Consider the following 57,671-nt stretch of genomic DNA (forward strand, 5'->3'; position numbering starts at 1 on the left):
ACTCTGGTTCAATTGAACCAAAGCAATGGTATGCATGTCATTTCACACCATATCATAACATAATACCTTACTCCAACACATGAGTTCCATCGTGCTGGCAAAGGATCGAAATCGGCAGAGTTGCATTGTTCACTCAAACAAATCATCCATCGACTTCACAGGCTTCACTTCTATCGGTTGCTTGGACAAGGCCATACTTACCTCCCCGTTTCATGTGGATTATGATTTTGCGATACTTACCACATGTGACTATTTCTCTAGTTAATAAACAAACTTTATAAAGTATGTTACGTAAGTATGCGAGGATAATAGTTCTTTGTCAATATGATTTAGATTTATCCGAGCCCTTTTCAGTCCAAGGAAGATGTGGACAACATGACTACAACAACGCGTATTATCTCGATGCCCATAAAAAAATAACTGCCGAAAGAATCATTTAACGATTCTTTCGGCAGCCGTTTGTTCAATATACAAGCAGTTTATTTTGAATAGATTTGTTGTACCCCGGGCAATAAGGTCACAACTTGAATACCCACTCCCCATGCAAAATAGACCAAGTGAATGATAGAAACATCCTGAATCCAGTACACCTGCGCCATAATCCAGATGATGAGAGCAAACCCTGTATACAATGAAAAAGTCCAAGCCCAATAGCGGTCAGGATAGAGATTCATTCTCTCACCCATCCCCCAATGAACGTAGCGGATGAGCGAAATAGCAATCGTTGTAGGCATCACGCCAAGAACCAGCAATAGGATGATCCCCGGGAACAAAAAACTGGCAAACGGAGAATTCTCTAACAAAGATGCGGGCAAATTCACCATACTTCCGGATGGGTCTATGATTAAAATGATGCCTCCAATGATCGCCCCAATCCCCAGCATTCCAAGCATCAACATGAGTAACCACGATCTGCCTATACGTTGCTTCATCATGAATGGCTCCTTCCTTTCTCTCGTTTCTCAACTTCATATATGGAGGATTATGCTCAAACCCTCTAGTACCATTCTCACACATGCCGCGTATTGTTCCTGTGCTTCTTTTCACTATATAGATCTCGAAAATCATTCGTAATGGAAAAACTTGATAAAAGAACGTACGTTCGGTATAATGAGATTATCCTGAATAAGCGAGAGGCAGATATGGACGACAAATTTATTAAGGAATTACGCGAGATTAGTCGGGATGACAGACGAAGATCGGAATTTATGATTCAAGGCTTGAAGGAAACACTGCAAGAACGCAAAGAAGAAGGCATACTCAAGCGCTGGATACGGCGTAAGAAAACAGAGAAAAAAATCTCTCAAAGATTTAATCAAGATCCTCACTCGGATCAAAAGTAACAACATAAAAAGGAGGCGGAATACGCCTCCCTTGCTATTTACATATTTGAATCATTTAGACTTTGTTAGTTGTGACTTAACCCATAAGTTTGCCAAAATACAATTTTTTGTTTCAATAGGTCAAATCCTAGCTAGACTTGGTTCCTGATAAGTTTCTTACCTGTTGCCAGTTTATTGCCTTTATGTGTTAATCTAGTCCAAGGGACTTTCTTATAAAGGGAGTGAAAATATGACAAATACTTCGGACTCAATATCAATAAAGAAGGTGATAATTCTGGTGACAGGAATGTCGGGTACAGGTAAATCAACGGTTCTAGGCGAACTTGCTCATAGGGGGCATAGAATTATCGATACCGATTATGATGGTTGGAGTGAGAATGTGGATGGTTCTGGGTGGTTATGGAACGAGAATCGAATTGATGAGCTGCTCACTGAACATAGCGAAGGTACTTTATTCATTTCAGGTTGTGTATCAAATCAGAGGAAGTTTTACCCGATGTTTGACGCAGTAGTGTTGTTAAGTGTACCCCTCGAAGTAATCCTTGAACGTATAGCTTCCCGTAAGACAAACGATTATGGAAAAACTGTCGAACAACGTGAAGAAATTATAAAAAACGTCGCTAGTGTTGAACCCCTCTTACGTGCTGGAGCTACTGTTGAGATCGACACCAGGAAGCCACTTGATGATGTTGTAACCGAGCGTGAGCTCATTGCCAACTCCACTAGCTAATCACTTCTTCGCACTGTACAAAACCGCCCAGTTCGACCAATTTAAGTACCTTGTTAAACTAACCTGCCCGCTAGTTGAATAAAAGCATCCAATCACAATGGTCGGCTGCTTTCTTAGTTTTATTGAATTAACGTTTCCCGTTAGTTTAATAATCTAGTATATAAAGATTATACTGCTTCCTATCGCTCCATCTTTGTCATTGGCATAATTTATCTTGTGTTCACAATTGTTTTACTTGCCCACATTACTTAAATTCATTAACTCGACAGATACTTAATACGTCGCTTTTGGAGCAAACTGACCTTGATTCTTTAGCACAGAGTCAAAAAAACGAAGGATAAGTTCATTTTGAGTTTCAATCGCATAATACTTATCGATATCTGCTTTTCCACCCTGCAACAGGTCTGCCAATATAGGAGAGAATAAAGGTAGATCAGTCAAACTTAAATGTTTTGCGCCTTTAAAATGAACGGTGTATGCTCCTTTAAAATTTTCATTTGAAATTTTATTCGCGATATAAGAAGAGCTGCTGTCCAGCTGTACCCATACATCATCCGAATAAATGTTAAGAAGCGGGATTGTGTAAGCTTCGGATTTTACAGATAGTTCGTTCGTAGCTTCATCATACGAAAGCTCGCTAAAGAACGGAGAATCTATATTTACCACTGCGTCAATGTCATCGCGTTCTCTGCCCAGTGCTACGCTTGCCGCTCCACCCATAGAATGACCGAACACGCCTATTTTTTGTATATCGATTCGCTCATATACAGGATCTTTATTTTGCCCTGCTTGTTCTAAAATAGTATCCATGACAAAATCCATATCATCAGTTCGCATTGTTATCCATTTTTGAGTAAGCTCGAAATACTCACCAAGCGAATAAAAACCTGCTTTATTTGCATTGTTGACTTCTTGCATATACTCGGGGTTAACTGTCACAATCTTTCCAGCCTCGGAAATGGTATAAAAAGAATGATAAGGATGATCAATGGAAACGACGACATAACCGTGGCTCGCAAGTTCTGTAAAGGTAGAAGTGTTGCTTGCTTTAATACCGAATGCTCCATGGGAGAACATAAGTAAAGGATAGGTTGCGTCTGCATTTTCAGGATACCAAAATTCTACATTAACAAACCGATTGTTTTCTCGATCCGTAAATTCTTCAATACGATTCATGTCCACATAGCTGTAAGTGGCGGTGGCCACTGCATACGGACCTGTCACTTGTGGCAATTTATACTGTGGAAAAAGTAAAACCGGAACAAGAGTGACAACGATAGTCAGTGCTAGCAAAAGGAATTTCAAAATCGTAGAAAAAACTTTGTAACCCGGAGTATGTGTTTGTTTGCGCAGGAGTGCAACCATTTCTTTGAAAGCTAATATAAAGAGCAAGCCTGCAAACAGCCCCCAAGTGTACTCCCATACGACGATGTTCCCTAAGATCAGCATTATGAATACTATAAATGTTGTGATTCTCATCAAACTCTTTATCTTGCTGTGGCTTTGCTTGGTTGCAATGGAATAAACGGCAATTGCAAGCTCAAAAACCAACATAACAATAAGTATTAAAATTTCCATAAGTCTTCTCTCCTCCTCCAACTTTTTATGAGTTCATCATAAGAAATGGTAGAGGATGTGTATACGCATAAACGATAAGCTGTAGCTGAAGGCCACTAAGTTGTAAAAAACAACGCAATGAAGTGTACTTACTCTGCGTTGTGTATACCTTCTAATTCTCGTTTTTAAATGTTTTTAATCTTTTATTAATCATTTGAGCTTCCTTTTTGTCGCTCCTATAGGCCAGCAGGCGAACGATCGCATATACTACGGCAATTTGCAAAGCCAATAATAATATACCGGAAGTGGTGTATACGAGATTCAATATGACAGCGAGAGAAATTAAAACAGATTCCAGAAAGAGAAAATGAAAAACTACCCACAAGCGCATTTTATTCTCGCTAATCGAATGCGGCATATATAATATGATTCCAGTTAAAGCACCCAGAAAAGAGAACGCCATAATTGTGAAAATCGTGTTTAACTCAAAACTAGAATCAGGAGTATAGATTTGCCGTAATATAGCGATGATTATCATGATGGAGGCGAATATAATTAAGAAATCTCTGATCATTTCTTTGATGAGGCCAAAATACTTCATGTAGGTCCCCCTTTATAATCCAAGCATGTGCTTAAGCATGGGCACATACTGCCGTGATATGACTACCTTTTCCCCGTTATCCAATAATGCCTGAAAACGGCCGCTAATCGACGGATGAATACTAGTAATCTTAGCTATATTTAGGATGGTGGATTTGGAGGCGCGAAAACAATGCTTCTCTCTGCATAGTTCCTCAAGTTCATAAAGCTTTTGTTTGACTTCATGAACGTTGTTCTTACCATACGCAAACACTCTGCCGTCAACAGCTTCAAAATAATAAATATCACTAAGTTTGATACGGCTGATCTTATCCTCATGGTAACCAAGTATAATGAGCGTTTCGGTTTTTATTTTATTAACGAGCTCATATATTTCTTCGTCTACCTGGTGACACCTGATGCGGATCTCCTCTTCTTCTGTATGGTCTATAACTTCGATGAAAATTTCGATGAAAATCACCTCAAAAACTCGAATTAAAACTTGTTAACGTTTATAACATGAATCATAAATCCAAATAATCAGATAATCTCGATTTCCACGCCTTTCTAAATTAGAAGTAGGTCCTGGTGCTTGCGAACTTATCGGCGTCCAATAATGTCCTTATTACCTTAATTTTAAAGTCGTCCCTCCAGAAACAAATTGACATAACCCTATTATAATTTTCCGTGTTCCATTGATTCCTCCTCTTCGTTCAGGTATATTACCACTCATCTTACTGGAATATAGTAGAATAATCTATTTTATGCTTACTGTTCATTTAAGCTAACCTGCCCGTTAGCTTAATACATCAGGTGCAAAGTTTCATTTATTATTGAACAGTTTCATTTACTAATTCATCATTCCAATGATTATCGCTATACCCACGGCTGTTGTTCCATTCTGCTAACATTTTTCTTTGTCTCAACTCTAAATCTCTGTAAGGGGCTGCAACAAACACGATGTCGTGGAACAGATCATTATAAATAGGTAATTCGCTATTTAATTCCTTGAATTTTTTAAATGCACCTATATCCCTATCATTTGCAGCCCAAACCACTTTTTTAATCAAAGACAACACGATTGTACCTGTGCACATGGGACAAGGCTCACAGGTAGTATATAAGGTAAGTTCGTTCTTTGGAATAAATTTCTTGCTCTCAAGATGAAGTATCACATTTCCGGCTTTTCTTATAGCGTCCACTTCGGCGTGAGCTGTAGAATCACAGCTTAAAAAAACTCTGTTCCTACCTCGGCTTACAACTGAACCATCTGCATCAACAATAATTGCACCGATAGGAAAAGTACCTTCATCTCTAGCCTTTTCTGCTTCTTCAAAAGCTAACAGAAGGTTTTCGTAATGCTTGTCCATCTTATACACACCCCATCTCAGTAATTCCCAATAATAATATATTCCAGAAATATACTGCTACTCCTTCTCCCATAATGCTAATTTTTCTTGTACGGCTACGCTAACCTGCCAGTTATCTTAACTGAAAAACAGCCGACTATTTAGCCGGCTGTCTACTTGAGTATTCTGAGTTCTGTGCCTGATTTATCTATTTCAGCTTTTGATCTAGCTAGTTTTACGGCAAAATGGCAAAAGACCGGACTGGAAAGCCAGATGCTTTCTCCGCTTTGGGTACAATATTGAAAATAACAGCGCCTTTAGCCGGCACCTGATCCAGGTTTGTTAACAGCTCGACCTGGTATGTATCCTGAGCAAGTACATAATATTCTGCCAGAAGTGCTCCATTCTTCTGATAATCCACCGCTGAATCCGTGTCAAAGGTTTCATGCCCAATGGCTTGTACTTTTCTCTCCTCAAATAAAAACATGAGCGCACTAACCGACCATCCGGGTGCATGACTGTTGCCCTCCGCATCCTTGTTATCAAATGTTTCATGGTTAGGCCAGCGTTTGCTCCAATCGGTACGTAAGGCTACAAAGCTTCCAGCTTCAATCACGCCATGCTCTCTTTCAAATGCAAGAATATGCTCCACTTCCAGTGTAAAATCCGGATTGTTCTCTACTTCGGCAGACTGGTCAATGACCACAAGCGGGAGCACAAGCTCCTTCAAACCTAGTTCATCCAGATACCGGGTATCCCGAACGAAGTGGATCGGCGCATCAAGATGTGTCCCGTATTGACCCGGGAACTTGAAGCTCTGGGCAAAGAAGCCTTGATCGTGATCAAACAGTGTATCGAATTGCGCTGCTTCGAAAGCTGAAAAATGTGGAGAGCCTGGACCAAACGTATGAGTCAGATCCACCCATTTCTTTTCTTTTAACAATTGAATGGCTTGAATGAGTTCGTTGGACATCCTAATCACCTCATGCACAAAATGGAATAAATTTCTCCTATTATATCTTATTCCATTACAATTGGGGAGAATACCTATATTGGTTGGCAGGGCAGTTAATTTTCAAATTTAAAAACTTCACTGACCGTAGATGTCAGTGAAGTTTTTTTATAATAGGAGAGTAATCCATTCAATCATGAATAACAAAAGGAGCGTGTATGATGCAAACGAAGAACGTATATCTATATGTATTTGATACGATGTCAGACTGGGAGATAGGATATCTAACTGCTGAATTGAACTCGGGAAGGTATTTCAGGAAAGAGATCAAGCCTTTACAGGTCGTAACCGTAGGCGTGGATAAACATCCGGTAACTACCATGGGCGGATTGAACATCCTTCCTCATATTTCTATTGATGAATGTTCATTGAAAGGTGACGACGTCATCATTCTTCCAGGAGGAAACACCTGGATGGACACCATCCATGATCCCCTATTGAAAAAAGTTGCTGCCTCTATAGAAGAGGGTACGGTTATTGCAGCGATTTGCGGTGCGACTGTTGCACTTGCAAAAATAGGGATACTGGATTCCAGACAACATACAAGCAATGATTTAGAATACCTGAAGATGATATGCCCAGAATATACTGGGGAAACATATTATCAAACGGAGCCAGCAGTAACCGATGGAAATCTAGTTACTGCATCTGGAATAGCTCCGTTAGAATTTACGATGCATGTGTTGAAGCTGTTGAATGTCTTTGCACCAGAAACATTACAGGCCTGGTTCAATCTGTATCAGACTCATGAGTCCAAATACTTCTACCAGTTAATGAATTCTATTGCACCTGAATAACCAGTTTCCCTCGGGTATGATGGGTTTCACTCTTCTCATGTGCTTCCCTTACTCCCTGTTGAGTTAGCGGGTACGTTCCATCAATAATCGATTTGAGCTTGCCTTCCGCAGCCAGTTCAGCCAGCTGATCCAGTTGATCCCCTTTGGGCTCCATCATGAAGACGTTGGCCGTTACTCCGGCTTCCTTAGCAAGCTTCTCATCCGGTTGTTCCACCAAGGACACGAGATGTCCGCCAGACTTTAACACTTTGAAGCTGTCGCGCTGAATATCACCGCCCATGGTGTCCAGTACAACATCATAACCGGAGAGAATCTCCGAGAAATCTTCTTTTTTATAGTTGATAAAATGATCCACACCCAACGAGCGAAGCAACGCTTCGTTTGATTCACTTGCCGTGGAAGCCACTTCAGCGCCTAGGGACTTGGCGATCTGAATTGCATATGTTCCCACACCACCTGCACCAGCATGAATGAGTAACTTCTGCCCTTTGCCTAAACGTCCATGATCCACAAGGGCTTGCCAAGCCGTCATCGCAGCCAGCGGGATCGCTGCCGCTTCCTCGAAACTCAGTTGCTCCGGTATACGGGCTATAATGTCTGCATCGACAGCAACATATTCTGCATAGGTCCCGAATTGACGCGGACGCGCAAATACCCGATCACCTTCTCTGAACCGCGTGACATTGGAACCTGCTTCAGCCACAATACCCGCAACATCGCCGCCCAGAATCAACGGAAAATTCTCCGCTGCTTCTTTCATATCACCTTGTCTGATTTTGAAGTCTACCGGATTCACCGATGTGGCATGCGTTCGGATTAACACCTGATTCACTCCACATCTTGGCTTGGCTACTTCCTGTTCCTTCAATTGTTCCGCTCCACCAAATTCCTCAATCACAATTGCTTTCATTAGAGATCCCAGCCTTTCCATTGGATTATCGTTATGCTCTCCTCCATCATTACCCTTTCCCAGCAATCACTTGACCTATTCATTCAAAATTCACAACAATCTGAGATTCACAAGCCAATTCAACAATCGTGATATAATGTCGATTAGTGATGAAGTTAAATCTTAACCCAATAACTGAACAAGCGAGGTAACACGATGGAAGTAGAAGTAAGTACATTACATGCATTTTCGGATCAGGCTCATGGAGGAAACCCCGCAGGTGTTGTTTTACAAGCAGCACATTTGTCTGAAACCCAGATGCAGGAGATTGCCAGACAAGTCGGTTTTTCAGAGACTGCATTTGTTATGCCGTCGGATCAGGCAGATTTCAAAGTGCGTTACTTTACCCCAAGTGATGAAGTCGATCTATGTGGACATGCCACAATTGCTTTGTTTTATCTAATGAAGACACAGCTGCTCGTTAATGTTGGTACATATACACTGGAGACACTGGCCGGAATTCTTAAAGTTGATATCGAAGTCAATGGAGAAGTCTATCTGTCTCAGACGTTGCCGGAGTTTGGGGAGATCGTGGATCGACAGCAGATTGCCGATTCGTTACGTATTTCTATGGAGGATTTGCATGCTGAACTACCTGTACAGATTGTGTCTACCGGGCTACCCGATATCATGATAGCCGTTAAAGATATTGATGTTCTAACCAAAATCGATCCTGACTTCCAGCGTATCACTGAAATAAGTAGGGCTCATCATGCCATAGGTTATCACGTGTTTACACTCGAATCAGATGATATGAACGTTCTCGCAGAATGCCGTAATTTTGCACCGCTTTATGATATACCGGAAGAGAGCGCAACGGGCACATCCAATGGTGCAATGCTCTGTTATTTATCCCAGTACAACCAGCTTACAGATCCTCATCTTCACACGTACACGATCAGACAAGGGTATACCATGAACCGCCCCTCCGAGATCCGAGCCAGATTAACGCTGGGCAGCTCTAATGAAATCACACAGATTCAGGTTGGCGGTAGTGCAGTTCATATCAAGAACATTAAAATACACCTCCCTTAATGGGAGGTGTTTTACGTACTTAGGATTTTAGAATTATGTACTTGAAGCAATATCATGATCTTAAATCATTGAATTTGTTGTAAAAATCGTAGTACCGCTACCTCCAACTGGTTCAGTCCTGGCTGCTCTATAGGAAAATGGCCTGCCCCTTCCAAGATCACACATTCCTTGTCTACCACCAGACGATCAAAAAAAGATTGGCTGAACCTGATTGGTGTCATGGGGTCCAGTTCAGGGTGAACCAACAGGACCGGACACTGGCTGAACTGTTCCGGGCTTACCTCCGATTTTTTATTAAGGAATGTTCTTAATAATTCCAACGGAATACGTGCAGCTGCCGCTTGTGGATCATCCATAATAAGCCGGGTTAAGTCCTTGTTATTGGTAATCAGTTGCATCCGGGATACCTGCTTGACCGAAATACGTACATGATCCAGCAGACCAGGGAACATATCCATCATCCGTTTTCCCGCCCGGCTTACCAGACGATTCGGCGCAAGCTGGTCACGCATTTCCGGGTTACTCGTATCTACAAATGTAGTTGCGATCAAACCCTTAACACACTTGCTGCGTGCACTGGTGTGATAGGCAAGCATACCTCCGATACTACTTCCCAATACAACGATTGGCTTGCCGTCTTTCTTGTATTCCCGTTCGATGAGTGACACAAGCAGCTCTATCCATAGTTCGTAGTTGATACGTGTACCAGACATTGCGTAACTTAACCCATACGGTGGAAGATCCGGCGACACCACCTCGTACCCATGCCGCTGCAACATACGGGCATACGGAGCAAGTAACCTGCCATTGCCTCCCGCCCCATGAATGAACAGGATTTTGATTGAAGACTCCGGCGCAGGCAAGCGGTCGATATGCAGATGAACCCCATTTGACTCCGACCATTCTTCCTCAGGAACTGTATGCTCCCCTAGCCTGACTTCTTCCGGGAAAAAGGCCTGATACTGTTTCCAATAGGGATGTGTTGTCTGATAGGAAGGCAAACTTTTTTTCATACGGGTACATTCTCCTCTTTTCGTATACAAAAAAAGCCGTACAGTGTACGACTTTTCGTTAAGAATTCGTCTATGACCATACTTCTTTTTATAACACCTTCATATATCTGTCAATCGGGAAACTGTACATTGCCCGGTACAATATATGCACCACCTGACCCATCATTAGGCAGAGCCGGGATCGTGTCATTCAATACCTGACCGCGAATATCGGTAATACGAACGTTTAATTTTTCTTTGCCCAGTCCAGTTCCGAGGAAATGATTATAGTCTTGCTTTTCAAGATTGAGCCACGTGCCATCCTTCTGTTTCACTTCGAACTTTAGCACCGGATATTTGTGATTACGAACCTGAATGGCTGCCCACCACTGACTGCTGCCTTCCTTAATCCGATAGGAGACGTTGCCTTGAATTGGGGCTTTGACCACTTTCCAGCTGATATTGATTTTGCCTGCCTTTGGGTCACCGATCAGGTTAAAGGCATTCGGTGAGAGATCCAGCGCTCCGCTGGCGCCTTCTGGATAAAGGTCTGTTACATAGACGGTTGTTTTGCCTTTAGGACCCTGCACCTCGAGATAGGCTCCCGCTAAGGCGGCTTTGACACCGTTATAATTGAGTTGGAACGGATTAAGTGCAGTAATTTTCATGTCCGCCGGGATGGGATCAAGCAACACTGCACCTCCCGAGTAACCTGAGCCTGTATACGTCGCGTAACCCTGATATGTATCGTTCCATGCGGCAGATGCAGGTAGAGCAAATAATACGAGACTGAGCAACATCCCTGTACCGGCCCATTTTAACCGTTGAAATCTACTTTTCTTGTTCATGAGCTATTCCTCCTCTACGTTCTCGTGTAAATGGTTGGTTCAACTACTAGATTTGAATATAACATTATTTTACATAATAACTGTTTATTTTCAATCCCTCTCTATTAAATCACATCCAAAGTCCCGTCTCTGAACTTGGATATTCACGACCACGCACAAGATATGGATACATACCATAAATTGGTGGAATGAGCATGATTACAAGCCGATATTTGGTCGATTCCCAATAATAAAAAAAGCGCCACACCCCGGAGTAATTTCTCTCTCCAAATGGTGTGACGCCTATTAAACACTACGGTTCGAATATCCGGTCTGTCCAAGGACAGCCAGCGTTAGACTCAACCCGTTTCCCTTCGTTTCATCCGCTTCCTTAGTCGCTCATACGATGCGTAAATCCGCGGAGATTCTTTTGTCAGGATAGGCCCCAGCACAGCCAGAATTAACACATACAACACGGCAAACGATTGGATGGATGCCATCAGCCCTCCGGCCTTGCCGATGTTCGCCATGATAATGGAGAATTCGCCCCGCGAGACCAGGGTAAAGCCCACATTCAACGAGGCCTTAGGGCTCATTCCAGCCAGTCTGCCAGCGATCATACCTGCACCATAGTTACTGGCGATCGTCAGAATAACGGCAATAATCGTCATCCCAACAGCTCCGCCAAGTGAAGCCGGCTCGATGGTCAGGCCAAAACTGAAGAAGAAAATTGCACCAAAAAAATCTTTGAAAGGCATGATCTGATGTTCAATCCGACTCACATGTCTTGATTCGCCCAACACAAGCCCCATCATCAACGCTCCAATAGCTTCCGCTACGTGCAGCGTCTCCGAGAAACCGGCCACCAGGAAAAGCAGTGTCATGACGGTAAGCAGAAACAACTCTGATGACTTGATATTCAGTGCCTTATCAATATATTTGATGCTTTTCCTGCCAATAATCAGGAACAGCACAATAAACAGCAGGGCAGACAGCGATACCAGCAGAACACTTAAGAATGAAGTTGCCCCGCTGAGCACAAGCCCAGTCAGGATGGAGATATGAATCGCGATGAACAAGTCATCAAACATGATCATGCCCATGATAATCTCTGTTTCAGGGTTTGCCGTGCGTTTCAGATCAACGAGCACTTTAGCTACAATGGCTGTAGAAGAGCTGGTCATGATCCCGCAGACAACAAGTGTCTCCTGAAGGGGCAGATCCATGAACCACCCCAACAGCAATCCAGAGACAAAATTTAGGCCTACATAGAACATGCCCCCGGTCAGAATGGCTTTACCAGACTTTAATAAACGGGAGACCGAGAACTCCAAACCCAGATAAAATAACAAAAACAGAATGCCAAGCCTGCCCATAAATTCAATAAAGGTCGAACTTTCGATAAAACGTAAATCCACTATGCCAATCTGTGGTGCATGTGGTCCAACAGCCATACCAATGAGGATATAGAAAGGAATGACCGAAAATCGTAATTTTGAAGATATCAGCCCAGTAAGTGTAATCAGCGCAACGGCAATTCCCACTTCGAATATGAGCATATCCATAGGCTAAGTCCGTCCATCAGTCAACAATTGTTTGAGATGTTTGATCTGATTCCGTTCACCGGCAACTACAATTGTAGCTCCAGCGGTAAAAGCATAATCCGGGCCTGGATTAAAATGCTTCTCCTTATCCTTGGTTACAACAGCGAGAATTACGGCGCCCGTGGCCTGACGGATATCCAGTTCACCAATCGTCATGCCAACGCTTGCGGCGTGAGGTTCAATTCGCAGCCATTCGATTAACAGCCCTTCAAGCATCACTTCACGCTCATCCTGAAACTTCGGTTTATAGGTCATACCACCAACGATGGCGGCTACTGCCCGGGCTTCATCATCGTCCAGGGTGACAAGAGATACCATATCACCCACTTCTTCAGGCGTACCCCCTGACTCCATATGGAACAAGTCACGTCGCTCGTCGTTATGAATCACAATGACCAAGTGCTCACCACTACGGGTATGCAACCAGTATTTACGTCCAATCCCTGGTAAGTCTGTCTCTTTAAAGTGCATGATCTGCACCCCCTAGGGCCGGCTCGTTCAAGGTTTCGCTCCTCAGCTCAATCCCCGTGATGCGAATTCTCATGGAACCTGATGGTGTATGAACAGGCCTAACTTCCCCTATACTGCCAAGCAGTAATTGACTCCCTACTGGAGAGAGGAAGGAAATACGACCCTCATCAGGATCGGTATCTTCTGGCATAACAATCATGAACGAATCTGACGTATGAAAATCGAGATATTCAAAATCAATATGACTGCCGATCAATACAGCTGAGTCCAAATCTTCATCAGGGCCCAGGAGTAGTTTTTCCACATACTCCGTATATGCCGACAGTTGTTTTTCCAACTGTATCCGCTCTGGATCACGCACGTCGAAATAGGCGTCGAGAAATGTTCTTTTCTCTTCACCGAATGTAAATAGCTGGCTCACCAGCTTCTCTCTGCAATTATGGCGGGAAGTCCTATGGTTCATAGTAGATTTCACCCCCTATACAAGCCTTATTCTCCATGTTGATTGGCATGTTTCTCTTCATCATCTTGTTTTCCTCCTTTTTATTATAAAAAGACCCCGGGATACGAGACCTTCTTACCATCTTACCAAAACTAATATTTTAATCCAGTATATTCGTCTAACTTGCTTTTTTATTATCATTTGTGGTCATATCTTCCATTTAATAACTTAATTCTTCACATCATATGGTAGATCCATAGAACATTTTAATTACTGCATAAAAAACATTTTATGAATTTTCATCTCGTATTTTTATTTGCTTTCCTGTATATTTAACTACAAACTTTTATTCAATTTATGCAAATAAGCCTCTACAGACTTTAACACAATAAAGGAGTGCATCGAAAAAGTGTCCACGATAACAAAAGAAACTACAGAGTCCGTTCAAGTTACTGCCGCAGAATATGTTCATTCCGTTTATGAGTCGGTTGTCGCCAGAAATCCGCACGAAGATGAGTTCCATCAAGCTGTCAAAGAAATTCTGGATTCCCTTATTCCTGTTATTGAAGCACACCCCAAGTATAGGAACCATAGTCTGCTGGAACAGCTTGTTGAACCCGAACGTGTAATCACATTCCGTGTCCCATGGGTAGATGATCAGGGCAAAGTTCAGGTTAACCGTGGATTCCGGGTGCAATTCAACAGTGCCATTGGCCCTTACAAAGGCGGACTTCGCTTCCATCCTTCTGTATACTCGGGCATCATCAAGTTCCTTGGCTTCGAACAGATCTTCAAAAATGCTTTGACCGGTCTGCCTATTGGCGGTGGTAAAGGTGGTTCTGACTTCGATCCCAAAGGAAAATCGGATCTGGAAGTCATGCGTTTCACGCAAAGCTTCATGACTGAACTGTACAAATATATTGGTTCCGATACCGATGTACCGGCAGGTGACATTGGTGTAGGCGCAAGGGAAATCGGTTATATGTTCGGCCAATACAAACGTATCCATGGCGGACATGTGGCAGGCGTATTGACAGGTAAAGGACTGCTGTACGGAGGAAGCTTGGCACGTAAGGAAGCGACTGGCTTCGGCTGTGTGTACTTCGTGAAGGAGATGCTGCAATCCAAGGGACTCAGCTTCCAAGACAGCACAGTCGTTGTCTCTGGCTCTGGTAATGTGTCCATCTATGCCATTCAGAAGGCACAGGAGCTTGGAGCTACAGTCGTTGCGTGTAGTGACTCAGGTGGCTACATACACGATCCACAAGGCATCAACCTGGATACCGTGAAACGTCTGAAAGAGGTTGATCGTCTTCGCATCAGCGAATACATCAAAGAACATCCGCATGCTACATATACCGAAGGCTGTGAAGGCATCTGGTCCATCCCTTGTGATATTGCTCTTCCATGTGCAACGCAAAATGAGATCGATGAAGAAGCTGCGGCCCTTCTAATCAAAGGTGGCGTGAAGGCCATTGGCGAAGGCGCAAATATGCCTTCCACCCTGGCCGCCATTGACGTCTTCCACGGTGCAGGCGTGCTGTTCGGTCCAGCCAAAGCGGCTAATGCCGGCGGTGTAGCCGTGTCTGCTCTTGAAATGTCACAGAACAGCATGCGGTTGTCCTGGTCATTTGAAGAAGTAGACGCCAAGCTGCATGACATCATGAAGAACATCTACACCAGCTGTGTAGAAGCTGCTGAAGAGTATGGCTGTGAAGGCAACCTCGTAGCCGGAGCGAATATCGCCGGTTTCCTCAAGGTAGCGGATTCCATGATCGCTCAAGGTGTAGTTTAATTTATATACGTGATTCTCCACGATCAAAGGGCGTTCCCATCCATTTGGGTAACTGCCCTTTTTTCCTTGTCTTCAATTGCTCTAATCGCAAGGCAATGGTAAAGTGGTACTGACGTAATTCCATCTATTTGTACTATTATAAGGAAGTGTTTACATTGTCTAACCAACCATTTGCCAGCACTGCGAGTCCGCATCTAAGCGCAGATTGCGAGCAGTGTTTTGGCCTGTGCTGTGTTGCCTTGCCCTATGGCAAGTCATCGGACTTTGCTTTTGACAAGGCCAGCGGCACACCCTGTCCCAATCTGCGCACGGACAATCGCTGCGGTATCCATACCCAGCTTCGGCAGAAAGGGTTCAAAGGTTGCACGGTATACGACTGTTTCGGAGCTGGACAGAAGCTGTCCCAAGTGACCTACGCGGGCAAAGATTGGCGTGATCATCCAGAGTCTGCTAACGAGATGTTCGAGTGTCTGCCTGCCTTGCGACAACTTCACGAGTTACTCAGTTATATGAAGGAAATGATGATGAGACCGGAGACGTCATCCCTTCACTCGGCATTTGGTGAGTTATATGAGGAGATTGAGCACTTGAGCAATCTGGAGCCCGCGGCACTCCTCCGTCTGGACATCGCCAATTATCGATTCAGTGTGAATCAACTCTTGGTCCAGGCAAGTGAGATGGTACGCGCGAATGTCCCCCCCACCGCTCATGGACAAGGGAAGTCGAAGAAGAGTAAAAAACGTACCGGAAGTGACTTTTTTGGTGCCAATTTAAAAGGGGCTGACCTGCGGGGCGCAAGCTTCCGAGGAGCTTTAATGATCGCAGCCGATCTCCGAAATGCAGATACACGAAATGCGGATTGGATTGGCGCGGACTTGCGGGATACGGATCTGGGCGATGCAGACCTGAGAGGTGGCATCTTCCTGACGCAATCCCAGATTAATGCAGCCAAAGGTAATGTGAATACCAAGTTGCCGGATCATCTTAACATTCCCTCACACTGGGTGTAGGGCGCCATTTCCACAAGAGCACGAGCAGGGATACAGGCAGGATTATACCTGCTAATTCATATGAATGTATGAATCGTGTACAGCAACAGCCAAAAAAAACAGCTCGTCCTGTACATCCAAGGACGAGCTGTTTTTTATACAAATCACTGGAACGAATCAGAATTATAACAAGTCGCGGCGAAGATCTTCAGCCGATTTCGGAGACAAGTGACCGAGCGGAATATCAAATACCGTTTTCGCTCCCTTATGTCCTTCCACGCTCAAGCGTTGTGCAGCTCTTGCATACGCCACAAGTACGCTTGCTGTAAATTCAGGATTGCTGTCGAGTTTCAGACCAAATTCAATAATTTGCTTTTGACCGGCACCTGTAACCCCACTGCGAATAACAAATCCACCATGCGGCATACCTTCATGCTCGGATTTCAATTCTTCTTCGCTAATGAACGTTACCGTTGTATCGTAATCTGCAAAATAGTTAGGCATCGATACAATCGTCTCACGGATCTCATCCTGGTTGGCACCATCTTCTGCTACCACATAACATTGACGCAGATGTTTCTCACGTGTAGACAACTCTGGTGTCTCCCCTGCACGAATGCGGTTGATCACCTCTTCAACAGGTACAGTATACTGTACACCCGCCTTAACGCCTGGAACACGACGAATAGCATCCGAGTGGCCTTGGCTCACACCTTTGCCCCAGAACGTGTACTCTTTTCCTTCTGGCAGGATGGACTGTGCAAGCAGACGGTTCATGGAGAACAAGCCTGGGTCCCAACCTGTGGAAATGACACTTACGTGACCGCCTTGCTCTGCCGCAGCATTAACTTCTTTGTAGAATTCAGGAATCTTCGCATGTGTATCGAAGCTATCTACCGTATTGAACAACTTGGCGATGGCTGGTGTCTGCTCTGGAAGGTCGGTTGCAGAACCACCACAGAGGATCATAACATCAATCTTGCCTATGTATTGCTCCGCTGCAGAGATATGCTCAAAACGTACTTCTGTGCTTTCAGCGACCATCTGCTCCGGATTACGACGTGTAAACACTGCAATCAGTTCCAGATCCTCGTTCTGGGAAATGGCCTTCTCTACACCTTTACCCAAGTTACCGTAACCAACAATACCCACTCTAATCATGTTCAATCCTCTCCTGTCTTCTTCTATAGTTGTCTATTACTCTGTTTATAATGATATAACATACCATGTAACCTGTCAGGTTTCCAGTTCGAAATAAAAATACCTTGCAGCGGTGCAGCAATAATGCGGCTCCGTATGCAAGGTATTATGGCGTTCATTCGTTATTTTAGGAAGACAGAAAGCAGGAAATAAAAATAGCCCCTTATCTTCTGCTTATGATTCTGTCCAGGTCAACGTCAGTTCAATGATGCCTTCCTGTCCCGCCAATGTTCCTCCAATTAAGGACCAGACATCCTGCGTCTCCGGATCGGTTCCCTGAATGATAATATTTTTGTCATCGATCGTCTGACCCGCATCCGTCAACTTTTTGGCGTTGAAGTACTCTTTATACAGCTGGGATACGGTTTTCATATCTTGTTCAGTGGAGAAAATCACCATGGCTGATTGCTTGCCTTCATTCTCACCAGAATTGGCTAAACGTATTGTTGCATCTTCCGGCAATGGGAAATCACTTGGCAAGTTCTCCGGCAACTCATTGGTTCCAGCAGCTGCTTCCTCACCGCTTTCTAAATCGGAGTCTGCTGGTGCAGTCGTACCTTCCGTTTCGGTCACTGTACTTGTAGTTGCTTTGCTTGCACCTTCATCAGTCGCTTGTTCACCGGTTCCGGAGGAAACTTCAGTGTCCACCTTCTCCGTATCACTCGGTTCGTCTGCCGCGCTACTGCAAGCACTCAAGGCAACCATCATCGCCAGTGCTGCACAGGCCAATACATATTTCCTTCTCTTCACCATCCGTTACCACTCCTTCATCTTCATTTTATGTGCTAATCACGTTCAAACGGCTGGATCACAGGCACCGCATGAACGTTATTCTTAACCCATATCACAGATACAGATAATACACTTAGAGACAATAGACAACTGGCTACGAGAATGGACAGGAAGCGGGTGATCACTCTAAACTTTTTCATCCATCCCTCCTCCTCATCCTGTTCATCATGTGTTTGTGGAATCATGTTACTCATAGGTCACTGGACGGTGTCACTAATTTCATGATCTCGGCAGCGACAATATCCGGTTGACTGTTGTGGATGTAATGCTCGGTGTGAGGGACAATCTGCTGGGTTCCTTGTCTGGACCATGAAGCAAATTTCACTTGATCTGCCTGCCATGCCCGACTCCCCTCACTGGGTTGATCTGATCCGGCTGTCAGGATCGTCAGAGGGAAAGGAAACTCCTTTTTGTTCTCCAGCACACGTAATGCGTTGATCTTGGAATGACGAATCTCATCCATCACGTTGTCATTGTATGCATGCTTCAGGGTAGAAATGGTGGCAGCCTTTTTCATCGGCGCAGAAACCAACTCCGGGTCAATGACCAGTGTTGCCATCATCTGATCCGAATGCAGAAATGTACGCGCAATCCCTGTTTTAACCAGGAATCGGACTGAAGTAAAATACCATTCGGGCGTATCCATTTCCACCGTACTGTAATACTCCGGGCTTCCACCATCGATCATGACCATGCCAGCCACCTCATCAGGATACCTTTGCGCAAAACGAAGTGTCTCCAGCGCACCCAGGGAGTGACCGACCATGATGTAAGGTGGACGTTGACCGGATGTGCGCAGCAATTGGTGGATCTCTTCCGAGATGGTATCAACATCACGAGGTTCATCCGTATAGTCGCTGTATCCATACCCGAACCGATCATATACCGCAATTTTTACCTGTGATTTCAACTTGTCATATAGCGGACTGAAATCCACATACGGATTCGGTGTACCCCAGCCTGAGGCAAACACCACGGTTACCTCTCCTTTGCCAGCGGTGTAGAGGTGCATGTTGCGACCACTCACTTCATAATACTTGCCTGGCGGGGGATAGGACTTCATATCCTGCGTGGATTGATACGCTTCATACGCTGTACCTGCCAGCAGCAAAAGTCCTGTGGCAAGCATTATGCCTCCCAGCACTTTTAACCCTCTCCGTAACCCCTTCTTCATCTTCTCTACCCCTTATCCCAAAGGTTCATCTATATATGTATGCTTCAATCGTACCCAAGAAATAGCGGGATTGAAACAATCCCGAGTCCAGTCCTTTCCCCAACCAAAGTCCAGTGTCCCTCCCCTACCTGTGACGCAAAAAAACTGCAAATCTCCAATTAAGGAAACTTGCAGTTCATCTATGCCTATATTTTATAATTCATGCCTCTGTCCATCTCACGATAATCCTTGTACCTACAGTTCCAATGTAAGACCCACCGGGCAATGATCACTGCCCATCACATGGCAGTCAATATGCGCATCTGCCACCTTAGGTGCCAATTGATTGGATACGAGAAAGTAATCAATTCGCCAGCCCACATTCCGTTCTCTAACCTTTGGCATATAAGACCACCAGCTGTATACATCCGTACGATCCGGATAGAGATGGCGGAAGCTATCTACATACCCGGAAGCAAGCAAATCGGTCATCTTGCCACGCTCTTCAAGGGTAAATCCCGAGTTGCCCAGATTGGGCTTGGGATTTTTCAGATCAATCTCTTGATGAGCCACATTCAGGTCACCACAGACGATAACCGGCTTGGTCTGCTCCAGTTGCAGAATATACCCCCGGAATCGATCCTCCCATTCCAGACGGTAAGGCAGCCGGGTCAGATCCCGCTTCGCGTTAGGGGTATAGACGTTCACCAGATAAAACTCATCATACTCCAGTGTAATCATACGTCCTTCCGGCTCGCTGTCCTCCTCCATCCCGTAACGAACGGATAAAGGCTTGATTCGGCTAAATACAGCCGTGCCGGAATATCCTTTTTTGATCGCATAATTCCAATATTGATAAACATCTTCCCCCAGGTCCATCTCAATCTGTCCGGCTTGTAATTTGGTCTCCTGAAGGCAGAAAATGTCCGCCTGACTCTCCTGATAATAATCCATGAATCCTTTGGTAACACATGCCCTTAAGCCATTCACATTCCAGGACACCAGCTTCATATCCTCATCTCCTCACATCTCTCCAATATAGCATGGGCCCATTCCGGGGGACAAGCCTTACGGATTTGGGATGAGATGGAGTTATTGGAATCCTTATGGGGCTAGCTTGCCTATATTTCGCTTCGTAACTTAGAGAACACCGCAAGGTCAATATATCTGCCTTTCTCAAACTCATGCTGCCGCAGTACACCTTCCTGTTGAAAACCAAGCTTGTGTAACAGGCGAATCGACGCCTCGTTCTCCGGTTCAACCTTCGCTTCGATCTTGTTAAGCTGCATGCTTGTGAATCCAAAATGTAACACAGCACGGGCCACTTCAGTCATAACACCGCGGCCCCAGAAAGAGGAACGCAAGTCGTATCCAATCTCTGCACGGTTATGTACATCTTCATAGTTCAGGAACCCACAGGTTCCGATCACTTTACGAGTTTCACGGTCTTCAATCATCCAGCGTAAACCCGTGTGTTCCTTGAAAATCTTCGTATACCAATTCATCTCACCCTGTGCATCCTCCACGGATTCAAAGGGAGTGAATGGCATATATTGAACCACAGATTCATCGGAATATAACGCCAACAGATCATGGCTGTCATTAGCCTCGGCTGACCGGAGGATGAATCGTTCTGTCTGAATTAATGGAAATAGATCAAACTTAAATGGCTCACTCATGCGAGGTCTCCTTTGCAACATTCATAGTAGAAGTCCATTTTACTATTAATATGTTCTATTAACATCTCTCTCTTCTCTATAAGCTGTTGTATTGACTATTAAAAGTGGGGAGACTACATTATGCTTTAGAAGACTAACATTGGAAATAGACTAGGAGGCGGAACCATGACCACACCATCATATGACGTTATTATCGTTGGAGCCGGCTCCATGGGTATGAGTGCAGGATATTATCTATCACGCAGTGGATGCAAAACTTTATTAATTGATGCCTTTGATCCTCCGCATACGGAAGGAAGTCATCACGGGGATACCAGACTGATGCGCCATGTGTACAGTGGTGGGCCTGACTATATTGCCATGGCATTACTTGCACAGAAGTTATGGCACGAGCTGGAGGAAACGACCGGAGACCAACTGTTTGTTCCTTCCGGTGTAATAAATGTAGTTGATCCAGAGATTCATTCCTTCCGCAACCGATTGAGCCATGCGGATGATGCAGGTATTCGGTATGAAACGTTGCACGCAGCCGAGGTCATGAAACGCTGGCCAGGTATTACGGTACCTGAACATTACGAGGGCATGTATGAACCGGATGCGGGTTATCTGTATAGTGAACCCTGTATTCGTGCCTTTCGCAAGGCAGCCGAGGCTCATGGTGCCACCTTGTTAACTCACACTCGGGTAGAGCATATTGAATACGGACCACACTCCGTGGCAGTTCAGACTTCAAGGGGTGAGACATACCACGCGAATCAAATCATCCTGAGCGCTGGTGCCTGGTTTCAGACATTGAAACCTTTCGTGGATCTCCCCATCCAGGCAGTGCGTAAAACGGTTGGATGGTTTGATGCACCAGAAGCTTTGTATGGCGAGGCACACTTCCCCGGTTTTACACTGGCAGGAAAAGAAGGTACATATTATGGATTTCCAAGCATTGGCGGATCAGGACTGAAGATGGGTCGTCATGATACGGGCCAGGTGTGGACACCAGGAAGTACACTGGCTCCTTTTGGTACGGAAGAAACGGACGAGGGGGATCTGCGCAGGCTGCTCGAACTTCATATGCCTCAGGCAGCTGGAGAATTGAAACGTGGTAGTGTATGCAAGTATGAATTCACTTCGGATGAAGATTTTATTATCGACCGACACCCTGCCCATGAACGTGTGTGGCTCGCAGGCGGTTTCTCCGGTCATGGCTTCAAGTTCGCAAGTGCCGTTGGGCAGATTCTATCCGACTTGGTGCAAACGGGGCACACCGATCAGGATATTAGCAGGTTCACCCTATCCCGTTTTCGTTAAGTACCAGCTGGGTGGATGAATATATGTATGTCTAAAATAGCTACTTTCCTTGAGGGTGCAGTGTTGCTTAGAGCACTGCACCTCCAAGAAAGAAGGACACGCAATGACGTTTAATTCATGCGTACTCACACTAATTAACTTTGACGAGGCTCCATTGCTGATTGGCTCCGCCATTGTCGGCCCACTGAATCGTGGAGGCACCTGCGGTCAGAGAACCCTGATTGATGTCAACTGTCAGGCCACTGTTTCGATTCGCAAGTACCACATATCCTCCCACATCAATTGGCAGCCATTGCTGATTGTTGCCCCCGTTATCCTGCCACTGAATCAGAGCGGCTCCGCCTTGTGTAGAACTTGAATTCACATCCAGCAAAAGCCCACTGCCCACATTGCGAATGTTGTAATATCCGTTACCTGCCGACTCCAGCTTCCATTGCTGGTTGGCTGCTCCATTATCATTCCACTGAATGATTGTTGCCCCACCCGTAGAAGAAGCACCGTTAACATCAAGTGCAAGTCCACTGTTGCGATTGATTAATTTGTAGATGGCCCCGGATTCATATCCTGTACCGCCATTGTAAGTTGCACCGGAAATGACGTAGGTTGTGACCGAATTGGCCTTGGCCGTAGCGGTAAAGGTTTTGTTTTGCACCGAAATATTGGTCAGTTGCTGCAACTTCTCTGTTGAAGAGGTCCGGTATACTTGAGCAGACGTGCCTGTGTTAGTAAAACGACTTAGATCATAGGTTACCGTTGTATCCGTCGACTCCGAATTGGTTGTTACCAGCACAACTATGCCGGAAGCCGCATCATAGGCTGCAAGGGTATTGGCATCACTCATGCCGATAATCTTGTACCCAGGACGAATAAATTTGCTGTAATTACCCATGACATAATATTTTTGGTTCACGGTGTAGCTGGTCGTTTGCGTATTGTTCAACACGTTCTTGAAGAATCCCCATCCTTCTGCACTATCGACGGCTTGCCAATACACCCATCCACTCGCGCCCATATTGCGAATATCCTTAAGAATGGTACGTGACATCGTAAGTCCGCTTGCATCCCCGTCTCCATATTCCGAGGTCCACAGATGTTTGCCCGCAGACGTCGCTGTGTTGCGCAAAGCAGTACGATTGCTTCCGCCATACGTGTGTGTGTTGATCTGACTAATGGATGATTTCACCGCACTGCTGTAGCTGTTAAAAGACACATTGGTATCATCAATACTGTATTCTTCCGGTGCGCTCAGCTTCGTGGACAGGCCCTTCGCATTCAACGAAGCTTGTACCTGACTCAGAATCGTGTTCTGATCCGCCCGGTCAAAGTGCATGCCCTCCTGATCATTGCCCTGCTTCCACCACGTCGAGATCGGTTCATTGAGCGGAGTTACGCTATCGAATGTGATCCCCCAGTTATCCCGGAAATGCTTCACGACCTCAGTCAGATAATCGGCAAAATCATCAACATACTCAGGCTTGAGGTTATTCCCTCCATTCGCTGCACCGGACACACCACCACTGATCGTCATCCAGTAAGGTGCGGAATTCGCAAAAGCTTCGATGACATTCACGCCTTGAGCTTTGGCAGCCTGCAGCATATATCGTTGGTTTGCATCTGCATTCCAGTCATAAACGCCGGGAGAAGGCTGGTAACCAGGAACGGCTTTGCGATATTCGAGGATATTGGACGATGGATTATCCCCGCCTCCAATGTTGTACCGCAGGATGTTCAGCCCCAGTCCGGTATTTGCATTGAACATTTTCTCCACATACTCATCCCGATTGGAATATTCTCCAACCACTTTGCCCCACCACGCGAGGGATGTCCCCCATCCTTCCATCGTCTGATATTGCTTCGATGGATCGGCAACAGCCGTGTAGGCTCCCGCAGCAGATACCTCTGTCCCCAGACCCAAACTGCATGTTAGCAGACTTCCTGCCAGCAGTAGCGAGTTCATTCGTTTTAACCACTTCATCCGATTCACTCCTTATGAATTTACACTTGCACTCCGATGTCAGAACAACTTTCCGATCGCTGTTATCCCCAGATTTTTAATTATTCTTAAAAAGGGGAAAATCCGGGGATAAACGCGCACGCTTCGCTTCTTCAAGTTATTTCTGACCTCTCCGTTATCGTGTAAATGTATAGTTTAACTTAGAAAATAAACACCTATTATTGTGCAACCTCTCGGAAGGTCGCGTCTGACTTATCGAGTGCGGTAACGACAGCTTCCAGTTTCAGCACATTATTATAATGTCTCAGGTACAGGTTCGGGTTACTGAACGAGGTATACGATGTCCAACTGGCGTTAGCAAGTCCATTTATACGTTTGAACGTGGCGTCATTTCCGAACGAAGGGCTGCCGTCATTTTTCACAAGTGTGATGCTGCCATTATTATTGCGCAGGAAATAACCTGGATAATTCATGGACTCAAACGAAATGCCTGTTACATTCGACAGCCCGGGTACGATACGGAATTGTGCATCCTCCGCCGGACTGACACTCGCATCAATCCTTGCCTGATAGTTGTAATGGCGAATGAAGCTGTCCGGCACATTGAATGACTCCAGCTTGCGGATATCACCCGGTTGTCCGGACTCTTTCAATACGGTCATATGCCGGACGAGTCCGGTAAGACCCGCAATCTCTTGTTTGGCACCCCAAGTCTGGAAGTTGTCAGCAGAGTCGCTGTAATAATATTTTTGTGTCGCATAGCCGTCAAAGTAGATTCGCCAGGAACCATTATCCAGCTGAACAAGGGCCGGGCCTTCCACCCAAGAACCCCAACCTGCCCAATCCCCTGTGCCTTTAAAGGTATAAGGACCCGTTAGCGAAGTGGATGTCGCATATTCAATGTATTTGGTGGTCTCGTTCTTGGTAAAAGCATGATAGGTTGAGCCTGTCTTCACGATAAAAGTGTCGATATAATTGGGAGCAATGCCTGCCAGTTCAGTAGGTGCAGACCATGAGGTAGATGTTAGATTGCTACCTGAAGCTGTGAGTACATAAGGTTTGAAATTCTGATAGTTGCCTGGTGAGAGGGACACGATAATGTTCAGACTGCCGTTGCTGTCTTTGAACCATTTCTGGTGCCCAGGTGTGTGCAATTGTGGTAGGTGTGGATAATGTAATATTACGGACAAATGTCCAGTTTACTTTATCCGGGCTGGAGACGATGCCGATGGTGTTACCCGACCAGTTCGTGGTGTAGACAACGTAATATAGACCATCTGTGTGCTTCATGATGCTGGGATCGCGGATCAGATCGGCCGGAGGTGTATAGGCTGGCCCTTTTAGCAAACCATAGTGGGTCGCATTATAGGATTCATAGATATACATATTGGACTCACTTGTGTTCGTAAAGGCTGATATCGTATATACACTTGTCGCTGCTCTGGCTGTATTAGGGAATAACATGGTTAATAGCAGTAATGTTCCAAGCAGCAGAATCATTCCGGCCTTGAAACCATTGGACTTTCCTGCTCCTATTCCTATCCCCTCTTCCTTCTTCGTCAACATTGGGTCATCTCCTTATCCATGAGTGATGAACAGAGGAATACCTTACTGTATTACCAAAGACAGAGCGTACCTGGGACTGCCCCTGAAGATCAACACCTCACGACTGCCATCGGGTATATTTCAAATTCTCAGTTTACGAGTATTTTTAAGAAGCACTTTTCTTGTACTCCAGCCGAATATCGGCGATTCATCCGCATGAACTGTAACGAAGGGAGAGTATAACATACTTAACATCATTCAATTGAAGTTAAAATGAGTTTGGTTATTAAGAAAATAAAAAAGGTGATCTCTGCACGAGAGAGTTCACCTTTCTTGTATTTATCAAAGATGTTTAATTCAATCTACTTTAGATAGGTTAATCTCACTTCCTCAAGATCTGATAACAGTTCCTGAACTGCCATCCGTTCCTCCTTCTCAATCTTCTCAATTAATTCAATTATTTTTTTTATATGAATTGTTTTTTCTGAAATTCTGTGCTTTATACATAAATTTCTAAGAATTAAGCACATCTGTTTAATCTCTCTGTAAGCCTTCTCATGAATATCAAATCTAGTAATATACTTTTTCTCATCGAGATAAACCAAACTTCTCAACATCACTTCTTTATGGTCAAAGAGCAAATGGAGAGATCTAATCAGACTAAATTCAAATAAAGCAGTCTCTGTAATATGTTCTCTTAAAAAACGATAAACTCCTATTCCCCAAGCATCTGTATCTTTTCCAGGTTCTTCCACCAACTTATAATCGTTAGAGGATTTTGTTTCATTTATATAGTCATGCAACTGTTTAATCAGATAACCCAGATCAAACTTGAAATCACTTTTTCGTTCATTAAATTGCAAAAGCTGAACTCCTCTGAACCATTCTCCCTCAGAATGAGGACTTACAAATGCTTCGTTAATACTATCAAAATTCGCTTCTGAGAACGAATATTTGGAATTAAAAAAATCAGCTACGTAAAACATTTGTTTTTCTTTGTTATATCCATAGATCAACATATCATGCGGGGCATGCACTTTTCCAAAATTATCATAGGCAGCAATGTAGTATTGATCTATGCTTAAATATACATAATTGTCTTCATCAATTGCATCAATAATAAACTGTTTTATATCGTCACACCACTTTACTAAAACCTTCTTATGGTAGTGGTGTAATTCAAATAATCGATAGTATTCTCTAAAAACAGGCGTATAAAATTGTATGTAAACCTCTGGAGTCTCCCAGGCTACTAGCTGGACATGATTATGACAAAACCACGGAAAAAAAACGTCTTCTTGAGTGCTAAGAATAGCAGTCATGTTTGCAAACGCAGGAAGTGAAGTAATCATTGGATATTTAATCGGTAACCCTTTTTCTGTTGGCATCCTTATCTTCCTTTCTTAATCCGCTAGATTTATTACTAAATATTTAATTTAGACCAATTTTTTCTATCATATCAGAATTTACCCTATACTGAAAAGGCTTTCATAATTGAACAACTAAAGCGCAGTGTAGTACATTAGATATCTGTCATCATCACATTTCGAGTAGTTATACTACAAGTGTATTTTCAATCTGGGCCGTATACTATATTTACAAAAGAACATCCTCGGCACTTTGCAATATGCTTAAAAATCCGATATCTTTTAGCCTCTTTATCCAAACTCTTCTTTACGCCCACCCCACTTAATGTTAGATTTTATAACATATCATTATGAAAGCGAGTGGGTTGAAGATGGATCTGCAACAGTTATTGACTATCCCCATTCTCTCCAAAGCAAAGGTTATTGCTGGACATCGCGGACTAGATCGCTTGGTGCAATCGATTAATATTATGGACGCGCCAGATATTGTCCAATTCCTGAAGCCGGGAGATATGCTGCTGACCAACGGTTATATCCTAAAAGACCGCCCAGATGATCATCTTGGATTCATTACAGACATGCATGCAATTGGGTGTGCAGCGCTTGCTGTAAAGACACAGCGTTTCTCCCTTGAATTATCTCCGCAACTGCTTGAGACAGCCAACAGACTGGGCTTCCCAATCATCGAGCTGTCTGAGATAGACAATACACTCGGTGAAATATTTCAACATTCGATCAGTGCCATCCTTCAGAACAAAACCTATGAGCTACACTACGCGTTGTCTATTCATAAGCAATTTTCCACGATGGTGATGCAGGGAAAAGGCATACCCTCCATCGTAGATACGTTGTCTCAGTTGCTATCCTCACCTGTACTTCTGCTTGGTTCGAAGAAGCAGATTACGGCAAGCTCCCATTATGCACAACAGATGGATCACCAGTCTCTCGCCGCGCCCTTACTGACTTTTATAGATGAGCACCCTTCCTTCCACACCGCAATCTCGATCTGCCTGCTTACTGCTGATAAATATCGACATGCCGAGCTTCATCCCATCTTCACGGATCGGCACGAGGGCTATTTGATCGCACTTTACGACAGTTCCACAACCTCTAAGCTCTCCACTCTGGCACTGGAGCAAGCCGTCAATGTGATTGGTCTCGAGTTAACTAAGAAACAAGCGGTCAAGGAGCGCTCCCGCCGTTACAAAAATGAATATTTCTCCGATCTCATTCAGGGCTTCATTCGTTCGGAACAAGAAGCGCTACATCGCGGCAAGAAATATGGGCTGCAAGCCAAAGGAAGTTCCGTTCTGATCATCGCCAAAAAGGATGAATCCTTAGCGGGCATATCTAAGCAAAACTCTACATCCTCCGGGGAAGAGCGGTTCATCTCGGAACGAGATGCTAATTATGAGCTGATTAAACAGGAATTCGCCAGATTGGATCTCTCCTTTGTCATGTTCACTAAGAACGACCAGTTCGGCATACTTGTCTTTTTGGCCGAATCGTCTTGGGACGAACACACCGTGGTTCAGCAGCTTGAGCGGATGGCGAGCAATCTGTATACAGAGTCGCAGCTCAGCCTATCCTTCGGCATAGGTAATTCCTACACGAATGTATTGGATATTGGACTCTCCTACAAAGAAGCAGTCAAGGCGCTCCAGTCCGGCTATCAGATGCGAAAGACCCGCTTCACTCATTCCTATCAAACCATGGATATAAGCCGTCTTTTGCGTATGATTCCCCACGATGAGATGCTGCAGTTCCATCACGAAACCTTTAAGCCCTTCAACGACCGAGATCCAAACGAGCGTAACGAGCTTATGAAAACCTTGTCCTCCTTCTATGAGAATCACTGCCAGATCGTCGATACGGCGAAAGAGCTGTTCGTACATCGCAATACCGTGATCTATAGATTGGAGAAATGCGAGAAACTAACCGGCAGGAACATTAAGGACCCGATGGAGAGCCTTCGCTTCCGACTTGCCTTCGCACTTGAGTCCCTTCTGAATGTTAATCCAGCTCCTAGTGAAGCTAATCATACGTCTTAAACCGAGAATGTGTCATGTATAATGACACGTTCTTTTGTTTCCTTTTCATATTCAATTCATGTTCAATCTTCATTTGTGCATTTTAACTGATTTAATTCTATTTTTATGTTCAGAGTAACTAATGACAATGATGCAAACAGTCTATATGATTAGGAATATATTCATTAATGTCATGTTAATTAACATCAAATCACATCAAGAAACGAAAAAACATCAGGCTGTAGGAAAGGGGCTACCTATCATGGCTATACAGATACAAGGCGTATCCAAATCATTTGTCAGTGCAACCGGAGAAGATATTCAGGTCCTGGCTGAGGTTTCGATGCAAATCAAGAAACAGGAATTCTTCAGTATCGTGGGACCGAGCGGTTGCGGCAAAAGTACGATTTTCAACATTATCGCAGGTCTGCTTAAGCCAACAAATGGCAAGGTTATCGTCTGTGGCGAAGAGATCGATCAGACCACCGGTCATGTCGGTTATATGATGCAGAAGGACCTGTTACTTCCTTGGAGAAGCATCCTGGACAATGTCACGCTAGGCTTGGAAGTGAAGGGCATGTCCAAAAAGGATCGCGGCGATATTGCCATGGATTATCTGGATCGTTATGGCCTAGCTTCATTCGCAGGAGCCTATCCCTCTACACTATCAGGCGGTATGCGCCAACGTGTAGCCCTCATTCGTACCCTCGTTACCCAGCCCGATATTATATTACTGGACGAACCCTTCTCCGCACTTGATTATCAGACCAGACTCATTCTGGAAGATGAGATCTTGTCTATCCTGAAATCCGAGGGCAAGACAGGCGTCCTGATCACACATGACATCGAGGAAGCGATTGCCATCTCCGACCGCATTGCCGTTATGAGTAAAAGACCAACAACCGTGAAGCAGGTGTATGACATTGGTCTCGCCTCGCAATATGGCTCAGCACTGAAAGCCCGCTCCGACCACAAGTTCAAGCAGTATTTTGAATCGATCTGGTCAGAGCTTGATATCCAAATGGGGAGGATCAGCTAATGAAGAGCACATCACCTGAAGTTACCCTTGCCGGAAAGCCTGCTGGAGTTACGAAGAGCAAGAGCAAACGCAGACAGTCTACCTTCTCCAAAGAATGGCTGATGACGATGCTGTGGCGGTTCATTATTGTTGCGGTCATCCTAGTGATATGGGAATCCGCCGTTCGCTTGGAAATGGTTAACGGTTTCCTCATGGGATCACCAAGCGCCATTCTTGATGCCGCCATCACGATGGCCAGCTCAGGGCAACTGCTTACAGACGCGTTTGCAACGGTGAATGCCACCGTTATCGGATTCGTAGCCGGAAGCTTAATCGGCTCATTGGCAGGACTGCTCATGTGGTATTCCAAGTCCGTTGCCCGTGTGCTCGATCCATTCATTGTAGCCATGAACGGCATCCCGAAGATTGCCCTAGCTCCTATGATTATCATCTGGTTTGGTTCAGGCATCTTCTCCAAGATTGCTCTGGCCTCCGTAGCAACATTTATCGTAGCGCTATTATCCGCCTACCAAGCGACTCATCAAATCGACGAATCCCAGATTAATCTGATGAAATCCTTCGGTGCAAAGAAATCACAAATTTTCCGCAAAATTATCGTTCCTTCCTCTCTGCCATGGATCATCTCAGCCTTCCGGATCAATATCGGTTTGGCATTGGTATCTGTCGTAGGTGGAGAATTCATCTCTTCAGATAAAGGACTTGGACACATGGTATTCGTCGAAGGTAACCTGTTCAACCTTCCGGCCGTATGGGTCGGCGTGTTCATGCTTATGCTGGTCGCCATGCTCCTCTACACCTGTGTCGGTTATATTGAATCCCGTCTCCTTCCATGGAATGACAACAAGACCAGCAGCAAATCCACATCTGTATAGCTGACCTACAACGATTAAAGGGGACTGATGACTAATGCGTACATTCAAAAAGATAGCTTTTCTAGCAACCATGACGGTTATATTGACTTCACTGCTCAGTGCATGCGGCAGCAATGCCACAACACCTGCGAGTGGCGCAGGTGCATCTGATAGCGGGGGGCAAGCAAATACGCAGGTAGACAAAATTATGGTGTCCGAAGTTTATCACAACCTGCTCTACCTTCCCTTGTATGTAGCGAACAACCAAGGTTTTCTAAAGGAGAATCGTATTGAGCTATCTTCCATCCGTGCTGCCGGAAGTGGTCCAACGGCATTGTCTTCGGTGATCTCAGGCGAGTCTGCGTTCTCCTTCCACGGTCCTGAGCATGTCGCATTTGCTAATGCAAAGGGCGGAGATGCTCGCTCACTGGTTCTTCTATCGGGTAGCGCTCCAGTATGGGCAGTTGCGCGAGAAGGCGTAACCGTGAACTCGACAGCAGATTTCAAAGGTAAAACCATCGTTGTGGGCTTGGCACCTACAAGTTCCAACAGCTTACTGCGGAAGTTATTCGCTGACAACAACATCGATATTGACAAGGACGTGACGATTACTGAGGTTCAGAATGGTTCCGAGCTTGGTGCTGTATTAGCAGGCAAAGCTGACATTGCTATCGTTTACGAGCCGCAGCTGGATCAAGGCATTGCTGAGGGACTGCATATTGTCCATGATTTCACGAAGGATTATCCTGACTTCGCCTTTGCAACGATGAATACAACCGCAAGTTTCATTGAAAAGAATCCTGATCTCACCCAGCGCTTCGTTACCTCTATTGAGCAAGCCCTGGACTACATTCAATCGAATCCTGAAGGCGCAAAAGCAGTTGCCGTGAAGGAATTCCCGAATCTGGACAAAAACGTCGTGGAGCAAGCGGTACAACGCATGATCGACAGCAAGGTATATCCTGCGGAAGGACTCATCAATGAATCGGCCTTCGAGACCGCAATCGATATGCAACGCTTCATCGGCAATCTGAAGGAAGACCTCGCTTACGAGGAGATTATCGATTCAAGCTTCACCACCAAATAGAGAGAGAAAGGGTGATTACTCTGAACCAGGACGACTATCTCACACACCGCCGTACAGAAAGCACCAAATATGCAGACGGAGTTATTACAAGCGAGGAGCTTGCCCTATTTACAGCAGACTTGGAGCTGATTCGAAACTTCAAGTTGCCAGAAGAAGTAGGGCCCAATCCCCCACATAGGAGCGTGCCTCTGCGATGATTACGAAACCACTTAACGAGCTGACGATTGCTGAAGCCGCAACACTGATTAAAAATAAGTTGATATCTCCTGTCGAGCTTACAAAATCCTATTTGAATCGCATTGAGAAAGTAGAGCCTGCTGTGCAAGCCTTCGTTACGGTCACCGCCGAACAGGCTTTGCAGGCCGCAAGAGAGTCTGAACAAAAACTGATGAATGACGAATATCTCGGTCCTCTGCACGGCATTCCCTATGGAGCCAAAGACATTATCCATACCGCTGGCATACGCACCTCGGCCGGATCAAGTACCTTTCCAGACTTCGTACCTGGAACGAATGCAACTGTGATTAATAAGTTGCAAGCTGCAGGCGCTATCCTGCTCGGCAAGACAACAACGACGGAATATGCCTTTCAGGGAGGAGAACCGCCAACCCGCAACCCATGGAATCTAGAACATACCCCAGGCGGTTCCAGCTCCGGCTCTGCCGCTGCAGTAGCGGCAGGCATGGCTTCCTTCACACTCGGAACACAGACCTTTGGATCTCTGCTTAGACCCGCAGCTTACAACGGATTAACCTGTATGAAACCCACTTACGGCAGGGTTAGCCGTAATGGTGTCATTACAGCCAGTTGGAGCCTGGATCATATTGGCGCCTTCACTCGATCCGCACAAGATAACGCAATCGTTCTGGAATCAATGGCCGGGCAAGATGAGCTGGACTCCTTCACGCTTCCTTATGGCAAGCCAGACTTAAAAAATGCTCTTGAGCATCCTATTTCAGAAATGGTGATCGGTCTCCCGAGCAACTTCTTCCAAACCGATGAACCAGCGATCTTGTTAGCGGTAGAGTCGGCAATCGCTGTGCTTGAGAAGCTGGGCATGCAATGGAAGAAAGTTGACCTGCCTTCTTATATGGAAGAGACCATTGCTGCTCATCGTACGGTTATGCGGGCAGAAGCTGCCGCCTTCCATCAGGAACGCTTCGCGGAAGCCTCTGATCGTTACGGCCACACGATGCGGGAGCAGCTTGAGCTCGGTTACCAGACGCGTGCCGTTGATTATTTACAGGCACAACGTATCCGAACGATATTCCGGAGCGAGATGATGTTGTTGTTCGATGAAGTGGATGTGTTATTGACTCCATCAACACCCTATGTGGCCCCATATGGCTACAAGACGGGCAGCCCGATTTTCAACGGACCGTTCACCAATACGGGTCTACCGTCCATCACCGTACCCATCGGGTTTGATACCACCTCAGGGAAGCCATTACCTATCGGCATGCAGCTTGCTGGTCCACTTATGCGAGAAGACCGCTTGTTGTCCATTGCTCATCATTATCAGCAGGCTACGAACTGGCATCAGTTAACACCAATCATACACACTCATTAGGAAAGGAATGACCGCTACGATGTCTACCATCATACATGCAAGTGCAGCACCCAAGTTCCCACTTCCTTTCTCCCATGCTGTCCGCGCAGGAGATTTAGTCTACGTCGCAGGTCAAGTAGGTGTCGATCCACAGACGCTTGAGCCTATCGGCGGCATTAAGGAGCAGACTGAGCAGTGTATTCGTAATATTGAGGTGATCCTGCAAGAAGCCGGACTTACACTTGATCATATTGTGAAGGTAACCACTCATCTGGCCCGAGTCGAGGATCAGTCCGAATACAACGAAGTGTATGCGCGAATGATTAAGCAGCCCTATCCCGCCCGCATTACCGTATTTAGCGGGTTAGGCCCTTATTTAATCGAGATGGAAGTGTTGGCGTATGCGCCTTCCATTCGAGGAGAGTAACACATCACCAAAGAGCACCTGTAGCCATAGATGGGTACAGGTGCTCTCTTTGTCTAGAAACGCGGTTCTCTTTAGAAAAACGGGTTTCTTTTCGTATTCCTATGTTGTTTTGAAGCGAGATGATTCCTCGGCAAGTTGTTTGGTCAGTTCATCAATTCTCTGCACCATATCTGTCAAATGTTCAGTCATGCCGGACTGTTCCTGCATGGTTGCTGTGACTTCCTCAACAGAAGCCGACACCTCTTCACCGGAAGCAGACAAGTTCTGTGCAGCTCCAATGACGTCATCCTTATCACGTTCAATCGATTCGATCTCCGTGGCAATAGCCTGAACCTGGCTCATCATCTCATTCATATTCTCGGTGACAAAATTGAATGTCTCCTTCGTCTGGCTAACGCTGCTCTTATGCTGTTCCGCAATCGCTTCAATAGCCTGAACACTTCGGTTATTCTGCTCCACGTGATCAATGGTCTGCATTACGATTCGGTTGATATCCTCCGATTGAGCTGTCGTCTGCTCTGCCAGCTTGCGAATCTCAGAAGCAACGACGGCGAAGCCACGTCCCTGATCACCAGCTCTCGCCGCCTCGATTGAAGCATTCAACGCAAGTAATTTCGTCTGATTTGCGATCTCGGCAATCGTTCCTGTAATCTGGTGAATGCCCGAGGAACTTTCGGCGAGTTGCACTGTAATTTTGGAGATGTTGCCAACTTCAATCTCGTTCTGCCCGTTCACCGCAATGAGTGCATCAATAACTTCATGATTATTTTGGAAAGCATCCGTAATTTCATCTGCCTTGAACTTCACTGCCTGCGACATTCCATTCACGTTCGCAATCTTGTTACCCACATTCATGAATTTGTCCACAATGGCTCCCGTATCGTTCGCCTGGGACTCCATAGCACGTGAAATCTCAAATGCTGTTGTCGTTGTTTCGGCAATCGTGGTCGAAGTTTGCTGAGTGGACTGTTCCAGCTCGGATGTACTTGTTTTCAGGATACCGATGGAATGGTTCATGCTGGAGATCAGCTGTTTATTGCCTGCTGCCATGGTATTGAAGCTGTCCACCAATTGTTTGAATTCTCCGCTATATTTACCTTGAGCCTGCACCGTCAGGTCGCCGCCCGCAAGCTGTCTGAACAACACAGTTAGTCTTGTAATTGGTCTGGTTACCAGCAAAGAGATCAGGATACCGGCTACGACGGAAACCGCAATCGCACTAAACAGAACAATATACATCTGTTTTGCCATCGCACGCAAAGGCTTCTGCACATCACTCATTTTATCTTCAACAACGACGGTCCAGTCGGATCTTGGAATTTTGGAGTAATACGCCACTTTCTCATCTGTGCTAATCTCCCCTTGCTGTAGTTCAGCGTTTGGAGCAAGATCAATCAATGATTGGTATTCGCCGGACTCCATCTTCTGGCCTGCCAATTTCTCATCCGCTGAATCGTAGATGACCGTACCTACACGGTCCAAAATGATCACTTTTCCCTCATCATTAATATTGATATTTTGTAGCTGATTAACGAAGAACGAGGTGGATGCCGCAGATACGAGCACTCCCTGTACTTCTTGATTCTCATTGTAGATTGGCATGGCAAAAGCCGTACCAAGTTGTCCTGAGGACTTGGCTACAATCCCTTCACTAATCACGTTTTTACCCTGAATTGCTTCTTGGAAATATGCCCGATCTCCGCGTTCCGCCTTGATAACTGCCGGATCATTCGCTGCAATAATAATGCCATTCCGATCCAACAAAATCAGACTGTTGTTACCTTCCATACCTGCCAGACTGTCCGCGAGAATACCACTTGCCTTATCCAGCAGTTCATTGTTTTCCGAGAAAAAGTTCTCACCTTCCTGCCCATCCGTATTCCGAATCTCCAGCAGATCCTGGAAGGTACGATGTGTTGTGATCAGAAAGGTGGATTGTTCTTCCAAACTTAGTGAAGCATACAACCCTGCCCCCACCCGATCCGAGGTTGCCTTAATTTCATCTTTACTTTTGTCGAGTGTAATAACTGCCGCTACGCTGTAACACACTACCGCAGTTACCGCCAGTACGATACACACCAGCAGACTGATCATAAGTGGTAGTTTGACTCTGAACGACATGTTGCGCATGCGTTCTCTTGCCTTGCTAAATACCATGATTACATTCACCATCCATTTTCATTTTCATCATTATGAAGTCCAAATTCTATGTATCTACTTTATATCGGTCGATATCAAATAATCTGTAAGCTGTTTCGCCAGTTATACTAGGTCAAAGGCCACTGCAAACGATTGGAAAATGAAGACTTTGGGTTAATACAAAATATGACATCGACATCGTATAATATATGAAATACATATCGTGCAGGAAGAGGGACAACGCATTGAATCCGAAAATGCCTACTATATTAAATGTCGAATAGGAGAAGTGATATGGTAAAAACAGCATTACCCACGCTATTAAATGTCGTGCGCATTTTATTAAGTGTAAAACTGATCTATGTGATCGTGTCCTTTATCGTGTTCCTCATTGACTTCAACCAGAACATGGAGGCCTATCTGGGTTTCTTACGCAAAGGAGATGATCTGGCTTACGCCTCTGGCGTAATCTTAGCCAGAATGTTGTTTATCATCGGTCCCAGCCTGCTCGCTGTTATATTCATCACCAAAAGAAAGTTCAAGCTCACCGTGACGTTTCTGAGTCTGGCGCTATTCGTTTCCATTCCGAATGAGAGTAACCTGTTCACCCTGATTCATCTCTTCGCCCTGCTCATCGTGCTTTTGCATCGTCCAAGCAAGATGTATCTGAAACGAAAGGATACCCCTGTCAATGAAGCCGTAGTTGAACCGAAGAATTAATTCAAAAAGGGGATCACATGACATTGAAGTCCAGAAAAAAAGGTAGAGCGCACAAGATATGATGTCATAATAAAAAACAAGGACGTTCCTTAGTATTAAAGGAAGGTCCTTGTTTAATGTGACTCACTATACAAAGTGATTGTGAGATTTACAATTACAGTGCAGCTTGATAAATTTGTACTACATCTTCACGCTGCAAGTTTTTGAAAGATCCGAACGGACCAAAGCGCATCGCTTTATCAGCCATCACATCAATCTGACTGTCGTCGATGTCATAGTCAGCCAAACGGCTAGGGGCACCAATTGAAGTCCAGAATGTACGCAGCGCTTCAATGCCTTCTTCAGCCACTTGTTTGTCCGACTTTCCAGTAGGATTAATATCAAATACATTAACAGCCATACGTTTGAATCGATCTACATCCACATCCAGATTATGTTTCATCCAGTGTGGGAAGAGGATTGCAAGGCCACCCCCATGCGGAATGTCGTACACGGCCGAAACGGCATGTTCTATATTGTGAGAAGCCCAATCTCCGGCAAGACCCATATTCAGGACATCGTTAAGCGCCATTGTTCCACAATAGAGAATGGTTTCACGCAGTTCATAGTTTTCTGGATCTTTAATCAGACGAGGGGCTGTATCGATAACGGTACGAAGAATCGTCTCACAGAATCCAAGCTGAACCGGTGTATTCGTATCTAGATGGAAATAATGTTCAAACACATGAGACATCATGTCCACCATGCCGTAGACAGTCTGATCCAGTGGTACGGTGTATGTGTACTCCGGATCAAGAATGGAGAACGCCGGAAAAGAATACTCGCTGAACCATGCCCATTTTTCCTGTGTGTCCTGATTGGTTATTACTGAACCGTTGTTCATCTCGGAGCCTGTCGCTGCCATCGTTAGAATTGTACCCAGTGGAAGTCCGCCTTCCGGGGTTGCTTCGCGCACAACAACATCCCACATGTCTCCATCGTATTTGGCTCCTACTGCGATGGCTTTCCCGCAGTCAAGTACACTGCCGCCGCCAACCGCAAGAACCAGATCAATGTTATGTGTTCTGCATAGCTCTACGCCCTTATGAACCGTAGACAGACGAGGATTCGGTTCCACACCGGCCAGTTCCGTAACCTCTGCTCCGATTTCATTCAACTGGCTGATTACCTGATCGTACAGCCCGCTACGTTTGATGCTTCCACCACCATATACAAGCAAAATACGCTTTCCGTATTTTGGAACTTCGGTTTGTAGTGCTTGAAGTTGCCCTTTGCCAAAAATCAGCCGGGTCGGATTATAAAACTGAAAAGATCTCATAACGTATGTTCCTCCAAAGATGTCTGAAATTTTGTGCATCCACCATTATAGTTCTCTTTATTCGTAAAAACAAATACAGGCAAGAAGGAGATAACCGATAAGTATGGAGTCTGTCATGGCTAAACACTGTTTTCCTGTACAAAAAAAGCTCCTGCCAGCAAAGTGGCAGGAGCTTACATCACAGGGATTCAATATAACCATCGCATGCTTCCATAACATGCATGGTCTACATCCCCTCAGATATTAAGAATTCGGTACTTAGGTTCTACCCCAGATCGGCAATCCGCTGTCCAATACGTGGAAACAGCCCAAAGGCATTCTCGTAGAACGCTTTATCGTGATGCTGTTCCGGTACAAGCCGGCGGACAAATTCGGCATACAGATCGATGGGCGCAAGCGGCCAGTCGGTGCCAAACAGCATCTTCTCATAATGATCCGAATAGACCAAGGCCCGGCGGAAATGATCCATGAATAATGGCTCGTTCATGAACCGTTCAAAATGAGGCCGATCCCCCACCACAAGACCAGACAAATCCGCGTACACGTTAGGATTCTTCGCCACCACTTCAGCTGCATCCATCACCCATGGATCACCCAAATGACAGATCATGAAGTTCACACCGCGTTGCTGCAAGGCTAATTCATCCACCGTCAACGGATGCGAATATTTGAGCAATCCATTCATGGAGTACGTGTCACCCGTATGAATCACGACAGGCAAGTTGTACTTGGCTGCAAGTTCATAGACCGGGGTATAGATTTTGTCATACACATAGTGATGATAGTATCCGGCATAGAGTTTGATTCCGGCTACCTCCGGGGATTGCAGTCTAGCTTCAATCCGGTCCAGCTCGTCCTGCGCGTGTTTACCGTCTAACGCATTAGGATTGATCCCGACACATTCCATGAGGAATGACGGAACCTTCTCTTCCAAATCAAGTCCCATCGGGTTAGGAGAACTGGAATCCGGGAACGCGCCCTTCGTCTGTTCCGTAACCCCCATTCCGATACCCATAATGACGTCGTTTTTATCAAACTCCGCTTTAAGACCAGCGGCAGAGTAATCCACTTTCGACAGATCGATTGCTGTTCGGTGAAAGCTGTCGATGTCCGACAGATGAATATGAATATCAATGATCGGCATGTGAAGCCTCCTTTTCATCGGTAGAAGTTGCAAAATTCAGTTTGAGAAGGTCATGCACATCCGCTGAACTCAGCGGGATCTGTCCCAGAACCAGATATGTTGGCTCCGTCCAGACCGTTTCTCCCTGTTGGAGAGTCAGATGATGATTAACGTTCAGACCCGTCACCTGATTATTGGCAAACCCCCACGCACTCTGATTCGGGTAACGATGGACCGCATGCAGCATGTTCTCACGCGAAACCGAACCTACTCGCAAAAGGTCTTCAAGTGGCAGGCCCACATCCACCTTGCCCAGCGGGAATCGATCTTTACCCGGTTGTTCTATCCAACCTTCCGCAAATACAGATGAAGGCTGGAGGAAACGTTCCTCCGCAAGCGAGTAATCCGTCAGCGTCAGGCCGCTTTCGTTTGTCACGGCAAGCAGCGTACATAGCACAGGAACACCAGGGAGCATCAGATAATGCTGGTGGATCGTGATTCCCCGATTCGCTTCATGCTTCTCAATCCGGGTAGTCAGCTTTATGCCTTTCCAGACGTTGCCGTATTGATCCTTCTGCTCTGTCCAGGAAGCGACTCTTTGTTCCAACTGCCGGCTGAAACCATTCATGCCCGGTATCCCCACACCCAGTCCGCCGTACCACGGATTCCACCACGAGCGTGGAGCCGGTTCAGGATACGAGCTATCCAACCATTCTTCTCCTGCAACTTTCAGGGAGTGTACTACACTCCCGAATTCAGGAGCAACGGCGATCGACAATACTCCATTGTCTACGATGTACAAAGGTCCAGATGAACCTTCTTCAATCTTCTGCTTCACCTCTGTTGTTCCGCTCTGCGGGAACCAAAGGGCAGTTCGCTCCTGAATCCGATCTTCGCCCCGGTATAGCCCACGAACTTTCCAACCACTCACGTGCTGGTCTCGGTCCGCTTCGTCTGGTGAAAATGTCAGCTTGGCGGAGTTTAGGTTCTGCTCCGGACTGAATTCCTTCGCATTGGCCATAACCTCCTGTTCACCACCCTGCTGTACATACAGCTCCAGCTTGCCCGCAAGCGGAACCAGTTTGTGTTCAGTCAACGTTGCTTGCAGCACGTCCGGGGCAAATGGATTCCCCTCACTCAATGTCAGATCCAGATGACTGTCCAGCAACGGAATAACCGGGTTACGCTGCTTCCGCGCAAAAGCACGGAAATCCGACCATTTCGCAAACGTGTTCAATGCATATACAGTTGCTTTTGTCCGCACAACGGCTCCTGCGGGAATACGGCCAAGCTCATGCTGCAACCCCAGCGTGTATTCCGGGCGAAGCAACTTCAGAGAAGGGTCCCAGTAGATACCGCTGGCACCATACTCCTCCTTACAGAACAGCCAGTTCTCCGTGATTTGGGCGCTGTCCCAATGGCTCGGATCGCCAGCGTAAGAATCCCCCATATCCACAAAACGATCTTGATACGGGAGAATTAACCGGTTTCCGTAAAACCCGAAGTTGTTCATTAGAAACAGGTCTTCTTCCCAAGCGGTACCTCGTGTATTTTCAACCTCGTGGTGGAATTCGGCGATTCCATTCGCAGACAGCTTGACCACGGACTTGATCTGCAAGCCAGGGAAATCCTCCGAGTCATACAGTGCTTCAAGAACCTGACGTTCACCTTCGGGATAAATATTCACTTCTTTTGCTTGTTTCTTGGATAACTCTTCGGCAAACGGCTTACCCAGCTTCGGATAAGTCCACCAGAACGAATGACGGGAGCCCGGGTATTCAATCCACATGTTATTATCTTGCTTGCTCATATGAATAGAGAATGCACCATTAACAGCCACCCATTGATCCTCAATCTGCCCACCATATTTCCCTTCGATTCCCTTCATCAGTACAGAAATTTTGCTTGTAAAAGAGATCGCATGGTTCCCCACTGGGACAGCCGTCACTTCTACTTCTTGGGAATAGAGACCATATGAACGCAAGGTGAAAGGCACTGGCACAGACATTTTACCTTTGGCTGGCACCGTAAAGCGCACCGAACGCTCCGCCCATTCAAGGAATTCATCCTCAGGCAGGTCCAGGCTGAACTTCGTTTCTGCATCCACATTATTTTCCACGTTCAGAACCAACTCCGCCGGAATGCCTGGATAGAGCTCTTTCACGGGCAAGACGGTCTTAATCTTGGCTGGGAATTTCGGGGCGATACCCAACCTGAACTCCGCTTTCTTACCGCCGATTAACCATGTGCTGGCAACCACGGGATGGGTCTTATTGTTATTCTGTTCCTCTGTAATTGGATCAAGGTGAAACTCACCTTCCACGATGATGGTTTCTCCCGGAGCAACTGCTCGTGCAGCGTCCAGCGCAAATCGAATGTTTTTGTTATCCTCACCCTTGATCTCAACCGCCAGTTCGGACGCGGATGTGTTCTTGATGTGATAGCGAACCTTATAGCTGGAACCGAATACCAGATCATGATCGTCGACCTCTGTGGAGATTTCGTAATCCGGTGTTTCGAGAGCAGTCAGCCCGCGACCCGACTTTTCAAATGCAGCCCGCAGGGAGACATCTCCCTTTTTCCACGTGTAGTCAAAGAAATCAAAACCACGTTCCCGTCGGCCATCCGGCTCGACCACGAGTTCACGCGTGCTGTCTGCATACCAATCCAACTCCTCGAAATATGGAGCAAGTGCTTCGGTCTGCAAAATGGTAGGGATGAAATTCATCAGATGCACATTATCATCTTTTTTCTCCCAGAAGAATCCACATTTCTTGTACATCGGTACAGCCTTCGTATTCCCTGCCCACGTGAACAGATCCAGGCGGGGCCATCCTGCCTCTACGGTCTTGCGCACAGCATTCAGGATCAGGTTGCGTCCGACCTTGTACCCGTGATAGTCGGGGCGTACGTTAAGCAGCGGTACATATAACGCTCTCTCGTCATAGCGGTAATGAGAAAAACTACAGAAGCCAACAACCTCTTTCTCATGAACGGCTAGAAACACATAAAGATTGGACGAACTCTCCATCTCCCGGCGAACTGTTTCCTCTGTTCTAAGGTTGGTGCCACCTCCCCAGCTTTCATTACTACGGTTCCACATATCAGCGAGTGCGGCAGCGTAAGAGGGATCGTATTCAATAATATGGATTTGATCAATAATCGAAGTTACGGTCATGTTCTGATCTCCTTATCTTTATCTATAGGATGGTCTTTGTGAACTTTCGATATGGCCTTTGCCCGATAGCCGCAGAGATAATACAGGCCATGTTTGAAGAAGCTAGCGATAGTCTTATCATACTATAAATGGAAGCATTTTCAGAGAATTAAAAATCTTTCTTTCCAACTTATATGTGCCTTTCGGAAGCTCTTGTTAGAAGCGTCAAGGATGGACGAATCTATTTAGGCATGAAAGAAAAAATCCACGTCTTTTAGTTAGACGTGGATTTAGGAATATGATCAGCTACTAATTTTCAATTATGCCAATATAGAACGGACATTGCGTAGAACTGATTTCATAAATTCAGAGGTTGGTTCGGCATGCCCCGCAATTTGGATACGTCGTTGCCGCACATCAAGACTCTTCAACTGATCCGTCAAAACAACACCTGAAAATGGCAGCTCTTCTGGTAATGTAACTTCAAAAGGATGATCCTTGGCTTGGCTCGTTATGGGACATACAACGGCAAAACCCGTTATTTCATTGAATTCAAGTTCCGATAGAACAATAGCCGGTCGTCTCCCGGCTTGCTCGTGACCCGCTTGAGGATCAAAGTCAAGCCATATCAGATCGCCTCGTTTGGGAATAATCAAAGTAACTCGTTCCCTTCAGTACCAAAGTCTATTTCTTCATGTCTTGTATCCTGTTTCACTTTAGAGAGCAAAGTCTTTAGATGGTTACGTAGTTCCTCATTGGACTCTACAGGCTTGGTTTTTGGACGCAACAACAATTCATTATCTTCTGTCACCAAAATCTCGATTTCCGAGCCTTCTTCCAGATTAAGACGCTTAAGCAATTGGTTAGGAATGCGAATTGCACTGCTATTTCCCCATTTGCTAAGTGTGGCTGTAGTCATGGCAATCCCACGCCTTTCGTTTGATTGATGCTCCAATTATACCTCACCTCCCTACAGTTGTATATCTATATGATATACATGAAACAATAAAAGGATACATTGTATTCAACCATAAAATAATGATTGTACAGCCTATGATTATGAATAGATATACCATTGGTATAAAGCAAAATAAGCATATAAAAAAACCTCATTTGGTCGAAACGAGGTTTCGCAGTCAGATCATCCCCAACAATGAAAAACAGCTGTAAGCCTTAGACGAAAAAAATGAAGTCCAGACTGCCCCTGTTTTATGGAGCTATAGTCCTTCGGTAACTTACCCTTGTATTATGTGCCTTGATCTCGACTGCCAGTTCGGACGCAGAAGTGTTCTTAATGCGATAGCGAACCTTATAGCTGGAACCGAAAACCAGATCATGATCATCGACCTCTGTAGAGATTTCGTAATCCGGTGTTTCGAGGGCAGTCAGCCCTCGACCCGACTTTTCAAATGCAGCCCGCAGGGAGACATCTCCCTTTTTCCACGTATAGTCAAAGAAATCAAAACCACACTCCCGTCGGCCATCCGGCCTCCACGGTCTTGCGCACAGCAGCGTAAGAGGGGGCGTATTCAATAGTATGGATCTGGTCGATAATCGAAGTTTCGGTCATGTTCTGATCTCCTTCTCTTTATGTACAGGATGGTGAAGAAGCTAGTGATAGTCTTATCATACTATAATTGGAAGCATTTTCAGAGCATTATATCATTGCCTCGGTATCCACTTCTGTATGAAGTGTCAATGAATCCATGCAACCCTTATGTACGGGCAAACATATTGCCGCAGTATGTCCTGAAATGGATATTCATGTGAACTTTGACAAGCTCTATTCGCTATTGTTACTCTTTGTATAGGAGTGTTTCTTTAATATATAAAAAAGATAGATTCATGGAGGGAAAGCATGACAGAATGGATCACGCAATTTATACTCTTTTTTAAAGATTTGTCATACGCAGGTCTGGTTATTGCCTTGTCGTTTGAATTCGTACCTGCTGAACTTGTACTGCCCATGGCGGGATATTGGGTGTATCTTGGGGATATGAAGCTTTGGCTGGCTATACTGGCTGGTACGGTAGGGGGGACATTTGGACCTCTGACGTTGTATGCTCTGGGACGATACGGCGGCAGGCCGATGGTCGAAAAATTCGGCAAGTATTTCTTGATTCGCCCCCACCATCTGGACGCTTCCGATAAGTTCTTCGAGAAGTATGGCAGCGGGGTAGCTTTCTATGGACGTTTTGTACCCGGCATTCGGACCGTGATCTCCATCCCTTGTGGAATGGCGAAGATGAATGTGTTTAAATTCAGTATCTTTACATTCTTAGCCATGCTTCCAATCACCTCATTGTATGTCTACCTAGGCTTCAAATTAGGCTCTCAATGGGAGCACGTGGACGAGATTGTTAAGCCTTATATCGTTCCGGCAGCGGTGGTTTTCTTAGGCGCTTTTGGATTGTACGTGCTTTTGAAACGTTGGAAAAGAAGAACGGCTTTGAACAAGTCATAGGCTTGCTGAGGAAATGCGGGCTGTATAGTAGAGTAGCTGGTATGTGTTGAAAAAAATCCTTACTCTACATGCCCTGTGGTTATGATTTGTTAAGATACTAGTGATAGATGATATACCGTACTAATCTAATCGTATATTCATATGCAAAGCCCCACTGATCATGGCGATCAGTGGGGCTTATCGTTTCAATTGATTTCTAAATCAGTTCCTGCCTTCTTTTCAAATACACATACAACACTACTCCCGACGCCGCACAGATCACAGCACATAAGCCGATGAATCCATATCCCGCCTGAAGTCCGCGCAGCAGCCCTAACTGAGTCGTTGAACCGTACAGATTCTTCACACCCTCAATCACCCAGCCAATCACATAGTTACCAATGACACTACCAACCCCCATCAAGGTAACCGTGAACGTAATCGCGGTGTCACTGCCGTTCGGATATCTGCGTGCGATAAACGCCATTACTGTTGGATAGATCATCGCTATGCCCGCGCCAGATATTGCAAAGAAAATCGCAAGACGCTCTCCCCCTGCAAGTGCCACGAACGTACACACTCCCGAGAAAGCCGAGAACAGAATCAGTGACAATACAAATCCGATCCGGTCCGTCAATGGTCCAAGCAGCAGGCGTCCCAGTGAGAACGTGAGGAAGAACGCAGACAATAACCCCGAAGCTTTGACCGTGTCCCACGTGTAGGCTTTTTCCAGGAAATTAACCAGCCAACCCCCAACCGCCAGCTCCGATACCACGCCAAAAGAAAGAATGAGCACCATCAGCCAAAGAGCAGGATCACGTGTTAACGTCTTCAGTGAAGTCCGATCTTCATGAGGAAGATCATCCCCCGGGAATTTGCTGCGCAACGCCGCAATAATCGGCAGCAGACAGAGTGACAACATCACCAGATACATGCCGCGCCAGTCCAGTTCGTGTCCAAACACCTTCAAGGACATGACACCCGTCGCCAGCAAAGGTGCTACCGTTGAACTCAGCCCATAGAAGAAGTGGGACAGGTTCATCATCGTACCTGTGTTTTTCACAAAGATCCGAGCACCCAGAATCGCCAAGGCAATCTCCAGCATGCCGTTACCGATGTACATGAAGAAGTATGATGAAGCAAAGAGTGGATAGGTATGAGACACATAAATGAACACACCCGATAGGATCATCGATGCAAACGATATGATGCTAACCGCCTTAATGCCCCATTTGCGAACCAGAATAGCCGTGAAGGAGCAGGCGATCAGGTATCCCAGTGCATTCAGGGACAATAACGTCCCGAGCTGTTTCTCATCCAGATTGAAGTCGAATTGAATGCGCGGAATGGCCGGCCCCTTAATATTTTCCGATATGCCAAATACAATAAATCCAAGAAAGATCGTTGCCAGTTGCATGGCGTACAGCTTGTTGAACTTTCGTTTGTTCCCTTGTGTACCTGCTTGCTGATTCAAAATAAGTTCCTCCAGTGTGTTCAGGAAAATGATTGCACGTTATAACTACGATTGCAGTACCATCTTCCGACCGCTGTTATCCCTGTATTTTTTTGAATCGTTCCTAAAGGTGAAAATACAGTGATAAAGGCGTTCTTCAGATTGGTTCTGCCCTCTCCGTTATCGTGTCAATGATTTGTACATTTGAAATAGGAAACATAGTTAAGCATTATTCCTAAAAATAGAATACTTGTAAAAGTTCCTTTGTCCTTTACCACTGCTTCTCAATCACCTGAATGCGGTAGGTCAGGCTCTCCAGCGTCACCGCGACTAGCCCCGTAACATATTCGCGCCGAGTGTCTCTTTGGATGATTAACTCCGGCATATGCTCCAATGGAATCATTCGATCCAGACAACCTTGCGTCAGGTCATCCCTCATAGCAGGGTCCGTCGTATCCCCTGTGACTACAATCGTAGCGGGGTTAATGATCGCGATGATGGATACAAGCGTCTGTACGACGAGCTCCTGCAAACCCTCTGTCGTTTTCAACATGCGCAGTTGCTCTTCTCGTGACACGCCAAAAGGTAAAAAGGACACCTCGCCCCCAAATTGCGTATTCCCTGTCAGCGGACGACCATCAATGATAAAGCCTGCACCCGGAAAATGGTTCTCCGGAAAAGTCACCACCGCAAAGTTCTTCTCTTCCTCAAATTGCTGCTGGTTATACAGTCCGTAGACCGTCAGGTTCATATCGTTGCCAATGACCACTTCCACGTCTTCATATTGCTCCTTAAGCCTTGGGCCGAGTGGCTGATACATTAGCTCCGGTACGTCACAGATCCCAATAACGCCGTTGTGTGCCACACCAGGTATGCCAATACCAATCGCCAGCACATTGTGGTGTTGTTTGATCAGGTTTGCAATCAGATCCTCTACCACCGGGACATTAATCTCATCCATAAATAGTGTCTGTTCGTCCGCCATTTCCCCGTTCAGATTGGCATATGTATGTGTGATCGAGTGAGTGCCGCCCTCCGTTCGAATAATCAGGCACAGTACGCTGGCGTAATCCGCATTAAACTGATACCGACTCGCAGGTCTTCCCCCACTCGATTCATCTGGGCCCAGATCGATAATCTCACCCGTTTGGAGTAATTCGTTCAGGATCGTGCCGCATGTCGCTACGCTGAGTTTAGTCAGGTTCGCAATGGATGCCTTCGTGCCTACGCCCATGGATCGGAGTGTATTCTTCACCAGTTCAACGTTAATGCGCTTCACCTGCTGGGTGTTGTGTGATGTGGGTAACATGTTAAGTTATATGCCTCCTTTCGTTCATTTCGAACCATTCAACGAATGTTTTTAAAAGTGTTTTAATAATTGAAGTTTAGGGGGATTAGTGGGGAAAGTCAATGCTTAATTCAGTGCGAAAAACGTTTGGATGGACAGACAAAAAGACAGTTCAAGATCATCTTGTGTGATCCTGCACTGTCTTTTAGTTAAGGTGGTTTATGTAGACTGGCTCATTCGATTCGCCAAGATGCTCTTCTCCAGTCGGACTTTAAATAACTTTCGGTTCAGATCCTGTTCCATGGAATGAAGGTGATATGCTGCTTGTTTCACGGTATCCATGTCTAGCATACCTGCCTGCTTTGCAATGATGTCCATGGCGTCTAGGATGAGTTTGTTGCATGTGACTAGTTGATCGACGTAATCGTCTTCCTGTTGGACAAGTTGTGCATACTGCAAAGCGAGGTCTTCGCTGTTGGTACTTGTCATGTCACCACTCCTAAAATTGGTACGCATAAGAGTACCAGATATACAAAAAGTATATGGTACGCTCATGCGTAACGTCAAGACCATATGGAAATTTTAGGAGTGATACTCATGGCTAAGAAAGTCGTCGTCAATATTCATAAACTCACGGAAAAACATAATATTTCACTGCGCGAACTTGCACGTTTGTCTGATATCCGTCACGCTGCTTTGAGTGAGTTACAATCCGGGAAGCGAGAGAACATCAACTTTGCTCATATTGAACGGATTGCTGAGGCGTTGGATATTGATGATATTAGGGAGATTATTGAGATTAGAGAAATATAGTGCTATTAATTAAAATGGACTGAGACAAACTCTTGCCCCTGTCTCAAAAGATCTATTTTGTCAGATGGTGGTGACCAAGAATTATTTATTTCTGTTCCCATACTTATTTTATAATTATCTTCATTTAAAACTTCAACCTGAGCCATATAATGGCTCAATATATCACCAGCACTAATTGTGATGGATATATCAGATGAGGTGAATCCATGTTCAAAAAGAAATTGATTAATCTTTTCTCTATCATTTAGTGAGCTAAATAGAACGGAAGTAGACTTTTTAGGATTTTTTATTGAAGCACCAATGAAGATTTGTACTTCCTCGGAAATAATTGTTAACAAGATGTTGAAATTACTGAATACTACATTTTGTTCTATTGATGTTTCAACATACGGCTCGTCCCCCCAAGTAGAGAAACTAAAGGCTGGATTAGAAAGATAAATAATATCAGTAACATCTATTCTCATAGGAATTAACTTCTCAATGTCACAAAGATCTTCTTGATTATAGATTTGATTTTTCTCTGCTTCTGTACTTGAAAAGTCACTAATTATTTGGGACAGTTTAGAAACAAAATATAAAAATAGAATTGTTACACTCGCTATCAAACAGAATCGAATTAAATTAAATCCCATATCATCACTAAAAGACTCTCTAGCCAAAACTGATAAACCACTCACACTCCAAATTCCGATAAGAAATTTAATTACTCTTTGTGTAATATCCACTGCATTCGTAACTATCACAAATTTAGAATTAACACTTATGAATTCTTCACGTACATTAATCAAGTCTTCAATTTTTCTATTTTTAAATACTTCTCTCATCTTTCCAATCAATTTTCCTGAATCGCTAACATTTACTTGAAATTGAAAGGCTAAAAAAATAGAAAAAACAGCAATAATCGCAAAGATACTAGCTGTTATCCAACCTACATATTCTACTACATCACTTGAATCAACCAATAAACTCCAAACGTATTCGAAAAAAGCCTTAATACTCATGTAAAGATTCTCTTTCATACCCAATCCTATCACCTAATACTTTTTTAATTGTTTTGATACGATCATAATCAAATTTCAAGAGATCTGTAAGAACAAAACCCGCATTAGGAATTATATTTATATTGTTTATTTGATTTAAATCTTCAACAACCAACACTTCACATTGAAAATAAAATGTTTCCTCGATCTCCCGTATAACATTTGTAATAAAATCAGAATTACTAACAAAGATAACTGCATAGTTAAGATGGAAATTAAACCATACTGGAATTTCATGAAAGCCATATTCCATTATGTAATAATAGTAGCATACATAATTATCCACCTCCTGATATCTGACCCAATAACTTTGGTGACTTTTAATCATATCTCCTGCAAATTCATTCTTCTTTATATGATAAAGAAAAAATGCATCGCTATATTTCACTCCATACTCACCTCACAGGCATATACTCTGTAAGCAAATTTAAAACTGCCTCTTTACTACTGTCTTCTAGTGATAATTGATCTATTTTATCTTTAATTTCGTTTAATGTACGTTGCACAATATAAGAATCCTTAACTTCTGCAAGCCTAATCAATCTCGCCATTCGAAGTTCAATTTCCGAGGCGCTATGTTCCTTAGAGATTGATTTTTTCATACTTGTGACAATATGCTGTATAAACTCTCTATAGTACACAGAATTTGGCATTTCACTAAATACAACCTTGAAAGTACTCGGAAAATCAATTCTTACCGCAGAAAGTACCACAGAAACATTACCATCTAATCTTTTTTTCTCTTTCACGAGTTGGAACTTTACTGATTTTATTTTATCTTGATACTTCATTCTCTCTGCTACTTCATAGCTTTCAAACAGATTACTGCCACTAAGTCTTACAGCTTTCACTTTAGTGCTTTTGCGATTTTCAAATGTTATGCTGAAATAATCCGTGATTAAGAATTCATCCATTTCCAATTGTTCTTCAAGAAAATCTAAAATAAGTGCAGTTTGATTATCCATAGGAATATCCCCTAGAAAGGTCACTGTTTTAAGCTTGGTTGGTACAGAAAATGAAATCAAAGATAGGGTACTAATATTACGAGATAAGTACTTTTGTACACAAAGGGTATGTTTTTTATCACCAGACTTGAAATAACATAATGAGAATTTAAAATCAAAGAATACTTCAAAAGTTGTCTTTTCTTCACTCTTACCTTTTTCTATCCCCCCTCCTCTTATAGGTTTTTCTTCGAATTGCTCATAAACAACAGAAAAACGCAAAGAGTCTCCTTGAATGTGTTCGATTTCACTTATCCTTTTCAAATAAATGTAGGATTTTTGAAAAGGAGTACATTCCACATTTAACTTGAAACATTTCTCTATTGATTCCTTTAAGTTATCCTCTGAAACATTATTTAGTAACGATAATTCATATACAAAGAATGGATATCCCTGAGAAAAGCTTTGATCTAATAATTCATAAATTTCAGAAATCATCTCAGGGTCAATATTGACATCATTTAGTTTTTCTTCTAAATCCTCAACACTTTCTAAATTCCAATTAAGGTTATGTTGACTTCTCATGTATTCTTGTATGCAAATTAGTTTTTTATGAGAGGTTCTTCCCTTAGTCATCATTATAATTCTTTTAATATCTCCGGATATATCAACGATTGATTCTAACAACTACATGACCTCCCTTTTAGGTACTTACGACCTAACTTTTTATAAAGAATATCATGTAAAGACGATTCATCCTGTCGATATTAGTCGAATAAAGAATATTTCTTTATAATATATTTTATAACTTGATTATACAGGAACATACGTTCTGTTTCAATGGTATTTTATTTTTATCAATGTAATCCATTTGACATTCCCCTCAAAAAGATCTACTCTAATAACGAATCATTCATTCACTATTAAGGAGTCGTTCCCGATGGTGCAAGCCAAGAAAGACGAAGTCAGGAAAGAGATTGAATACGCGGCGCTCAAGGTCTTTTTTGAAAAAGGCTATGTCGATGCCAAGATGAGCGATATTGCGGATGAGATCAATATTTCCGTGGGCAATATCTATACTTATTTCAAGAACAAGAAAGAACTATTCTACGCCGTCGTGCCGCCGGATCTGGTCGATTATCTGAAAAATGTGCTGGTGGAGACGATTCACTTTGATAATCAGACCCTGTTCGAGGAAACGGATAGCGAGCGGAAGTCGGCGCTGTTGCAGGAACAGGTGGATGTATTACGGAAATACCGGAATCAGATTGTCATCATCTTCGAAAAGAATAAAGGCACCATCTACACCAACGCCAAGAATGAACTTGTTGAGCTGATGATCGAAACCAAGAAGGCATATCTCAAAAATCAATATAAACGGTATGAGATTGGCACTGAGGAGAACTTGATCTTACTGAACATCCTCGCACACAACGTGATCGACATGAACCTGGATCTATTGAAACGGGATATGAGTGAGGACAGCCGGAAGCAAATATTCGAAGCGTTATATGTATACAGACTGTACGGTATGAAGAGTCTCAACGAATAACGCTCCATCTCATCATTTATGCCGGTTAGACAAAGCGTGCAGATCAGATCAACTTCACTTGGTTTGCACGCAAAATAACTACATCATAGATCTGGCTATTTTTTTAACCTAAAAATGAATTATTTATTCATTATTGAAACATGTATCTTCATTACCTTAACTACTCACCTCACCTACATTCCAAGGAGGAACACACATGAATACCGCTTACGCATTAAAAAACGTCAATCTGATCCACGGCGACTCAAGCCGCAATCTGCAAAAAAACATGACCATTCTCGTCAATGAACAAGGACTTATTCAGGATATCGGACGAGATAACGATTTGCATATCCCAAGTCACTACACAACAATCGACCTCTCAGAAAAATACGTAATGCCAGGACTGATTAATGCCCACGTGCACCTCTTTGCAGATGGTAAACCGTTCAGTCTTTCGGTAAGTGAAGGCTTGTTGCAGTTTGCCTATGATCGGATATTGAACACCAAATTTGGTAGAAACGTATTGAAAAAACGAATGAAACGCAACGCGCTGACCGCGCTCCATGCGGGTGTGACAACGATGCGCAGTGTGGGGGAATTCTTTTACACCGACGTCCAGCTGCGGGATGAGATTAATAACGGCGACTTTGTCGGCCCTAATCTGCTTGTGTCCGGGTTTTTCCTAAGTGTCACGGGCGGACATGGTGCTCCATTCCTCGCTCTGGTGGGCGATTCCCCGTGGGAAGCACGAAAAAATGTACGCATCAATGTGAAACACGGTGTCGATCTGATCAAAATCTGTGTCACGGGTGGTGTGACGGATGCGAAGATGGTCGGCGAAGCTGGCCGTTTACAGATGACGGTGGACGAAGTTGCAGCGATCTGCGATGAAGCGCATAAGATTGGCTTGCGGGTGGCAGCACATGTGGAGAGCACGGAAGGCGTAAGAGTAGCTTTACAAGGTGGCGTTGATACCATTGAGCACGGTTCGGAGATGGACGACGAAATCATTCGTTTGTACAAAAATAATCCCAATGCCCTGAATGGCTACACCGCACTCATCCCCACCCTTCAAGCCGCTTATCCCTCCGCTTTACTGGATACGAGCGTAACGAAGGTAAGTGCAACGGTAAAAGAGAATTCCAGACTCGTCTACTATTCAATGCTCAAAGGTGTGAAACAAGCGATCGAAAACGACATCACCATCGGCATAGGTACTGATGCCGCTATGCCTTACGTGACTCACTATGATATGTGGAGAGAGATGGACCACTACATGAGACAGGCCAACCTGAACAACAAACAGGTCATCGACATGGTGACCCGAACCAATGCGAAGATCCTCGGTGTTGACGATGTTACAGGGACGGTGGATATCGGAAAACATGCCGATCTGATTATCATAGAGCAAAATCCGCTCGAACATATCGAGGCCTTGTCAGACATCTCCATGGTTATGGTCAAAGGAAATCTAATTCAAACACCATCTGTCACAAGAATCAAAGAAGTCGACGATGTTCTAAACTCAGTTTGGTAAATTCAGGAGTGAATATTAATGAACAAAATCATTCCACCACCCTCTTCAAAAACATGTAAAACCCAGTATAAAAAAGCAACTACGAAGGGAGGATACCCTGAAACCGTAGGTGCTTTTGGTTAAACAAAACTTCAATTTAACCCTCAACATGCTTACTTTTGTGAACGGAAGGTGAGTTCTTCGTTTTAAATGTTGTATGTGGTGTTTAAATCATTTCAAGCTCTGTCTTTTTCTTACCCACATGTACACTACTATTGAACCTACTAAAGCAATGACCAAACTCATTATTGTTATACTCATATAATTATTCGGAGATGTACCGGAGTTAATGACCGGATAGCCACCCGCACCGTCTACTTCTGGATCAACTCCTTGGGATTGCACATCTTTTAAGAAATCAATCGTCTTGGAGGAATCCCATAGCTGATTATTATCCATACCTCCCATAAGTGATTTTTTCTCAGTAGGTACATCTGGTATATTTACTTCTTTACCATTGATCTTCACGGCCAAATAACGGATATTTCCGTCCTTGATTAATACCGGATTAAGCGTATCTACGTCAGTAGATAAGGATTTTGTCATCGTATTTAAGGACGCATCCAACCTGGAGGCATCTCCTCCTGCAAGAACCAATCTGAACTCACCTTCGAATTGTTCTATACTAAGAAATGACTTTCCAACACCGCCCGATTGCACAATAAAGTCATACTGTCCTGTCGGCTTAGACACATCAATCAGACTGTCAGATACTTTTTCAAATTTCTCAGAGTCAAATAAGTATACTTCGAAGCCAGGGCCTAAAGTGACAGACTTAACTTCTTCTTCATTCTCATAGCCATATCCCACAGGATCGTCTAATACCATTTTTTTGAATTCATCCAATCCTTGTCCTTTGGCAAAGGTCTGTACATCTTCAGGTACATTGCTGGCATAACTACTTGGAGCCATAATGTAACTGACCATTAGACCTATCCCTATCATCATTAAAATTCTAATATATTTCATGATTATAGACCTCCTCAGCTAATCCTTATTGATAATGCCAAAAGTCTTTAAGTCCCCATCTCCACGTTCTTTCTGCTCCCGTACCTCCGTTAAATTTCGAGAATTCCATTGAAGTTTTCACTCCATCCCAAGGATCCAGATAATGCATATAATAAGTATAGGTAGGAGTATTACTATAGCCATAAATAGCAACTGCATGACCAATAAGAGCCGTAGGACTATTCCATTTCCAACTCACATATACGGGGCGCCCTCCATCAATCTGACTTTTTACTTGGGCAACATTTAGATTACCTGAGTAATAATTAGAAGATACTCCATAGTCATGCATTCCACTTTGGGCTTCTACTGTGGATGCCGATACATTTGCACAAGAACTGGTTGACTTCACTTTCTTAACGAAATCGCATTGATAGACATTTTTGTTAGCCATGAATTTAAGAACACTTGAACTAACTGCTGCCCAACACCATTCACTCTTCTCTTGCTTTGCAATAGGATATGATGGCAAATCAGTAGAAGCAGCATATGCTTGTGACACAAAAGAGAGTGTGAATATTAGTGCAAATACGGAGAATAAAAAAGTTCTTCGAGATTTCATTTTAAACCTTCCCCCTCATTTCATTAGATTTGAATAAATTTGTTAAACTGCGCTTATCTACCTCAATCTTTTTTTGTTTCCCTCCAATCCAAACCTTCCATATTCATGTCACCCACACTGTATATAACGAGTAATTTATCATAAATGTTTCCAATTCTTAAAAATACTTTAATCTAAGTCCAAAAAAAAGTAGCGCAAAGCATATCCACCATTTGAGGCTTGTTGCAGTGTGCCTATGATCGGATATTGGATACCAAGTTCGGCAGAAACGTTTTGAAAAAAATGAAACATAACGCACTGACTGTACTCCATGCAGGTGTGACGACGAGGCGTCGTGTGGGAGAATTCTTTTACACTGACGTGCAGCTGCGGGATGAGATTAACAACGATCGTGCAGCTGCGGGATGAGATTAACAACGATGATTTGTCAGACCCAATCTGCTCGTCTCCGTTTTTTTCCTAAATGTACGGATGGACATGGGGCTCCTTATCTGGCACTGGTGAGCAACTTCCCATGGGAAGCATGAAGAATAAGGGTCGCTTTACAAGGTGGTGTGGATACCATTGGGTACGGTTCTGAAATGGGCGACGAAATCATTCGTTGGTACCAAAATAAACCTAACGTCGTTCTTCTTCCTGACGATAGGCGGGATAATTGGGCAACTCATTGATTTCGAGAACATCTTGTCCAACATCAGGACCAAATTCTCGTCCAATGGCTTAAATGAAGGATTAACGGTTGCTATCTCATTGTTGTGCGTGGGATCGATCCCGATTCTGGGGCCACTACAAAGTGCATTACAGGGGGATAATACCTTTTTACAAATCAATACGATTTTCTCAGGTATTACGTCATTGATTCTGGCATCCACCTTTGGGATCGGCATCATCTTCTCAGCGTTCATTCTATTGATTATCGAAGTACTGGTCTTCTTCTCGGCTGATTTCTTATCCGTCTTCATGACGACAAACATCATGAACGAAATTACGCTGATTGGCGGCATCCTGGCGCTTTGTACGGGGTTAAATATTTTGAAGATTACGAAGATCAAGGTATTGAATCTGCTGCCTGCCTTATTTATTCCGATCTTTCTGCTGTAGCTTCAGATATGTAAAAATAGAACATCAATAATACGTAATACTTGCTTCAATTAAATATGCTTTATCTTTAGGATTCAATAATTGTGGCATTATGCTTTGAGGAGGCGGAATATCTTCAACAGGTTCTCCATCCAAAAATAATTCTAGTGCTTCTTTCGCCATCACTAATGCTTCATCAATTGATTCGCCACAGGTGATACATCCAGGCTGATCAGGAAATGTAACATTAATTCCATCCTCAGCTAAATTAAATATTGCGTAGTATTGGTAAGTTCGAATCATATGGGACACTCTCCTGTTATCTACACTTTTAGCAAAAACAGCAAAAAGCCTTTCGAATTATATCTGAAAGGCTTTCAACTCGTTTTCACTCTTAAATTTCCCTCAAATATATTGTTATAAGATTAATCATTCAATCCTTTGCCTTCCAGGATCGGCTGCATGTACTTCTCGATTCGTGACACTTTTGTTTTGGATTGCTTCGGTTGTGAGAAATAATAGAGATATGCCCGCTGCCGTCCGGGTGTCAGTGCTTCAAATGCGGCCTGGAAAGCAGGATTCTCATCGAACTGCTGCTGAAGTTCCTCAGGAACGCTATATTCGGTAGTCTTTTTCATTTCCACTTGCAGTCCGGCCTGTTCCACTTCAATCGCTTGCTGGATATAGGCTTTGATCATAGCCTCCTGCTCCACAATCTGCTCCAGACTGGTGAAGCGAAGCTGGCGTTCTGCCTGTACATTCTCCGTTTGCTGGACCAAAATGCCGTGTGTATCCTTCAGCAGAGCACCTTTGAAAAACAGAATGGCCACGTATTCTTTGAATCCATGGATCAGAACGATGTTTTTCCCATCCAGCATGTAACAAGGGTGCATCCATTTCATATCCTCTGTCAGTTCAAAATCCCGAATAATCTCTCTCAACTTTGTGGACTCTTCCTTCCACGCTTTGAGTTTTTTTAGATAGCCGTCAACTTTGCGATTCCCACTTGTATCCGTCATGGAGAAAT

The 57,671-nt window shown here is 44.4% G+C and carries 59 protein-coding genes; 20 read left to right on the forward strand and 39 right to left on the reverse strand.

Annotated elements, in window-relative coordinates:
- Nucleotides 1–479 precede the first annotated feature (479 nt).
- Entirely contained in the window at nt 480–935 is a 456-nt protein-coding gene (locus NST33_RS23315) for a hypothetical protein (protein ID WP_221824520.1), read from the reverse strand.
- Nucleotides 936–1,073: 138 nt separating this feature from the next.
- Between NST33_RS23315 and NST33_RS23320 the strand changes: the two genes are divergently transcribed.
- Both NST33_RS23320 and NST33_RS23325 read left to right on the forward strand, forming a co-directional pair.
- Complete coding sequence (locus NST33_RS23320; protein ID WP_017687044.1) at nt 1,074–1,343, forward strand: hypothetical protein; 270 nt, start codon at nt 1,074–1,076, stop codon at nt 1,341–1,343.
- Nucleotides 1,344–1,572: 229 nt separating this feature from the next.
- On the forward strand, nt 1,573–2,073 hold the full coding sequence (locus NST33_RS23325; protein WP_221824522.1) for an AAA family ATPase: 501 nt from the start codon (nt 1,573–1,575) through the stop codon (nt 2,071–2,073).
- 273 nt (nt 2,074–2,346) lie between these two features.
- Here the strand turns inward: NST33_RS23325 and NST33_RS23330 are convergent, their stop codons facing one another.
- The 5 genes from NST33_RS23330 to NST33_RS23350 form a co-directional block, all read right to left on the reverse strand.
- Entirely contained in the window at nt 2,347–3,651 is a 1,305-nt protein-coding gene (locus NST33_RS23330) for an alpha/beta hydrolase (RefSeq protein WP_221824524.1), read from the reverse strand.
- A 151-nt stretch (nt 3,652–3,802) separates the two neighbouring features.
- The gene (locus NST33_RS23335; RefSeq protein ID WP_221824526.1) at nt 3,803–4,231 is read right to left on the reverse strand and encodes a DUF3021 family protein; all 429 of its coding nucleotides are present in this window, start codon (nt 4,229–4,231) and stop codon (nt 3,803–3,805) included.
- A 12-nt stretch (nt 4,232–4,243) separates the two neighbouring features.
- Nucleotides 4,244–4,690: a LytTR family DNA-binding domain-containing protein gene (locus NST33_RS23340; protein WP_221824528.1), complete on the reverse strand. Its 447-nt coding sequence runs from the start codon at nt 4,688–4,690 to the stop codon at nt 4,244–4,246.
- A gap of 349 nt (nt 4,691–5,039) precedes the next feature.
- Nucleotides 5,040–5,579 (reverse strand): nucleoside deaminase, encoded by a 540-nt coding sequence (locus NST33_RS23345; RefSeq protein WP_339178484.1) that lies wholly within the window; start codon nt 5,577–5,579, stop codon nt 5,040–5,042.
- 214 nt (nt 5,580–5,793) lie between these two features.
- Nucleotides 5,794–6,531, reverse strand: a complete 738-nt coding sequence (locus NST33_RS23350) for a cyclase family protein (RefSeq protein WP_221824530.1) — start codon at nt 6,529–6,531, stop codon at nt 5,794–5,796.
- 200 nt (nt 6,532–6,731) lie between these two features.
- Between NST33_RS23350 and NST33_RS23355 the strand changes: the two genes are divergently transcribed.
- On the forward strand, nt 6,732–7,367 hold the full coding sequence (locus tag NST33_RS23355) for a type 1 glutamine amidotransferase family protein (RefSeq protein WP_339185436.1): 636 nt from the start codon (nt 6,732–6,734) through the stop codon (nt 7,365–7,367).
- On the opposite strand, the gene NST33_RS23360 is transcribed toward NST33_RS23355, so the two are convergent.
- Nucleotides 7,351–8,277: an NADP-dependent oxidoreductase gene (locus tag NST33_RS23360; RefSeq protein ID WP_221824783.1), complete on the reverse strand. Its 927-nt coding sequence runs from the start codon at nt 8,275–8,277 to the stop codon at nt 7,351–7,353. The two genes, NST33_RS23355 and NST33_RS23360, sit on opposite strands and share 17 nt — an antisense overlap.
- A 195-nt stretch (nt 8,278–8,472) precedes the next feature.
- On the opposite strand from NST33_RS23360, the gene NST33_RS23365 reads away from it, so the two are divergent.
- Complete coding sequence (locus tag NST33_RS23365) at nt 8,473–9,351, forward strand: PhzF family phenazine biosynthesis protein (protein WP_221824532.1); 879 nt, start codon at nt 8,473–8,475, stop codon at nt 9,349–9,351.
- Nucleotides 9,352–9,416: 65 nt separating this feature from the next.
- Here the strand turns inward: NST33_RS23365 and NST33_RS23370 are convergent, their stop codons facing one another.
- From NST33_RS23370 to NST33_RS23390, 5 genes are all read right to left on the reverse strand, one after another.
- Nucleotides 9,417–10,364 carry an alpha/beta hydrolase gene (locus NST33_RS23370; protein WP_339305270.1) on the reverse strand — a complete coding sequence of 316 codons (948 nt, stop codon included), beginning with the start codon at nt 10,362–10,364 and terminating at the stop codon, nt 9,417–9,419.
- 110 nt (nt 10,365–10,474) lie between these two features.
- Nucleotides 10,475–11,191 (reverse strand): expansin EXLX1 family cellulose-binding protein, encoded by a 717-nt coding sequence (locus NST33_RS23375; protein WP_017687038.1) that lies wholly within the window; start codon nt 11,189–11,191, stop codon nt 10,475–10,477.
- 338 nt (nt 11,192–11,529) lie between these two features.
- Nucleotides 11,530–12,735 (reverse strand): cation:proton antiporter, encoded by a 1,206-nt coding sequence (locus NST33_RS23380; protein ID WP_221824538.1) that lies wholly within the window; start codon nt 12,733–12,735, stop codon nt 11,530–11,532.
- Nucleotides 12,736–12,738: 3 nt separating this feature from the next.
- The gene (locus tag NST33_RS23385) at nt 12,739–13,245 is read right to left on the reverse strand and encodes a TrkA C-terminal domain-containing protein (RefSeq protein ID WP_221824540.1); all 507 of its coding nucleotides are present in this window, start codon (nt 13,243–13,245) and stop codon (nt 12,739–12,741) included.
- Nucleotides 13,235–13,708, reverse strand: coding sequence for a GreA/GreB family elongation factor (locus NST33_RS23390; protein WP_221824543.1), 474 nt, complete (start codon nt 13,706–13,708; stop codon nt 13,235–13,237). Before NST33_RS23390 ends, NST33_RS23385 begins: the two co-directional genes overlap by 11 nt.
- A gap of 388 nt (nt 13,709–14,096) precedes the next feature.
- Between NST33_RS23390 and gdhA the strand changes: the two genes are divergently transcribed.
- On the forward strand, nt 14,097–15,482 hold the full coding sequence (gdhA, locus tag NST33_RS23395; RefSeq protein ID WP_221824545.1) for an NADP-specific glutamate dehydrogenase: 1,386 nt from the start codon (nt 14,097–14,099) through the stop codon (nt 15,480–15,482).
- 155 nt (nt 15,483–15,637) lie between these two features.
- The gene (locus NST33_RS23400; RefSeq protein WP_221824546.1) at nt 15,638–16,492 is read left to right on the forward strand and encodes a pentapeptide repeat-containing protein; all 855 of its coding nucleotides are present in this window, start codon (nt 15,638–15,640) and stop codon (nt 16,490–16,492) included.
- A gap of 162 nt (nt 16,493–16,654) precedes the next feature.
- Here the strand turns inward: NST33_RS23400 and NST33_RS23405 are convergent, their stop codons facing one another.
- The 6 genes from NST33_RS23405 to NST33_RS23430 all read right to left on the reverse strand — a co-directional run bounded on the left by NST33_RS23405 (nt 16,655) and on the right by NST33_RS23430 (nt 21,295).
- Nucleotides 16,655–17,638 (reverse strand): diaminopimelate dehydrogenase, encoded by a 984-nt coding sequence (locus NST33_RS23405; protein WP_074096058.1) that lies wholly within the window; start codon nt 17,636–17,638, stop codon nt 16,655–16,657.
- Nucleotides 17,639–17,845: 207 nt separating this feature from the next.
- Entirely contained in the window at nt 17,846–18,424 is a 579-nt protein-coding gene (locus NST33_RS23410) for a hypothetical protein (protein ID WP_221824548.1), read from the reverse strand.
- Between the two features lie 32 nt (nt 18,425–18,456).
- A complete protein-coding gene (locus NST33_RS23415) occupies nt 18,457–18,603 on the reverse strand; it encodes a hypothetical protein (RefSeq protein ID WP_221824551.1) in 147 nt (48 codons plus the stop codon).
- 50 nt (nt 18,604–18,653) lie between these two features.
- Nucleotides 18,654–19,637, reverse strand: a complete 984-nt coding sequence (locus NST33_RS23420) for an alpha/beta hydrolase (protein ID WP_221824553.1) — start codon at nt 19,635–19,637, stop codon at nt 18,654–18,656.
- Nucleotides 19,638–19,871: 234 nt separating this feature from the next.
- Nucleotides 19,872–20,627, reverse strand: coding sequence for an exodeoxyribonuclease III (locus NST33_RS23425; protein WP_339305274.1), 756 nt, complete (start codon nt 20,625–20,627; stop codon nt 19,872–19,874).
- A gap of 110 nt (nt 20,628–20,737) precedes the next feature.
- Nucleotides 20,738–21,295, reverse strand: coding sequence for a GNAT family protein (locus NST33_RS23430; RefSeq protein ID WP_339305276.1), 558 nt, complete (start codon nt 21,293–21,295; stop codon nt 20,738–20,740).
- A 165-nt stretch (nt 21,296–21,460) separates the two neighbouring features.
- On the opposite strand from NST33_RS23430, the gene solA reads away from it, so the two are divergent.
- Nucleotides 21,461–22,597: an N-methyl-L-tryptophan oxidase gene (gene solA / locus NST33_RS23435; RefSeq protein ID WP_339305278.1), complete on the forward strand. Its 1,137-nt coding sequence runs from the start codon at nt 21,461–21,463 to the stop codon at nt 22,595–22,597.
- Nucleotides 22,598–22,727: 130 nt separating this feature from the next.
- Here the strand turns inward: solA and NST33_RS23440 are convergent, their stop codons facing one another.
- The 4 genes from NST33_RS23440 to NST33_RS23455 all read right to left on the reverse strand — a co-directional run bounded on the left by NST33_RS23440 (nt 22,728) and on the right by NST33_RS23455 (nt 27,484).
- Nucleotides 22,728–24,572, reverse strand: a complete 1,845-nt coding sequence (locus tag NST33_RS23440) for an RICIN domain-containing protein (protein WP_339305280.1) — start codon at nt 24,570–24,572, stop codon at nt 22,728–22,730.
- Between the two features lie 197 nt (nt 24,573–24,769).
- The gene (locus NST33_RS23445) at nt 24,770–25,213 is read right to left on the reverse strand and encodes an AbfB domain-containing protein (RefSeq protein WP_339308759.1); all 444 of its coding nucleotides are present in this window, start codon (nt 25,211–25,213) and stop codon (nt 24,770–24,772) included.
- Nucleotides 25,214–25,583: 370 nt separating this feature from the next.
- The gene (locus NST33_RS23450) at nt 25,584–26,117 is read right to left on the reverse strand and encodes a hypothetical protein (RefSeq protein WP_260632984.1); all 534 of its coding nucleotides are present in this window, start codon (nt 26,115–26,117) and stop codon (nt 25,584–25,586) included.
- A 341-nt stretch (nt 26,118–26,458) separates the two neighbouring features.
- On the reverse strand, nt 26,459–27,484 hold the full coding sequence (locus NST33_RS23455; protein WP_221824560.1) for a BtrH N-terminal domain-containing protein: 1,026 nt from the start codon (nt 27,482–27,484) through the stop codon (nt 26,459–26,461).
- Nucleotides 27,485–27,813: 329 nt separating this feature from the next.
- Here NST33_RS23455 and NST33_RS23460 point away from each other — a divergent pair, with 329 nt between their 5' ends.
- The 6 genes from NST33_RS23460 to NST33_RS23485 all read left to right on the forward strand — a co-directional run bounded on the left by NST33_RS23460 (nt 27,814) and on the right by NST33_RS23485 (nt 34,446).
- The gene (locus NST33_RS23460; RefSeq protein ID WP_339305282.1) at nt 27,814–29,514 is read left to right on the forward strand and encodes a PucR family transcriptional regulator ligand-binding domain-containing protein; all 1,701 of its coding nucleotides are present in this window, start codon (nt 27,814–27,816) and stop codon (nt 29,512–29,514) included.
- Nucleotides 29,515–29,755: 241 nt separating this feature from the next.
- Complete coding sequence (locus tag NST33_RS23465; protein ID WP_221824562.1) at nt 29,756–30,532, forward strand: ABC transporter ATP-binding protein; 777 nt, start codon at nt 29,756–29,758, stop codon at nt 30,530–30,532.
- Complete coding sequence (locus NST33_RS23470) at nt 30,532–31,404, forward strand: ABC transporter permease (RefSeq protein ID WP_221824563.1); 873 nt, start codon at nt 30,532–30,534, stop codon at nt 31,402–31,404. The genes NST33_RS23465 and NST33_RS23470 overlap by 1 nt, the downstream gene beginning before the upstream one ends.
- A 34-nt stretch (nt 31,405–31,438) precedes the next feature.
- Nucleotides 31,439–32,470 (forward strand): ABC transporter substrate-binding protein, encoded by a 1,032-nt coding sequence (locus tag NST33_RS23475; RefSeq protein WP_221824564.1) that lies wholly within the window; start codon nt 31,439–31,441, stop codon nt 32,468–32,470.
- A gap of 193 nt (nt 32,471–32,663) precedes the next feature.
- Nucleotides 32,664–34,040: an amidase gene (locus tag NST33_RS23480; protein WP_221824565.1), complete on the forward strand. Its 1,377-nt coding sequence runs from the start codon at nt 32,664–32,666 to the stop codon at nt 34,038–34,040.
- 19 nt (nt 34,041–34,059) lie between these two features.
- A complete protein-coding gene (locus tag NST33_RS23485) occupies nt 34,060–34,446 on the forward strand; it encodes a Rid family hydrolase (protein ID WP_339305285.1) in 387 nt (128 codons plus the stop codon).
- A 99-nt stretch (nt 34,447–34,545) separates the two neighbouring features.
- Here the strand turns inward: NST33_RS23485 and NST33_RS23490 are convergent, their stop codons facing one another.
- Complete coding sequence (locus NST33_RS23490; RefSeq protein ID WP_339178525.1) at nt 34,546–36,603, reverse strand: methyl-accepting chemotaxis protein; 2,058 nt, start codon at nt 36,601–36,603, stop codon at nt 34,546–34,548.
- A 276-nt stretch (nt 36,604–36,879) separates the two neighbouring features.
- On the opposite strand from NST33_RS23490, the gene NST33_RS23495 reads away from it, so the two are divergent.
- Nucleotides 36,880–37,305, forward strand: coding sequence for a hypothetical protein (locus tag NST33_RS23495; protein ID WP_221824568.1), 426 nt, complete (start codon nt 36,880–36,882; stop codon nt 37,303–37,305).
- A 154-nt stretch (nt 37,306–37,459) separates the two neighbouring features.
- On the opposite strand, the gene NST33_RS23500 is transcribed toward NST33_RS23495, so the two are convergent.
- The 6 genes from NST33_RS23500 to NST33_RS23525 form a co-directional block, all read right to left on the reverse strand.
- The gene (locus tag NST33_RS23500) at nt 37,460–38,623 is read right to left on the reverse strand and encodes an iron-containing alcohol dehydrogenase (protein ID WP_339305288.1); all 1,164 of its coding nucleotides are present in this window, start codon (nt 38,621–38,623) and stop codon (nt 37,460–37,462) included.
- Between the two features lie 265 nt (nt 38,624–38,888).
- Nucleotides 38,889–39,767 (reverse strand): TatD family hydrolase, encoded by an 879-nt coding sequence (locus NST33_RS23505; protein WP_339305290.1) that lies wholly within the window; start codon nt 39,765–39,767, stop codon nt 38,889–38,891.
- Complete coding sequence (locus NST33_RS23510; protein WP_339305292.1) at nt 39,754–42,924, reverse strand: GNAT family N-acetyltransferase; 3,171 nt, start codon at nt 42,922–42,924, stop codon at nt 39,754–39,756. The genes NST33_RS23505 and NST33_RS23510 overlap by 14 nt, the downstream gene beginning before the upstream one ends.
- Nucleotides 42,925–43,223: 299 nt before the next feature.
- A complete protein-coding gene (locus NST33_RS23515) occupies nt 43,224–43,559 on the reverse strand; it encodes a type II toxin-antitoxin system PemK/MazF family toxin (RefSeq protein WP_339305294.1) in 336 nt (111 codons plus the stop codon).
- The gene (locus NST33_RS23520; RefSeq protein WP_017687001.1) at nt 43,556–43,858 is read right to left on the reverse strand and encodes an AbrB/MazE/SpoVT family DNA-binding domain-containing protein; all 303 of its coding nucleotides are present in this window, start codon (nt 43,856–43,858) and stop codon (nt 43,556–43,558) included. Before NST33_RS23520 ends, NST33_RS23515 begins: the two co-directional genes overlap by 4 nt.
- Nucleotides 43,859–44,112: 254 nt before the next feature.
- Nucleotides 44,113–44,436, reverse strand: a complete 324-nt coding sequence (locus NST33_RS23525; RefSeq protein ID WP_339178541.1) for a hypothetical protein — start codon at nt 44,434–44,436, stop codon at nt 44,113–44,115.
- Nucleotides 44,437–44,761: 325 nt separating this feature from the next.
- Here NST33_RS23525 and NST33_RS23530 point away from each other — a divergent pair, with 325 nt between their 5' ends.
- Entirely contained in the window at nt 44,762–45,367 is a 606-nt protein-coding gene (locus NST33_RS23530) for a DedA family protein (RefSeq protein WP_339305296.1), read from the forward strand.
- A 196-nt stretch (nt 45,368–45,563) separates the two neighbouring features.
- On the opposite strand, the gene NST33_RS23535 is transcribed toward NST33_RS23530, so the two are convergent.
- The 3 genes from NST33_RS23535 to NST33_RS23545 all read right to left on the reverse strand — a co-directional run bounded on the left by NST33_RS23535 (nt 45,564) and on the right by NST33_RS23545 (nt 48,576).
- On the reverse strand, nt 45,564–46,763 hold the full coding sequence (locus tag NST33_RS23535) for an MFS transporter (protein WP_085981430.1): 1,200 nt from the start codon (nt 46,761–46,763) through the stop codon (nt 45,564–45,566).
- 307 nt (nt 46,764–47,070) lie between these two features.
- Nucleotides 47,071–48,108 carry an ROK family protein gene (locus NST33_RS23540; RefSeq protein WP_339305298.1) on the reverse strand — a complete coding sequence of 346 codons (1,038 nt, stop codon included), beginning with the start codon at nt 48,106–48,108 and terminating at the stop codon, nt 47,071–47,073.
- A gap of 198 nt (nt 48,109–48,306) precedes the next feature.
- On the reverse strand, nt 48,307–48,576 hold the full coding sequence (locus NST33_RS23545; RefSeq protein ID WP_339305300.1) for a hypothetical protein: 270 nt from the start codon (nt 48,574–48,576) through the stop codon (nt 48,307–48,309).
- A 108-nt stretch (nt 48,577–48,684) separates the two neighbouring features.
- Here NST33_RS23545 and NST33_RS23550 point away from each other — a divergent pair, with 108 nt between their 5' ends.
- Complete coding sequence (locus NST33_RS23550) at nt 48,685–48,900, forward strand: helix-turn-helix transcriptional regulator (RefSeq protein WP_339305302.1); 216 nt, start codon at nt 48,685–48,687, stop codon at nt 48,898–48,900.
- Between the two features lie 5 nt (nt 48,901–48,905).
- Here NST33_RS23550 and NST33_RS23555 read toward each other — a convergent pair whose 3' ends face one another.
- From NST33_RS23555 to NST33_RS23565, 3 genes are read right to left on the reverse strand one after another with little or no spacing between them, the layout of a single operon-like run.
- Nucleotides 48,906–49,901: a hypothetical protein gene (locus tag NST33_RS23555; RefSeq protein ID WP_339305304.1), complete on the reverse strand. Its 996-nt coding sequence runs from the start codon at nt 49,899–49,901 to the stop codon at nt 48,906–48,908.
- Nucleotides 49,891–50,328, reverse strand: a complete 438-nt coding sequence (locus NST33_RS23560; protein WP_339305306.1) for a hypothetical protein — start codon at nt 50,326–50,328, stop codon at nt 49,891–49,893. The genes NST33_RS23555 and NST33_RS23560 overlap by 11 nt, the downstream gene beginning before the upstream one ends.
- Before the next feature lie 7 nt (nt 50,329–50,335).
- Nucleotides 50,336–51,571, reverse strand: coding sequence for a hypothetical protein (locus NST33_RS23565; RefSeq protein WP_339305308.1), 1,236 nt, complete (start codon nt 51,569–51,571; stop codon nt 50,336–50,338).
- Between the two features lie 253 nt (nt 51,572–51,824).
- On the opposite strand from NST33_RS23565, the gene NST33_RS23570 reads away from it, so the two are divergent.
- Both NST33_RS23570 and NST33_RS23575 read left to right on the forward strand, forming a co-directional pair.
- Nucleotides 51,825–52,436: a TetR/AcrR family transcriptional regulator gene (locus NST33_RS23570; RefSeq protein WP_090809647.1), complete on the forward strand. Its 612-nt coding sequence runs from the start codon at nt 51,825–51,827 to the stop codon at nt 52,434–52,436.
- 196 nt (nt 52,437–52,632) lie between these two features.
- Nucleotides 52,633–53,955, forward strand: a complete 1,323-nt coding sequence (locus tag NST33_RS23575; protein ID WP_339305310.1) for an amidohydrolase family protein — start codon at nt 52,633–52,635, stop codon at nt 53,953–53,955.
- A gap of 210 nt (nt 53,956–54,165) precedes the next feature.
- Here NST33_RS23575 and NST33_RS23580 read toward each other — a convergent pair whose 3' ends face one another.
- Nucleotides 54,166–54,963 (reverse strand): hypothetical protein, encoded by a 798-nt coding sequence (locus NST33_RS23580; RefSeq protein ID WP_339305312.1) that lies wholly within the window; start codon nt 54,961–54,963, stop codon nt 54,166–54,168.
- Between the two features lie 25 nt (nt 54,964–54,988).
- A complete protein-coding gene (locus tag NST33_RS23585) occupies nt 54,989–55,564 on the reverse strand; it encodes a papain-like cysteine protease family protein (RefSeq protein ID WP_145323752.1) in 576 nt (191 codons plus the stop codon).
- 282 nt (nt 55,565–55,846) lie between these two features.
- Here NST33_RS23585 and NST33_RS23590 point away from each other — a divergent pair, with 282 nt between their 5' ends.
- Together NST33_RS23590 and NST33_RS23595 are read left to right on the forward strand one after the other, a co-directional pair.
- Nucleotides 55,847–55,972 carry a hypothetical protein gene (locus tag NST33_RS23590; protein WP_339305315.1) on the forward strand — a complete coding sequence of 42 codons (126 nt, stop codon included), beginning with the start codon at nt 55,847–55,849 and terminating at the stop codon, nt 55,970–55,972.
- A 156-nt stretch (nt 55,973–56,128) separates the two neighbouring features.
- On the forward strand, nt 56,129–56,665 hold the full coding sequence (locus NST33_RS23595) for a DUF554 family protein (RefSeq protein ID WP_339305317.1): 537 nt from the start codon (nt 56,129–56,131) through the stop codon (nt 56,663–56,665).
- A 24-nt stretch (nt 56,666–56,689) separates the two neighbouring features.
- Here NST33_RS23595 and NST33_RS23600 read toward each other — a convergent pair whose 3' ends face one another.
- Nucleotides 56,690–56,947 (reverse strand): type II toxin-antitoxin system HicB family antitoxin, encoded by a 258-nt coding sequence (locus tag NST33_RS23600; protein WP_339305319.1) that lies wholly within the window; start codon nt 56,945–56,947, stop codon nt 56,690–56,692.
- 122 nt (nt 56,948–57,069) lie between these two features.
- Nucleotides 57,070–57,663, reverse strand: coding sequence for a YdeI family protein (locus NST33_RS23605; RefSeq protein WP_339305321.1), 594 nt, complete (start codon nt 57,661–57,663; stop codon nt 57,070–57,072).
- Between the last annotated feature and the right edge of the window lie 8 nt (nt 57,664–57,671).

The sequence above is a fragment of the Paenibacillus sp. FSL L8-0435 genome (genome assembly GCF_037965655.1).
Classification (GTDB): Bacteria; Bacillota; Bacilli; order Paenibacillales; family Paenibacillaceae; genus Paenibacillus.

Excerpts from the sequence above, each read along its gene's own strand:
- NST33_RS23420 (WP_221824553.1), bottom strand. The coding sequence starts at position 19,637 with ATGAAGAAGGGGTTACGGAGAGGGTTAAAAGTGCTGGGAGGCATAATG.
- NST33_RS23380 (WP_221824538.1), bottom strand. The coding sequence starts at position 12,735 with ATGGATATGCTCATATTCGAAGTGGGAATTGCCGTTGCGCTGATTACA.
- NST33_RS23550 (WP_339305302.1), top strand. The coding sequence starts at position 48,685 with ATGGCTAAGAAAGTCGTCGTCAATATTCATAAACTCACGGAAAAACAT.
- NST33_RS23475 (WP_221824564.1), top strand. The coding sequence starts at position 31,439 with ATGCGTACATTCAAAAAGATAGCTTTTCTAGCAACCATGACGGTTATA.
- solA (WP_339305278.1), top strand. The coding sequence starts at position 21,461 with ATGACCACACCATCATATGACGTTATTATCGTTGGAGCCGGCTCCATG.
- NST33_RS23370 (WP_339305270.1), bottom strand. The coding sequence starts at position 10,364 with ATGAAAAAAAGTTTGCCTTCCTATCAGACAACACATCCCTATTGGAAA.
- NST33_RS23445 (WP_339308759.1), bottom strand. The coding sequence starts at position 25,213 with ATGACCGTATTGAAAGAGTCCGGACAACCGGGTGATATCCGCAAGCTG.
- NST33_RS23455 (WP_221824560.1), bottom strand. The coding sequence starts at position 27,484 with ATGCCAACAGAAAAAGGGTTACCGATTAAATATCCAATGATTACTTCA.
- NST33_RS23605 (WP_339305321.1), bottom strand. The coding sequence starts at position 57,663 with ATGACGGATACAAGTGGGAATCGCAAAGTTGACGGCTATCTAAAAAAA.
- NST33_RS23390 (WP_221824543.1), bottom strand. The coding sequence starts at position 13,708 with ATGAACCATAGGACTTCCCGCCATAATTGCAGAGAGAAGCTGGTGAGC.
- NST33_RS23345 (WP_339178484.1), bottom strand. The coding sequence starts at position 5,579 with ATGGACAAGCATTACGAAAACCTTCTGTTAGCTTTTGAAGAAGCAGAA.
- NST33_RS23410 (WP_221824548.1), bottom strand. The coding sequence starts at position 18,424 with ATGGTGAAGAGAAGGAAATATGTATTGGCCTGTGCAGCACTGGCGATG.
- NST33_RS23470 (WP_221824563.1), top strand. The coding sequence starts at position 30,532 with ATGAAGAGCACATCACCTGAAGTTACCCTTGCCGGAAAGCCTGCTGGA.
- NST33_RS23485 (WP_339305285.1), top strand. The coding sequence starts at position 34,060 with ATGTCTACCATCATACATGCAAGTGCAGCACCCAAGTTCCCACTTCCT.
- NST33_RS23385 (WP_221824540.1), bottom strand. The coding sequence starts at position 13,245 with ATGCACTTTAAAGAGACAGACTTACCAGGGATTGGACGTAAATACTGG.
- NST33_RS23590 (WP_339305315.1), top strand. The coding sequence starts at position 55,847 with ATGAAACATAACGCACTGACTGTACTCCATGCAGGTGTGACGACGAGG.
- NST33_RS23330 (WP_221824524.1), bottom strand. The coding sequence starts at position 3,651 with ATGGAAATTTTAATACTTATTGTTATGTTGGTTTTTGAGCTTGCAATT.
- NST33_RS23425 (WP_339305274.1), bottom strand. The coding sequence starts at position 20,627 with ATGAAGCTGGTGTCCTGGAATGTGAATGGCTTAAGGGCATGTGTTACC.
- NST33_RS23570 (WP_090809647.1), top strand. The coding sequence starts at position 51,825 with ATGGTGCAAGCCAAGAAAGACGAAGTCAGGAAAGAGATTGAATACGCG.
- NST33_RS23555 (WP_339305304.1), bottom strand. The coding sequence starts at position 49,901 with ATGAGTATTAAGGCTTTTTTCGAATACGTTTGGAGTTTATTGGTTGAT.
- NST33_RS23320 (WP_017687044.1), top strand. The coding sequence starts at position 1,074 with ATGGAAAAACTTGATAAAAGAACGTACGTTCGGTATAATGAGATTATC.
- NST33_RS23365 (WP_221824532.1), top strand. The coding sequence starts at position 8,473 with ATGGAAGTAGAAGTAAGTACATTACATGCATTTTCGGATCAGGCTCAT.
- NST33_RS23430 (WP_339305276.1), bottom strand. The coding sequence starts at position 21,295 with ATGAGTGAGCCATTTAAGTTTGATCTATTTCCATTAATTCAGACAGAA.
- NST33_RS23440 (WP_339305280.1), bottom strand. The coding sequence starts at position 24,572 with ATGAAGTGGTTAAAACGAATGAACTCGCTACTGCTGGCAGGAAGTCTG.
- NST33_RS23575 (WP_339305310.1), top strand. The coding sequence starts at position 52,633 with ATGAATACCGCTTACGCATTAAAAAACGTCAATCTGATCCACGGCGAC.
- NST33_RS23450 (WP_260632984.1), bottom strand. The coding sequence starts at position 26,117 with ATGTTGACGAAGAAGGAAGAGGGGATAGGAATAGGAGCAGGAAAGTCC.
- NST33_RS23490 (WP_339178525.1), bottom strand. The coding sequence starts at position 36,603 with ATGGTATTTAGCAAGGCAAGAGAACGCATGCGCAACATGTCGTTCAGA.
- NST33_RS23600 (WP_339305319.1), bottom strand. The coding sequence starts at position 56,947 with ATGATTCGAACTTACCAATACTACGCAATATTTAATTTAGCTGAGGAT.
- NST33_RS23535 (WP_085981430.1), bottom strand. The coding sequence starts at position 46,763 with ATGCAACTGGCAACGATCTTTCTTGGATTTATTGTATTTGGCATATCG.
- NST33_RS23545 (WP_339305300.1), bottom strand. The coding sequence starts at position 48,576 with ATGACAAGTACCAACAGCGAAGACCTCGCTTTGCAGTATGCACAACTT.
- NST33_RS23325 (WP_221824522.1), top strand. The coding sequence starts at position 1,573 with ATGACAAATACTTCGGACTCAATATCAATAAAGAAGGTGATAATTCTG.
- NST33_RS23505 (WP_339305290.1), bottom strand. The coding sequence starts at position 39,767 with ATGCCGATCATTGATATTCATATTCATCTGTCGGACATCGACAGCTTT.
- NST33_RS23510 (WP_339305292.1), bottom strand. The coding sequence starts at position 42,924 with ATGACCGTAACTTCGATTATTGATCAAATCCATATTATTGAATACGAT.
- NST33_RS23530 (WP_339305296.1), top strand. The coding sequence starts at position 44,762 with ATGACAGAATGGATCACGCAATTTATACTCTTTTTTAAAGATTTGTCA.
- NST33_RS23360 (WP_221824783.1), bottom strand. The coding sequence starts at position 8,277 with ATGAAAGCAATTGTGATTGAGGAATTTGGTGGAGCGGAACAATTGAAG.
- NST33_RS23580 (WP_339305312.1), bottom strand. The coding sequence starts at position 54,963 with ATGAAATATATTAGAATTTTAATGATGATAGGGATAGGTCTAATGGTC.
- NST33_RS23460 (WP_339305282.1), top strand. The coding sequence starts at position 27,814 with ATGAAAGCGAGTGGGTTGAAGATGGATCTGCAACAGTTATTGACTATC.
- NST33_RS23350 (WP_221824530.1), bottom strand. The coding sequence starts at position 6,531 with ATGTCCAACGAACTCATTCAAGCCATTCAATTGTTAAAAGAAAAGAAA.
- NST33_RS23375 (WP_017687038.1), bottom strand. The coding sequence starts at position 11,191 with ATGAACAAGAAAAGTAGATTTCAACGGTTAAAATGGGCCGGTACAGGG.
- NST33_RS23540 (WP_339305298.1), bottom strand. The coding sequence starts at position 48,108 with ATGTTACCCACATCACACAACACCCAGCAGGTGAAGCGCATTAACGTT.
- NST33_RS23495 (WP_221824568.1), top strand. The coding sequence starts at position 36,880 with ATGGTAAAAACAGCATTACCCACGCTATTAAATGTCGTGCGCATTTTA.
- NST33_RS23500 (WP_339305288.1), bottom strand. The coding sequence starts at position 38,623 with ATGAGATCTTTTCAGTTTTATAATCCGACCCGGCTGATTTTTGGCAAA.
- NST33_RS23335 (WP_221824526.1), bottom strand. The coding sequence starts at position 4,231 with ATGAAGTATTTTGGCCTCATCAAAGAAATGATCAGAGATTTCTTAATT.
- NST33_RS23415 (WP_221824551.1), bottom strand. The coding sequence starts at position 18,603 with ATGAAAAAGTTTAGAGTGATCACCCGCTTCCTGTCCATTCTCGTAGCC.
- NST33_RS23465 (WP_221824562.1), top strand. The coding sequence starts at position 29,756 with ATGGCTATACAGATACAAGGCGTATCCAAATCATTTGTCAGTGCAACC.
- NST33_RS23480 (WP_221824565.1), top strand. The coding sequence starts at position 32,664 with ATGATTACGAAACCACTTAACGAGCTGACGATTGCTGAAGCCGCAACA.
- NST33_RS23315 (WP_221824520.1), bottom strand. The coding sequence starts at position 935 with ATGATGAAGCAACGTATAGGCAGATCGTGGTTACTCATGTTGATGCTT.
- NST33_RS23355 (WP_339185436.1), top strand. The coding sequence starts at position 6,732 with ATGCAAACGAAGAACGTATATCTATATGTATTTGATACGATGTCAGAC.
- NST33_RS23585 (WP_145323752.1), bottom strand. The coding sequence starts at position 55,564 with ATGAAATCTCGAAGAACTTTTTTATTCTCCGTATTTGCACTAATATTC.